This is a genomic window from Paenibacillus sophorae (assembly GCF_018966525.1).
GTDB lineage: Bacteria > Bacillota > Bacilli > Paenibacillales > Paenibacillaceae > Paenibacillus_AQ > Paenibacillus_AQ sophorae.
This window is the reverse complement of sequence record NZ_CP076607.1, coordinates 2,067,271-2,124,941: the sequence shown is the minus strand read 5'-3', so window position 1 is coordinate 2,124,941 and position 57,671 is coordinate 2,067,271. Positions and strand designations below refer to the sequence as shown.

General features: G+C 50.4%; 56 protein-coding genes (2 of these 56 only partly in view). 6 read left to right on the top strand and 50 right to left on the bottom strand.

Annotated features, from left to right (window positions below; all coding sequences use genetic code 11):
* The 8 genes from KP014_RS10120 to KP014_RS10085 form a co-directional block, all read right to left on the bottom strand.
* Positions 1 to 343: the 5' portion of an amidase family protein gene (locus tag KP014_RS10120; protein ID WP_036593325.1), read on the bottom strand. Its footprint begins 1,130 nt before the window's first position; 343 of the gene's 1,473 nt are visible here — the first part of the coding sequence; the start codon lies at positions 341 to 343; the stop codon falls past the left edge of the window.
* Positions 344 to 529: 186 nt separating this feature from the next.
* Positions 530 to 1,822, bottom strand: a complete 1,293-nt coding sequence (locus KP014_RS10115) for a galactokinase (protein WP_036593326.1) — start codon at positions 1,820 to 1,822, stop codon at positions 530 to 532.
* 222 nt (positions 1,823 to 2,044) lie between these two features.
* Positions 2,045 to 2,872 carry a carbohydrate ABC transporter permease gene (locus KP014_RS10110; protein ID WP_036593327.1) on the bottom strand — a complete coding sequence of 276 codons (828 nt, stop codon included), beginning with the start codon at positions 2,870 to 2,872 and terminating at the stop codon, positions 2,045 to 2,047.
* A gap of 33 nt (positions 2,873 to 2,905) precedes the next feature.
* Positions 2,906 to 3,781, bottom strand: a complete 876-nt coding sequence (locus KP014_RS10105) for a carbohydrate ABC transporter permease (protein WP_036593328.1) — start codon at positions 3,779 to 3,781, stop codon at positions 2,906 to 2,908.
* A 93-nt stretch (positions 3,782 to 3,874) separates the two neighbouring features.
* The gene (locus KP014_RS10100; protein WP_036593330.1) at positions 3,875 to 5,200 is read right to left on the bottom strand and encodes an ABC transporter substrate-binding protein; all 1,326 of its coding nucleotides are present in this window, start codon (positions 5,198 to 5,200) and stop codon (positions 3,875 to 3,877) included.
* A gap of 282 nt (positions 5,201 to 5,482) precedes the next feature.
* Positions 5,483 to 6,685: a response regulator transcription factor gene (locus tag KP014_RS10095; RefSeq protein WP_051499802.1), complete on the bottom strand. Its 1,203-nt coding sequence runs from the start codon at positions 6,683 to 6,685 to the stop codon at positions 5,483 to 5,485.
* On the bottom strand, positions 6,672 to 8,483 hold the full coding sequence (locus KP014_RS10090) for a cache domain-containing sensor histidine kinase (protein WP_051499803.1): 1,812 nt from the start codon (positions 8,481 to 8,483) through the stop codon (positions 6,672 to 6,674). Before KP014_RS10090 ends, KP014_RS10095 begins: the two co-directional genes overlap by 14 nt.
* A gap of 304 nt (positions 8,484 to 8,787) precedes the next feature.
* Positions 8,788 to 9,501, bottom strand: coding sequence for a metal-dependent hydrolase (locus KP014_RS10085; RefSeq protein ID WP_036593354.1), 714 nt, complete (start codon positions 9,499 to 9,501; stop codon positions 8,788 to 8,790).
* Between the two features lie 263 nt (positions 9,502 to 9,764).
* Between KP014_RS10085 and KP014_RS10080 the strand changes: the two genes are divergently transcribed.
* Positions 9,765 to 10,562: a Cof-type HAD-IIB family hydrolase gene (locus KP014_RS10080; protein ID WP_036593333.1), complete on the top strand. Its 798-nt coding sequence runs from the start codon at positions 9,765 to 9,767 to the stop codon at positions 10,560 to 10,562.
* Between the two features lie 73 nt (positions 10,563 to 10,635).
* Here KP014_RS10080 and KP014_RS10075 read toward each other — a convergent pair whose 3' ends face one another.
* From KP014_RS10075 to KP014_RS28715, 7 genes are read right to left on the bottom strand one after another with little or no spacing between them, the layout of a single operon-like run.
* Positions 10,636 to 11,358 carry a 5'-methylthioadenosine/adenosylhomocysteine nucleosidase gene (locus tag KP014_RS10075; protein ID WP_036593335.1) on the bottom strand — a complete coding sequence of 241 codons (723 nt, stop codon included), beginning with the start codon at positions 11,356 to 11,358 and terminating at the stop codon, positions 10,636 to 10,638.
* A gap of 50 nt (positions 11,359 to 11,408) precedes the next feature.
* Complete coding sequence (locus tag KP014_RS10070; protein ID WP_051499804.1) at positions 11,409 to 12,530, bottom strand: iron-containing alcohol dehydrogenase family protein; 1,122 nt, start codon at positions 12,528 to 12,530, stop codon at positions 11,409 to 11,411.
* A gap of 50 nt (positions 12,531 to 12,580) precedes the next feature.
* Positions 12,581 to 13,237 (bottom strand): methionine ABC transporter permease, encoded by a 657-nt coding sequence (locus KP014_RS10065; RefSeq protein ID WP_036593336.1) that lies wholly within the window; start codon positions 13,235 to 13,237, stop codon positions 12,581 to 12,583.
* The gene (locus tag KP014_RS10060; protein WP_090834013.1) at positions 13,234 to 14,337 is read right to left on the bottom strand and encodes a methionine ABC transporter ATP-binding protein; all 1,104 of its coding nucleotides are present in this window, start codon (positions 14,335 to 14,337) and stop codon (positions 13,234 to 13,236) included. The genes KP014_RS10065 and KP014_RS10060 overlap by 4 nt, the downstream gene beginning before the upstream one ends.
* Positions 14,338 to 14,339: 2 nt before the next feature.
* The gene (locus KP014_RS10055; RefSeq protein WP_090834048.1) at positions 14,340 to 15,545 is read right to left on the bottom strand and encodes an aminotransferase class I/II-fold pyridoxal phosphate-dependent enzyme; all 1,206 of its coding nucleotides are present in this window, start codon (positions 15,543 to 15,545) and stop codon (positions 14,340 to 14,342) included.
* Between the two features lie 24 nt (positions 15,546 to 15,569).
* A complete protein-coding gene (locus KP014_RS10050) occupies positions 15,570 to 16,187 on the bottom strand; it encodes a MetQ/NlpA family ABC transporter substrate-binding protein (RefSeq protein WP_246590745.1) in 618 nt (205 codons plus the stop codon).
* A complete protein-coding gene (locus KP014_RS28715; protein WP_246590691.1) occupies positions 16,166 to 16,429 on the bottom strand; it encodes a hypothetical protein in 264 nt (87 codons plus the stop codon). The genes KP014_RS10050 and KP014_RS28715 overlap by 22 nt, the downstream gene beginning before the upstream one ends.
* Before the next feature lie 259 nt (positions 16,430 to 16,688).
* Between KP014_RS28715 and KP014_RS10045 the strand changes: the two genes are divergently transcribed.
* Both KP014_RS10045 and KP014_RS10040 read left to right on the top strand, forming a co-directional pair.
* A complete protein-coding gene (locus KP014_RS10045; protein WP_036593338.1) occupies positions 16,689 to 17,147 on the top strand; it encodes an S-ribosylhomocysteine lyase in 459 nt (152 codons plus the stop codon).
* Between the two features lie 16 nt (positions 17,148 to 17,163).
* Entirely contained in the window at positions 17,164 to 17,931 is a 768-nt protein-coding gene (locus tag KP014_RS10040; protein ID WP_036593340.1) for an SDR family NAD(P)-dependent oxidoreductase, read from the top strand.
* Positions 17,932 to 18,447: 516 nt separating this feature from the next.
* On the opposite strand, the gene KP014_RS10035 is transcribed toward KP014_RS10040, so the two are convergent.
* From KP014_RS10035 to cysT, 14 genes are all read right to left on the bottom strand, one after another.
* Positions 18,448 to 19,518 (bottom strand): undecaprenyldiphospho-muramoylpentapeptide beta-N-acetylglucosaminyltransferase, encoded by a 1,071-nt coding sequence (locus tag KP014_RS10035; RefSeq protein ID WP_036593341.1) that lies wholly within the window; start codon positions 19,516 to 19,518, stop codon positions 18,448 to 18,450.
* A gap of 536 nt (positions 19,519 to 20,054) precedes the next feature.
* On the bottom strand, positions 20,055 to 20,318 hold the full coding sequence (locus KP014_RS10030; RefSeq protein WP_036593343.1) for a hypothetical protein: 264 nt from the start codon (positions 20,316 to 20,318) through the stop codon (positions 20,055 to 20,057).
* 34 nt (positions 20,319 to 20,352) lie between these two features.
* A complete protein-coding gene (locus KP014_RS29065; protein WP_254776462.1) occupies positions 20,353 to 20,787 on the bottom strand; it encodes a phosphotransferase in 435 nt (144 codons plus the stop codon).
* A 50-nt stretch (positions 20,788 to 20,837) separates the two neighbouring features.
* On the bottom strand, positions 20,838 to 21,242 hold the full coding sequence (locus KP014_RS29060; protein WP_254776463.1) for a phosphotransferase: 405 nt from the start codon (positions 21,240 to 21,242) through the stop codon (positions 20,838 to 20,840).
* A gap of 354 nt (positions 21,243 to 21,596) precedes the next feature.
* Positions 21,597 to 22,529 carry a nucleoside hydrolase gene (locus KP014_RS10020; RefSeq protein WP_036593359.1) on the bottom strand — a complete coding sequence of 311 codons (933 nt, stop codon included), beginning with the start codon at positions 22,527 to 22,529 and terminating at the stop codon, positions 21,597 to 21,599.
* Positions 22,530 to 22,566: 37 nt separating this feature from the next.
* Complete coding sequence (locus KP014_RS10015) at positions 22,567 to 23,355, bottom strand: carbohydrate ABC transporter permease (protein WP_246590690.1); 789 nt, start codon at positions 23,353 to 23,355, stop codon at positions 22,567 to 22,569.
* A 63-nt stretch (positions 23,356 to 23,418) separates the two neighbouring features.
* Complete coding sequence (locus KP014_RS10010) at positions 23,419 to 24,297, bottom strand: carbohydrate ABC transporter permease (RefSeq protein ID WP_036593344.1); 879 nt, start codon at positions 24,295 to 24,297, stop codon at positions 23,419 to 23,421.
* A gap of 64 nt (positions 24,298 to 24,361) precedes the next feature.
* The gene (locus KP014_RS10005; protein WP_036593346.1) at positions 24,362 to 25,687 is read right to left on the bottom strand and encodes an extracellular solute-binding protein; all 1,326 of its coding nucleotides are present in this window, start codon (positions 25,685 to 25,687) and stop codon (positions 24,362 to 24,364) included.
* 431 nt (positions 25,688 to 26,118) lie between these two features.
* Entirely contained in the window at positions 26,119 to 26,676 is a 558-nt protein-coding gene (locus KP014_RS10000) for a GNAT family N-acetyltransferase (RefSeq protein ID WP_036593362.1), read from the bottom strand.
* A 59-nt stretch (positions 26,677 to 26,735) separates the two neighbouring features.
* Positions 26,736 to 27,509: an MBL fold metallo-hydrolase gene (locus tag KP014_RS09995; RefSeq protein WP_036593347.1), complete on the bottom strand. Its 774-nt coding sequence runs from the start codon at positions 27,507 to 27,509 to the stop codon at positions 26,736 to 26,738.
* 206 nt (positions 27,510 to 27,715) lie between these two features.
* Positions 27,716 to 28,771, bottom strand: a complete 1,056-nt coding sequence (locus KP014_RS09990; protein WP_090834014.1) for a sulfate ABC transporter substrate-binding protein — start codon at positions 28,769 to 28,771, stop codon at positions 27,716 to 27,718.
* A gap of 93 nt (positions 28,772 to 28,864) precedes the next feature.
* Positions 28,865 to 29,929: a sulfate/molybdate ABC transporter ATP-binding protein gene (locus KP014_RS09985; protein ID WP_025696825.1), complete on the bottom strand. Its 1,065-nt coding sequence runs from the start codon at positions 29,927 to 29,929 to the stop codon at positions 28,865 to 28,867.
* A 2-nt stretch (positions 29,930 to 29,931) separates the two neighbouring features.
* Complete coding sequence (locus tag KP014_RS09980) at positions 29,932 to 30,729, bottom strand: sulfate ABC transporter permease (RefSeq protein ID WP_036593104.1); 798 nt, start codon at positions 30,727 to 30,729, stop codon at positions 29,932 to 29,934.
* A complete protein-coding gene (gene cysT / locus KP014_RS09975; protein ID WP_036593105.1) occupies positions 30,729 to 31,541 on the bottom strand; it encodes a sulfate ABC transporter permease subunit CysT in 813 nt (270 codons plus the stop codon). The genes KP014_RS09980 and cysT overlap by 1 nt, the downstream gene beginning before the upstream one ends.
* 199 nt (positions 31,542 to 31,740) lie before the next feature.
* On the opposite strand from cysT, the gene KP014_RS09970 reads away from it, so the two are divergent.
* Positions 31,741 to 32,142, top strand: coding sequence for a secondary thiamine-phosphate synthase enzyme YjbQ (locus tag KP014_RS09970; RefSeq protein WP_036593107.1), 402 nt, complete (start codon positions 31,741 to 31,743; stop codon positions 32,140 to 32,142).
* 144 nt (positions 32,143 to 32,286) lie between these two features.
* Here KP014_RS09970 and KP014_RS09965 read toward each other — a convergent pair whose 3' ends face one another.
* The 3 genes from KP014_RS09965 to KP014_RS09955 form a co-directional block, all read right to left on the bottom strand.
* On the bottom strand, positions 32,287 to 32,868 hold the full coding sequence (locus KP014_RS09965; protein WP_036593108.1) for a TetR/AcrR family transcriptional regulator: 582 nt from the start codon (positions 32,866 to 32,868) through the stop codon (positions 32,287 to 32,289).
* A gap of 4 nt (positions 32,869 to 32,872) precedes the next feature.
* Positions 32,873 to 33,505 (bottom strand): YigZ family protein, encoded by a 633-nt coding sequence (locus KP014_RS09960; protein WP_036593109.1) that lies wholly within the window; start codon positions 33,503 to 33,505, stop codon positions 32,873 to 32,875.
* Between the two features lie 126 nt (positions 33,506 to 33,631).
* Positions 33,632 to 34,987, bottom strand: coding sequence for a glucose-6-phosphate isomerase (locus tag KP014_RS09955; protein WP_036593111.1), 1,356 nt, complete (start codon positions 34,985 to 34,987; stop codon positions 33,632 to 33,634).
* 321 nt (positions 34,988 to 35,308) lie between these two features.
* Between KP014_RS09955 and KP014_RS09950 the strand changes: the two genes are divergently transcribed.
* A complete protein-coding gene (locus tag KP014_RS09950) occupies positions 35,309 to 36,196 on the top strand; it encodes an NAD(P)-dependent oxidoreductase (protein WP_036593112.1) in 888 nt (295 codons plus the stop codon).
* Between the two features lie 164 nt (positions 36,197 to 36,360).
* Here the strand turns inward: KP014_RS09950 and KP014_RS09945 are convergent, their stop codons facing one another.
* From KP014_RS09945 to KP014_RS09865, 17 genes are all read right to left on the bottom strand, one after another.
* Positions 36,361 to 37,938 carry a M14 family metallopeptidase gene (locus KP014_RS09945; RefSeq protein ID WP_051499791.1) on the bottom strand — a complete coding sequence of 526 codons (1,578 nt, stop codon included), beginning with the start codon at positions 37,936 to 37,938 and terminating at the stop codon, positions 36,361 to 36,363.
* A gap of 286 nt (positions 37,939 to 38,224) precedes the next feature.
* Complete coding sequence (gene ppnP, locus KP014_RS09940; protein WP_036593114.1) at positions 38,225 to 38,542, bottom strand: pyrimidine/purine nucleoside phosphorylase; 318 nt, start codon at positions 38,540 to 38,542, stop codon at positions 38,225 to 38,227.
* Between the two features lie 44 nt (positions 38,543 to 38,586).
* On the bottom strand, positions 38,587 to 40,638 hold the full coding sequence (gene tkt / locus KP014_RS09935) for a transketolase (RefSeq protein ID WP_036593115.1): 2,052 nt from the start codon (positions 40,636 to 40,638) through the stop codon (positions 38,587 to 38,589).
* Positions 40,639 to 40,813: 175 nt separating this feature from the next.
* The gene (locus tag KP014_RS09930; RefSeq protein ID WP_090834015.1) at positions 40,814 to 44,728 is read right to left on the bottom strand and encodes a glycoside hydrolase family 78 protein; all 3,915 of its coding nucleotides are present in this window, start codon (positions 44,726 to 44,728) and stop codon (positions 40,814 to 40,816) included.
* A complete protein-coding gene (locus KP014_RS09925) occupies positions 44,722 to 46,977 on the bottom strand; it encodes a hypothetical protein (RefSeq protein ID WP_139210578.1) in 2,256 nt (751 codons plus the stop codon). The genes KP014_RS09930 and KP014_RS09925 overlap by 7 nt, the downstream gene beginning before the upstream one ends.
* A 10-nt stretch (positions 46,978 to 46,987) precedes the next feature.
* Positions 46,988 to 47,632, bottom strand: a complete 645-nt coding sequence (locus KP014_RS09920) for a hypothetical protein (RefSeq protein ID WP_175491822.1) — start codon at positions 47,630 to 47,632, stop codon at positions 46,988 to 46,990.
* A 171-nt stretch (positions 47,633 to 47,803) separates the two neighbouring features.
* A complete protein-coding gene (locus KP014_RS09915; RefSeq protein WP_051499792.1) occupies positions 47,804 to 48,301 on the bottom strand; it encodes a hypothetical protein in 498 nt (165 codons plus the stop codon).
* A gap of 9 nt (positions 48,302 to 48,310) precedes the next feature.
* On the bottom strand, positions 48,311 to 48,691 hold the full coding sequence (locus tag KP014_RS09910) for a hypothetical protein (protein WP_036593122.1): 381 nt from the start codon (positions 48,689 to 48,691) through the stop codon (positions 48,311 to 48,313).
* A gap of 56 nt (positions 48,692 to 48,747) precedes the next feature.
* Positions 48,748 to 48,891 carry a hypothetical protein gene (locus KP014_RS09905; protein ID WP_175491823.1) on the bottom strand — a complete coding sequence of 48 codons (144 nt, stop codon included), beginning with the start codon at positions 48,889 to 48,891 and terminating at the stop codon, positions 48,748 to 48,750.
* Between the two features lie 6 nt (positions 48,892 to 48,897).
* Positions 48,898 to 49,104 carry a hypothetical protein gene (locus tag KP014_RS09900; protein ID WP_036593123.1) on the bottom strand — a complete coding sequence of 69 codons (207 nt, stop codon included), beginning with the start codon at positions 49,102 to 49,104 and terminating at the stop codon, positions 48,898 to 48,900.
* Positions 49,105 to 49,162: 58 nt separating this feature from the next.
* Positions 49,163 to 50,032 (bottom strand): hypothetical protein, encoded by an 870-nt coding sequence (locus tag KP014_RS09895; RefSeq protein ID WP_036593125.1) that lies wholly within the window; start codon positions 50,030 to 50,032, stop codon positions 49,163 to 49,165.
* Positions 50,033 to 50,042: 10 nt separating this feature from the next.
* Positions 50,043 to 51,092, bottom strand: a complete 1,050-nt coding sequence (locus tag KP014_RS09890; protein ID WP_036593128.1) for a phage holin family protein — start codon at positions 51,090 to 51,092, stop codon at positions 50,043 to 50,045.
* Between the two features lie 13 nt (positions 51,093 to 51,105).
* Positions 51,106 to 52,584 (bottom strand): P-loop NTPase family protein, encoded by a 1,479-nt coding sequence (locus tag KP014_RS09885; protein ID WP_036593129.1) that lies wholly within the window; start codon positions 52,582 to 52,584, stop codon positions 51,106 to 51,108.
* Complete coding sequence (locus KP014_RS09880) at positions 52,581 to 53,645, bottom strand: CpaE/TadZ family protein (protein ID WP_036593130.1); 1,065 nt, start codon at positions 53,643 to 53,645, stop codon at positions 52,581 to 52,583. Before KP014_RS09880 ends, KP014_RS09885 begins: the two co-directional genes overlap by 4 nt.
* A gap of 15 nt (positions 53,646 to 53,660) precedes the next feature.
* Entirely contained in the window at positions 53,661 to 54,395 is a 735-nt protein-coding gene (locus KP014_RS09875; RefSeq protein WP_036593131.1) for a hypothetical protein, read from the bottom strand.
* A gap of 113 nt (positions 54,396 to 54,508) precedes the next feature.
* On the bottom strand, positions 54,509 to 55,408 hold the full coding sequence (purU, locus tag KP014_RS09870; protein ID WP_090834016.1) for a formyltetrahydrofolate deformylase: 900 nt from the start codon (positions 55,406 to 55,408) through the stop codon (positions 54,509 to 54,511).
* Positions 55,409 to 55,450: 42 nt separating this feature from the next.
* Entirely contained in the window at positions 55,451 to 56,578 is a 1,128-nt protein-coding gene (locus KP014_RS09865) for a deoxyribonuclease IV (protein WP_036604845.1), read from the bottom strand.
* Positions 56,579 to 56,749: 171 nt separating this feature from the next.
* Here KP014_RS09865 and KP014_RS09860 point away from each other — a divergent pair, with 171 nt between their 5' ends.
* Positions 56,750 to 57,214, top strand: a complete 465-nt coding sequence (locus KP014_RS09860; RefSeq protein WP_036604846.1) for a DUF2621 family protein — start codon at positions 56,750 to 56,752, stop codon at positions 57,212 to 57,214.
* Positions 57,215 to 57,264: 50 nt separating this feature from the next.
* Here KP014_RS09860 and KP014_RS09855 read toward each other — a convergent pair whose 3' ends face one another.
* Positions 57,265 to 57,671, bottom strand: the 3' portion of a protein-coding gene (locus KP014_RS09855; RefSeq protein WP_036604847.1) for a DUF6382 domain-containing protein. 1,177 nt of this gene lie beyond the right edge of the window; 407 of the gene's 1,584 nt are visible here — the last part of the coding sequence; its start codon lies off the right edge, out of view; it ends in the stop codon at positions 57,265 to 57,267.

The window sequence follows — 57,671 nt, the reverse complement described above, 5'->3', positions numbered from 1 at the left end:
CCGTGCTTACATGCTGTGCCAGTGCTAATGCTCCCGCACTAGTACGCATCTTGTCTCCGGTTTCGATATTATCCTTAACAAGAATCGGAATTCCATGAAGAGGGCCTCTACTGCCCTTACGTTGCCGCTCTAAATCGAGCGCCTCTGCAATGAAGATGGCATCGGGATTGATCTCCATAATTGCATTTATGTGAGGACCATCCTGATCATACTTTGCGATACGGGATAAATAACAAAACACTAATTCTCTTGAGGTAGTCTTTCCATGTGCCATCGCGTCTTGTAAATCGAATATGCTCGTTTCTTCTACATCGAAGTTTTTTATCTTAAAAGGATCTTCCATATACACGCCCCATCAGCCCCAGTCTTCCAAAATTACTCAGTTAGTAATCCAATAATACCACGATGGATAACATTACAGCAGGATTGAACCGGGACGTGTATGCAAATTAAAGCCAACCAGACCATAATCGAAGCCAGCGTCAAAAAAGCCTTGAACGTACACGCATTCAACATTTTTCAAAGATGGCTACAGAAGATTTAAATTGACCGCCCCATACTTACGTATACGAATATTATAAATTTTACCAACCCCAAATGATTTCATATATTCCGTATAGGATGCTGTGGATTCTTTCGGCAGCAAAGCCATGATCACACCGGCGAATCCTCCTCCATGCACGCGGCATGCGCCCTTTCCAATTCTCTTAATAAATAGTTCGGTAATAGCCAGATGAACCGTTACCCCTTGTATATCAGGAGTAGAGTTTGAATAACAATTTTGCAGCCATTTCCAGGAGGAATTGCCGGATTCATTGACCAGCCTTAGGAACTCATCCGCATTATCGTTTTTCAAAGCTTCGACCTGTTGATCCACCCGGCTATTCTCCTCATAAAAATGCAGCGCTCTCAAAAGCGCCCTATCTCCAGGACTGTCCCTGAGTTCCGCAAAATGCTTCAATACCTTTTCTATACTCAAGTCACGGAGAACCTCTCCGCCAAGCTTCTTTGCCACCGCCTTCATTTCAGTAGGGATGGAAGAGTACTCTTCACTTAAATCGGCATGATTTGCTCCCGTAGGAATGATTAACAGTTCATAATTTCTGTCTATGGCTTCAAAGTTCAATGTTTGGATAACCGGAGATTGGCCGTCTTTAAAATCAATTGTAATCAGGCCGCCATAACCGCAAGCGATTTGATCCAGCAGGCCCGACTGTTTATTCCATTTCGTATTTTCAGCATATTGGCCTATCTTGGCGCATGTAATTATATCCATTTCGTTATGGTTATAGAAAAAATTAAGAATCGCACATATCAGCATTTCAAAAGATGCCGAAGAACTGACGCCCGCCGCGCTAATAACATCGCTCGTAATACAAACATTGAACCCGCCAATGCTGTAACCATACTTTTCAAAACCGTCGAGTATGCCTCTTACAATCGAGTAGGTGCCGGAAGCATTCTGAATATCTTCTCTGCGGGTAAGATCAATCGTAAAATCTTCGTTGTAAGTTATGCTTTTTATGCGGATCTTATTTTCCGTATTCTTCTCCGCAACGCCAATACAATCCATATTTATGCTGGCCGCAATAACTTTGCCCAAATTGTGATCGGTATGATTTCCGCTGATTTCACTGCGGCCAGGCGAACTAAACAGATAGACATCGGTTCCATCAAATCTTTGGGTAAACTCGTTAACCAGGGAAGTGTATCTGCCGATTTGAGAAGAGAGCGCCTGTTGGCCCTCTCCATAAAGGTCTATTAATCTTTCCTTAAATATCTCCGACTTAAGTAACTGAAATGTATCCGCTATAGATGGCATGCTGCCCTTCCTCCATTGTTGATAAAGTTGTTCACTTAGTAGAAGATAACCTATAGTTGTATTTTATTACATGGAAAAAAGTTACTCTATCATGGATTATTATGACAATAAAGAAGCCGGACCTTTAAACTGAAATGTTCAAAGGCTCGGCTTGTGGTTTCACACATATAGGAACAATAACCGTAGGAATTATTCAGCCTAGCTGTACCGGTCCCTGAAGGATCAACCTTTTACGGCCGAGCCGACCGTCATAGCGTTCTCGACTTGTTCGCTGAAGAACAGATATATGATGACCATCGGCAAGCTCGCAATCGTCATGACCGCGCCCATGCCGCCCCAATCGGTGCTGTATTGCCCTTGGAAAAAGAGCAGACCGAGCGGGAGCGTCTTCATCGCTTCGTCGGAAATCAGAATATAGGCGAGCATGAATTCGTTCCAGTTGCTTAAGAATTGGAAAATGGCAACGGTCGCAATGGCGGGAGTTACGACAGGCACGATGATCTGAAGAAACATCCGGTAAATATTCGCTCCGTCCATGCAGGCCGATTCCTCAAGCTCCCCGGGGATGCCTTTCATGAAGCCGTAGAATATCAGACAAGAGAAGGGCAGACCGATGGCGACATAGGGAACAATCAGCGCGCCGTAAGTATTCGTCAAATGGAGATCACGAACCAGGATAGCAAGAGGAATCATGATGACCTGAAGCGGCATGAACATGCCTATCGTCATATACAATCTGACACTCTCGCGGAACTTCCAGCGCATTCTTGCGATAGCGAACGAGAACATCAGGGCCAGCACAATAATCAGCAGTGTGGAAATGGATGAGACGATAAAGCTGTTCATAAAATAGCGCGGAATATTGAACTGCGACCAGGCTGCCGTATAATTCTCAATTCTGAAATGCGTCGGAAAGCCGAACGGGTTCGTAACGAAAATCTCATCGTTGTTTTTGAGCGAATAAGAAATCATCCATACAAGGGGGTAGACGGAAATCACAAAATAGATCCATAGCGGAGTCTGAACCAGAACCGCTCTCAGCTTATTCATATAGCACTCCTTCCTTGCCGGACAACGCTCTATTTACGCTTCGTTCCGGTCAAACGTCTTATTGATAATCATTGTTGCCAATAGGGACAAGGCGACCAGCACAACGGAAACGGCGCAGGCATAGCCATAGTTGCTTTCCATGAAGGCATAGCGGTAAATCATGTATGTCAGGGTATAGTTGCTCGTGCCCGGTCCGCCGCTCGTCATAATCAGCATTTGTACAAACGCTCCGATCCCGGAGGTAATGGCAACGATCAGACAGAACTTGTAGGTCTCCTTCATCAAAGGAATCGTCACCTTGCGGTGCGCCATCCATTTAGAGCAGCCGTCAATCGTTGCCGCTTCCATATACTGCTCGGGAATGGACTTGACGCCGGCGTACAGAAGGCTGAACTGATAGCCCATAAACTGCCAGGCATTGACGAACGCAATCGCAATAATGGAAACGGTCGGCGACGTGAGCCAGTTCTGCTGGTAAGGAATATGCAACAGGTTAAAAAGACGGTTGATCAGCCCGTTAGCCGGGTCGTACATCGCAATCCACAATTGGCAGACAACGGTGACGGACAGCACGACCGGGATAAAATAAGACGTCTTCAGCAGCTTGCGTCCCTTGATGCGGGGGTCGGCGCAGGCCAGTGCGAGCACCGTTCCCAGTCCAATCTGAAACACCGCAAGCACAAGCGCGAAGATAAGGCCGTTGCGCAGAGAAGTAATAAGCAGAGGGTCTTCCAGAAGATCCCGATAATTGGAAATCCCGTTCCACGTTGCCGTGCTCAGCCCGTCCCAGTTAAAGAAGCTTCGATATACGGTCTGAAGCACCGGATAAATAATGACGACACTATAGATAAGCAGGGCCGGAAGCAAAAACAGCGCAATCGCTTTTTTATTGCTTAAATATCTGTTCATGCAGTATGATTCCACTCCTTTTTCTTACGAAAGCAGCCCCGTTCCCCCAGGGAAACTAAGAGGCTGCTCCGCACAGACTTTTCTAGAACCCTGTTACTTATTCTCCTTGGCCAGAATGCGGTTAACATTATCTGTAAATTTCTTCACCGTAAAACCGCTAACCAGTATGTTCTGGGTATTATCATCAATCGCATTTTTGATCTGCACATTGTTAACCGCTGTCGCGTAGCTCTTCACATTCGGCAGAACCTCATCCGCAATCCGCTTCATCATAGGAGGCACTTCGCCGGTCATTGGCTTATCCACTTTGACGGATACGATCGGGCTGCCCAGTACGGTATATTTGTATTCGCTGTATTTTTGCGCAAGGAAACTTGCCACTTTAACGGCGGTCTCCTTGTTCTTGCTGCTTGGGGAAACCGAGAATCCGCCGGGAGAGCCCGCACCGTTGATAAAGCCTTTGCTGCTCTCGTATGTCGCTTCATCCTTGGCCGGCGTGTACATCCAGTCCACCTTGTCGCCCAGTTTCTCTGTGCTGCTGTAGATCTCCCATTGTCCGTTGATGAACATGGCCGCTTTACCCGAATAGAATTGGGACGAAGCCTGGTCATAGTTGGTGTTGGTGGCGTTGGCGTCGAACAGGCCTGCTTCCTGAAGCTTCTTCATTTGCTCGGCTGCCGTTACAAACGCCGTAGGCAGTGCGGTTGGTTTACCCGCTTCCAGATCGCCGAAGCCCTTTGCGTCTTCCCGGGTTACCAATCCGGCGTAGAAGGCGGTTGTAATCCATTTTTCCTTGGCGAATATAGCCATTGGCGTGTAGCCCGCGGCTGAGAGCTTCTTGGCGGCGTCGGCCAACTGATCGACCGTTTTGATTGGCGTCTGAATGCCGGCCTTTTGGAAAATATCCTTGTTGTAGTAAATAAGCTGGAACTCAATTCCCGTATAAGGGAAAGCGTAAACATGTCCGTCCGGAGCGGTCAGCCGGGATTCCAGACCCGTATTCAGCTTGGATTTGAAATCGGCGGTTTCCGGATAACTGTCGAGCAGCTCCACGTTCTTGGACTTGGCAAAGGTTTGGAGCGTTATCCAGTCCGTCTCGTAAATATCCGGCATGTTACCGGTTGCAGCATACGTTTTCAATTTCTGATATCCGTCCTGCACCGCTTCATCCAGCACAATTTCCACATTCGGCATTTCTTTCTTCAGCTCTTCCACCGCATAGTCGAAAGGCTTGGCGGTATCTTCGTCAAAATGCTGCGCATACACCTTGATTTGAATTTTCTTCGTTCCGTCGTTCGCGGCGCCGCTGTTTCCGGAGGAGGCTGAATTGTCCGAATTATTCCCTCCGCAAGCCGTCAGCGAGATGGTCAGGGACAGAGCAGCAAGCACACTAAGCGCTTTCATATATTTCCGTTTCATATTGAATCCCCTTTCTTTTCTTCTTATCAAAATTCATCCTCTTTCTGAAACCGCTTTTTGTTAGCGCTTCCAGTTGGTTGATGTCTCTTATTATAGTGAAGCCCGCCATTACCGATAAGGGTTAAACCGGGCATAATCGGTAATATCCGGGACAAAGCGGGCCACTGAATGTCCGGAGCGCTTCGGAGCATTGGATGGGTTGTTCCGGCAAAAATAGGATATTCCGGCCAAAATCGGAAAAAGCGATCCTGTCCGGACCGCTCCATGATCGCCTTTAGCTCCCTATTTCCCGGTCTGCCGAATGCGGATTTCCCGCTGCTCGAACTCCGATGGCGGCATGCCGTAATGCTTTTTAAAGCTTTTGCTGAAATAATTCGGATCGGCGTAGCCCACCCTTTCAGCGATTTCCGCCAGCTTAACGTTGCCTTCGGCCAACAGCTCTTTGGCCTGCTTCATCCGTATATAGGTGATGTAATCAAGGACGGCAATGGCCCCTTCCTTGCGGAACACCTTGCGCAAATAGCTGGAATCAACATACATGCCGCTTGCAACCTGATCCACCGTCAGCTCCGGATCGGAGTAGTGCCTGTGAATATAATCTTTGGCGGCCAGAAATAAATTATACGATTTAGACGGACGCCCGTCCGGCCTGTACTCGATGACCTTCTGGTACATTCCGACAATCCAGTCCTCAGCCTCCTCCCAGGAGGCCATTTCCCGAAGACGCTGCTCCGGTGAAGCCGCCGGCTTCCACAGGCTCTCCGGGCTCATTCCTATTTCGCCGGCGTAGGACAGACACAGCGAGACATAGCCCATCAGAACGGTAAAAGCAAACCGGTCCCCGGCACCCCGGAGCCGGAACAGAGCGATTGTCTGGCCGATTTCGTCCATTGCGGCCTCATGATCGCGCATCTTCAGCGCCATCAGCAGCGTTTCATGGGTTCCCGGATGAAGCTCATGCCGAATGGGGTTTGTCCCTTGTCCGGTAGGTGGGGAGACTTCATTGAAGAGCGCCCGGGCCTTCTGCGCCGCCTGCTCCACAATGGTTCGCCAAGGCCCCTCATTCCCGCCGGCTTCGCGCTTCAGAAGGGCGGCTTCCTCTCGAAGGCGCAGGGTTGCTTTTACTTTTTCCATCATGGCGGCGAACTCCCGCTGATCGAACGGCTTGAGCAGATAATCGTGGACGCCCAGCCGGACCGCCTTCTGTGCATATTCAAATTCGTTATGGCCGGTTACGAAAACGATTAGCAATCCGGGCACATTCACCTGCAGCTTCTCGGCCAGCTCCAGACCGTCCATATAAGGCATGCTGATGTCGATCAGCGCCAGATCGGGCACGTTCCGTTTCGCCTCCTCCAGCGCTTCCCGACCGTTGGCGGCTTCGCAGCAGATTGTAAAGCCGTGTGCGCTCCAGTTTAGCTTGCTGCGCATGTAATAACGGAACAGCGGCTCATCGTCGGCTATCATCACCTTATACATTGCCATCCTTCCCCTCCTTTCCATCCTTCCCGGGTACCTTCATTTCCATTACCGTCCCTTCTCCCGGCTTGCTGCGCACCGTCAGTCCGTACGGCTCGCCGAAATAGAGCTTGATACGCTCGTGCACACTGTATATGCCGATTGATGCGGGCCTGCCGTTTCGGGAGGTAAACTGCGTAACCCGCAGCACCTGTTCAGGCGACATCCCGACTCCGTTATCTTCAACAGCAATCGCCGCATCGCCGCCTTCTCTCCTTGCCCGGATGACAATCAATCCCTGGCTTCCTTTCGTTTTCAGACCATGGTAAATGGCATTTTCCACCAGCGGCTGAAGTGACAGCTTGGGAACAGGCACGTTCTCCAGTTCCTGCGGAATATCGATTTCATAGCGCAGCACGTCGGGATTGCGGACCTGCATAATGTTCAGGTAATCCCGGACATTGCCGATTTCGCCGGCAAGCGGAATCAATTCACTCCCCTTGCTCAGCACCACCCGGTAGAAGTCGGCCAATGCCTTCGTCGTGTCCCGGGCTTCCTCATTCAGCCCCAAATCGTTAAGAACATAAATCGTATCCAGCGTATTATATAAAAAATGGGGCTTGATCTGCGCGTGAATCAAGGCCAGCTCATACTCCCGCTTACGGCCCTGTTCTTCGGTTATGGCATTAAGCAGTTCCTTAATCTGCTGCACCATTGAATTAAAGACTGAGGCGATCAGACCGGTTTCGTCTTCCGTCGTCACCGGCGATGTGACATTCAGGTCGCCTTCCTTCACCTTCCGCATCGCCTTTGTTACCTGGAGCAAGGGGTTCACAATGATGTGGGACAGCTTCCCCGCGAGCAGCAGCGACAGCAGCAGGCATAAGGCGCCGAATGCGAAAGTCAGAGCAAAGTTCCGGTGGATATCGCCGTTAAGCGTTTGCAGCGAAACAATGTTCACCAGCTTCCAGTTCAACCTGTCATATGCGGTAACCGTTGCCAGTTTGCTCCCTTCTCCTGAGCCGACAATGTCGGAAACCGGGGTTTCACGCTCCAGAAGACCCGGAGTTATGTTAGCTGCGAATGGCGTCAGCAGCAGCTGTTCATTCGGCGACGCAACGATTCTGCCAGCGCCGTCCACAATATAATACTGCTTGGAAGATAAGTTCTCGCCCATGACCTGCAGAATCGAAGCAAAGGTCGTCTCCCTGACATTGACAAACAGCGTACCCAACTGGTTACCGGAATCCAGGTCGAATACGATCTTGCCCAGCGTCAGCACCGGAACAGCGGGGTCGCTGACAATATAATCCCGCCGTTCCACCGGCAGCCAACGGTTGACGCCGTAGCTGCCCATCAATTTAACTTTTTCCGGCAGGCCGCTGTACAATACCTTCCTATCCCGACTCTCTTGGGGAGGGTAGGACGAGTACACTCTTCCGGTTGCATCGACGAATACGGCCGAGTCCGCATCGGGAAACAGCACAAGGTCAATCGAAAGACGGCTCTCCATCAGACTGCTGAACCTTTCCTCTTCGATCGCCTCGGGCGAAGCCGAGCGTTCATCATACAGACGGTTGATGTCGGTCGTCATGATATTGGCGCTGCTCTCCGTATTTTTCACGATAGAATCCATCTGCGAGAGAATAAGCCGGGACTCGTCCCTGACGTTGTTCTTTGTCTTCTCAATCACCGAGCGGCTGAACATTTCGCCGGACAGCAGACCAAGCGCCAGCAGCGGAAAGATGATTAGCGGCAAAAATATAAGGACGATCTTTCTCCGAATCTGCAGTCTCCCGAACCATCCCGCTATACCGTTTCGCACTCCCATCCCCCTTATCTTTTGGCTGCGCTTGCAAAATGTAACACCGCTTTCATAGGACAAAAACCGCAACCAAACGATTCTATAGTTCATTGATTGTATTCATTTATCACATTCAATCATAACATTCATTGATCAACTCAAGCTGAGATAAATTATTTGTTCTCCTGAAGAGAAAGTCAAATATTTTGACAAAAAAAGCGCGGAGAGCTTCGAGATTCGATGAATCCGAATGACGACAAGCTCTCCGCGTATCAGTCCATGCGCTATGCGAACTTGGGGAACCTCTACTGTCTATAGCTCGCTGCTAACGGCCAACAACAAAGGTATACACGACCAACAGCAGCGTCAGCGTCACACAAATTCCTTCAACGGCCCCGCCCTTCTTCGTGCCGGTGCTCATCAGCTTCAGGCGAAGCTTGAAGGGCAGGGGCGGCAGCGGAGTAATTCCCCGCTGGGTAAGCGCGTCAGCCAGAAGATGCAGCCCGTAGGACAGCCCTCCGGCCACCCACAGCAGCTCTCCGCCATCCATTCCCTTCCCGGCCATATACAGCAGCGCCGTCCACCCGGCCACGCCGTACAGCGTATGGGTCAGGCCCCGGTGGGGAACGACCGCGGCAATGACCAGAATACAGCCGGCGATCGCATTCCACGGATCATAAGCGCTTCCGAACGCCATCAGCAAGGTCGCGATCAGCAGCATAATGAGCTTGCGCAGCCTTCGCCCCGGCAGAAACGCCACGCTGCCAATGAGCAGCGCCATTACGATATTCCAGGGATAAGGCGTAATATCCGCAAAATATAGAAAGACGGCGGCGGCGATCAACGTTAACTGCAGCGTACGCAGCAAAAAGGCGGGAACCGCCTTGCGTACGAGCAGCGAATTCGGTTCGTCGATGTCGGGAAGCAGCGAGCTGAGCACCGCTACGGCGACGGCGGGAATCGTGATATGACAGCCGGCCAGCTGCATAGCCGACAATGTGATCCCGGTGCTGATCACCAGGTGGGATTTGCCCATCATCGCTTTACAAACGCCCCTTTCTAAGATGCTAAGAAGAAACGGCTGCGCCGTCGGGACAGCATCGTTTCTCACAAACACGAACACACGTGCGGTTATCGAAGTATACCAAGCCTTCTTCCTTTTGTCCAGTCCGCCACAGCTATTCACGTGAAAAGAAGTAGGACTGGGGCATCTCCCGCGATTGTTCTCCCCTTATTTTTAGGATACAATTTAGTCAGTTATCCATTTTCCAAGCAGCAGATTTATATAAGGAGAGAAACCGAATGTACAAGCTGATTGCCATCGACATTGACGACACGCTGATCAATGACGACAAGGAAGTAACCCCCGCTACGCAGGCGGCGCTGGAAGCGGCTATAGCCGCAGGTGTGGTTGTCACGCTCGCCACCGGACGCGCCTACGCATCCGCCCAGGCCATTGCCCGCCAGACCGGACTTAATGTGCCGATCATTACCTATCAGGGCTCCCTGGTGAAGAATCTGATGGACGAAAAAGTGCTGTACGAGCGCTTTGTGCCTCAGGACGCGGTTCATAAAGTTTTTGATTACTGCATAGAGCACAACCTGCATCTGCAAACCTATGTCGACGATAAGCTGTATTCCCGCGAGGAGAACCAGAAGCTGATCGATTATGCGGCGGCGAACAGGACCCAATATTACATTGAACCGGACTCGGAAAAGCTGGCCGGGATTAAGACACCCAAACTGCTGATTATCGACGATCCCGCCTTCCTGGACGAACTGGCGCCCAAACTCCGGGAGCTGCTCGGCAGCGAGGTTCACATTACCAAATCGAAGCCGCATTATTTGGAGATCACGCACAAGGAAGGCACGAAAGGGCTGGCGCTTGAGTTCCTGGCCGACTATTTCGGCTGCAAAGTGTCCGAGACCATCGCCGTCGGCGACTCCTGGAACGACCACGAAATGCTGGAGACCGCCGGTCTTGGCGTAGCGATGGGCAATGCCATTCCGGCGCTGAAAGAGATTGCGAACTATGTAACCGCAAGCAATAATGAGGACGGAGTCAAGCAAGTTATCGATAAATTCATACTGCAAAAATAACAAAGGGAGCGCGGACCCGTGCAATACGGATCTTGCGCTCCCTTTGTCTGTATTCAGTGCAGAACAATCAGCATTATATGCCGGTGCTGTACGCCGGATGATAAAGGTCCAGCCATTCGAGAACGAATCTGGCGGCATTCAGCGCCGCCAAATCCAGATTGGAGGTGAACAGCCCTTCCGCATCGCTTCCGGCGATGTCGGAAATGGCGCGCACTGCCAGAAACGGCACACCGAACCGGTAAGCGGTTTGGGCGACTGCGGCCCCCTCCATATCCGTCGCAAGCGAATCAGGAAACCGTTCGCGGATAAAGTCCGCAGCCTCACGGCGGCCGATAAAAGAATCTGCGGTCGTTATCAGGCCCGTAAAGACTCTCTCTTCAGACTTCCTCGCGGCTGACAGCTGACGAGCGAGCGCCAGAAATCCCTCCTGAACAGGGTAACGGGCCGGCATCCGCGGCACCTGACCATAAACATACCGCTGAAATGCCGTCGCATCGACATCGCTGTAAGCCAGCTCCGTTCCGACGACGACATCGCCGATTTGCAGGCCGCTGCCAATGCCGCCGGCCGAACCGGTATTAATAATCAGCTCCGGCTGGTACCGCTCAATCAATAGCGCCGTCGTCAGCGCCGCATTGACTTTGCCAACGCCGCTTTGCAGCAGCACGATCTCCCGTCCATCCAAAGTTCCGGTGTAATAGATTCCTCCCGCCGCTTCCAATCTGTGAACATTCTCCAGCCGGCCTCGTAAGACTTCGACCTCTTCTTCCATTGCGCCTATGATCGCTATGCTCATCAATTCTCTCCTTTACGCCAGCCTAATTCCTCAAGTCTGCATGTATTCCCTTAGCGGCTGGCCGTGACGGTTTCGCCAGCGCGAAGCGCCGATATAAGGCTCTCCAGCTCTTCCATGGCATCCGCCACTTTGACCGTATCGAACGTTCCCGGCATTCGGTGAATGGATGCTCCGGGCAAAACCGCATGGGCAGCCACTCTAAACCGGTCATCACGGGTCAGACCGCCCAGGCCCATATCCTGCAAGGAGGCTGGAAGCCCGATCTCTTGATAGAATGGAAGAAGGCGGCCAATCTCCTCCCGTTTGCCTTCAAGCACGAGTTGGACGAGCACTCCGTAAGCCACCTTGCTTCCATGCAGCAGCCGATGACTCTGCGGCAGAATCGTCAGGGCGTCATGAACAGAATGCGCTCCCGCCGTGCGGCCGTAGTCCTCACCGAAACCGCCCACCAGTCCGGCGGTCAAAATATTCGTCTCCACGACCCTTACAAAAGCGTCGTTTAACTCCCCTTCTCGCTGTGCGCCCAGCGCATCGGCGCTGTGGATCATCAGGTTGTCGCGGCATCTGCGTGCGGCATAATGGGCCAGCGCGATTTCCTCGGGCGGCGAAGGCAAATGGGAGATGATGGCGTCGGCCTCATACCACTTAGCCAGCGTATCCCCGATTCCGGCGACCAGCAGCTCTGGGGGCGAATCCAGAATCACACGCGGGTCCAGCAGAACCAGCGCATTGCTGTGAGGAAATACCTCGAAGTCCACCATCGTTCCGGCCTCGTCATACATAACGCTGAGAGAGGACCAGGCCGAGCAGGTTGCCGCCAAGGTAGGCAGAATGATAACCGGAATCCGCAGCAGCGCTGCTGCGGCCTTCGCCGTATCACTGACCTTGCCGCCGCCGACGGCGATAATGGACTGAAGTCCGAGCTTGGTTGCCTCGGAGGCGATCGCGTCCCGCTCGGCATAGGTGCACTCTCCGCCGTAACGGTAGAACTGGATCTCAATCCGCTTGAAATCAGGAAAATAGTGCTCCGCCGCTTCCCATGAACGGCCGCCGCGCACGACAAGAGCGGAGGAAATTCCCCTGCGCTCCAGATGATGTTCAAGCTCGTTCCAGCAGCCAGGCCCGCAAATAAATTCTTGCGGAGCCGCGCGGACAATCAACGTATTTTCCAACGCTTATTCCTCCTCCTGCTTCAATGCTATGTTTCGCGGGCCGTCCGTTGCTAATCCCGGCGGGCCTTTCGGGCGAACCGGTTCCCCGCAGATTGTATGCCCTGAACAAAAACGATGAGAATGGCGACCGTAACGAGAATAACGAAGGTGTCAAAACGCTGATATCCATAGGAAATGGCGAGATCGCCGATGCCTCCCCCGCCGACTGTTCCGGCCATCGCCGTTGCGCCGATAAGTCCAATGGTCGCGGTAGTCATCGTTAGAATCAGGGAACCGAACGCCTCAGGGAGCAGAAAATGCCAGATCACCTGAAACGTTGTCGCTCCCATCGCTTCAGCCGCTTCCATGATTCCGGGACTGACTTCCAGCAGAGAGTTCTCTACTAGCCGGCCGATATACGGCGCCACATAGACAACCAGGGGAACGATAGCGGCGCTGGTCCCAATCGAAGTATGAACGAGCAGCCGGGTGAACGGAATAATTGCGACCAGCAAAATAATAAACGGCAGCGACCGGATCACATTGATCAGCGGATTAAGCACAGCGAATACGAACCGGTTCTGCAGGATGCCTCCGGGCCGGGTAATGACAAGCACGATGCCGATCGGAATACCGAGCAGCGCCCCAAAAAACAGCGATACCCCCACCATGACCACCGTTTCACGCAGCGCCTGAAACAGCTGATCAGCTGTAATAATCGTATTCATACCGCTGTCACCTCCTTAATCACTCGGTCCTTATGACTTTCTTCAATAACCGGGTCCTTCCGGTGGTTCTGAAATTCCTGAAGCTCCTGAAGCTCTCCAATCTCAACGCCCCGTGATCCGAGAAATTCAACCGCCCGGAAAATATCCCTATCCTCGCCGCCGAGCTGCAGAATCATCGTGCCCAGAGTTGTGCTCTGGATTTCGCTCATGTTGGCAAACAGAATATTGACGCTGACGTTATATTTTCGAATCAGGCTGTCGATGATCGGCTCCGAGGCGTTGCCGCCTACAAATTTCAACTTGAACAGCCGCCCCGCTCGTTCCGGACTCAGGCTCTGGAGCACGCTTTCCGGCACAGAGGTCTGGATAACAGTCCGCACGAAGCTCTCCGTAGTGGGATGCTGCGGATTGCCGAAGACTTCCAGCACCTCGCCCTGCTCGATGATCTCGCCTTTTTCCATGACGGCCACCTTGTTGCAGATTTGCTGAATGACGGCCATTTCATGCGTGATGATGAGAATGGTGATATGATATTCTTCGTTTATTTTTTTCAGCAGGTCCAGAATGGATTTGGTCGTCTGCGGATCAAGCGCCGAGGTGGCTTCGTCGCAGAGAAGAATCGAAGGATTGCTCGCCAGCGCCCGGGCAATGCCCACCCGCTGCTTCTGGCCCCCCGACAATTCATTCGGGTAGCTGTCCGCTTTGTCGGCAAGCCCGATAAACTGCAGAAGCTCGGTCACGCGCTCACGGATGCGCTTCTTGTCCTGCTTCAGCAGCACGAGCGGAATGGCGATGTTATCGTATACCGTCTTCGATTCCAGCAGGTTGAAATGCTGAAAGATCATGCCGATTTTCTTCTTGGTCTTGCGAAGCTGCGCCGGGGAGAATTGATCCAGCGCTTCACCCTCTACGAAAACCCGGCCTTTCGTCGGCCGCTCCAGATAATTCACCATCCGGATCAGTGTGCTTTTGCCGGCGCCGCTGTACCCGATGACTCCAAAAATATCGCCTTTATCCACCCGCAGGTTTACGCCCTTCAGCGCTTCGATCGTCTGTCCTTTGCGTTTAAACGTTTTGTGAATATCCTTTAATTCGATCATCCTCATGGTCTCCCTTCGCTTAACTGAACGGCAGACTTGCGGAAGATTCCCGTTCTTGCAATCCGCTCAGCGGCTTCCAGCAGCTGTTCCTCGCTGTTCACGAGTCCGATCCGCACATAGGAATCGCCCTGCGAGCCGAATCCCTCGCCCGGAGCGACCGCCACATGGGCCTCTTCCAGCAATTTCTCGGCAAATTCCAGCGAACGGTAGCCTTCCGGCACTTTAAACCAGGCAAAAAAGGTTCCTGAGGGAGCGGAAACCTCCCATCCGATGCTCCGCAGCTTCGAGACTAACACGTCGCGTCTGCGTTCATAGGTCTCCACGAGCCGTTGCACATTACTCTGCGGTCCAAGCAGAGCGGCAGCGGCCGCATCCTGCACCCCTCCAAATATCGTGCTGTACGCATGCGTGTGGAACAGCTTAAGGGCGCCGATGACCGAAGCGTTGCCGACAGCGAACCCGAACCGCCAGCCCGCCATATTGTAGGTCTTGGACAACGTATAAATTTCCACGCCGTATTCCTTGCCGCCCGGTATCTGCATAAGACTGATCGGCCTCAGGCCGCCAAACCCGAACGCGCCGTAGGCAAAATCGTTCACCACCGGGAAATGATACTCTGCGGCCAAAGCGAGCGACTGCTCGAAGAAGCCCCTCGTCGCCACCGCTCCGGTAGGATTGTTCGGATAATTAAGCAGCAGCAGCTTCACGCGCTGGATGATTTCCTCCGGGACCGTGCGGTAGTCCGGAAGAAATCCGTCTTTCTCGTATACGGGAATCGCGTGCACCTCCGCCCCGGCCATCGCGGCCGCCGCATAATAAGGAGGATAGGCCGGGTTGGCCGTTAGCAGAACATCGCCGGAACCGAGCAATGCTTGCGCGATTCCCATAATTCCGGTGCTCGATCCGTGAAATACGGCGATCTCCGTTTCCGGGTCCAGATCAACGCCATACTCGCGCTTATAGAAGGCGGCGACGGCTTCAAGCGTGCTCTTTTTTCCGTAAAAAGGGGGGTATCCATGGTTCTCCGGCTTGTCGGCTGCTTCCTTCAGGCTGCGGACAATATGCTCCGGGGTCGGCTGATCCGGATTGCCGCTGGACAGATCGATAATATCAATGCCCCTGCTGCGGTAGTCGGCCACCTTTTCCTTAAGTGCCCTGAAATAGTGCTCGGGGAGCCGGCCGACGACAGCGGAAGATTTAAAATTCACCATGATTACACCTCACTGAAATTTTTAATCATTGAAATAAGCAGGCAATCTGTAACCTTCATAATCAGAATTGGATTTGATATAGTCCTTGAATTCCTGTGAATGATAGCCCTCAATGATATCCTTTACGAACTGCTTGTCTTTATTTTTGCTGTCTACAGCCACGATGTTGGTGAACGGGTCCGTCATATTTTCAAGCTTAAGCGCCGTTGTGAGTTTGATGTTATTCGCAATGGCGAAGTTGCCCTGAATGGCGGCAAAATCCACATCCTGAAGCGCCTGAGGTCCTTGAGCGGGCTCCGTCGGCACAAATTTGATATTATGCGGATTGGAAGTTACGTCATTAAGCGAAGTTTGCAGCGGATCAATATTATCCTTCAGCGTAATCCAGCCAACTTCTTTCAGAATGGTCAAAGCCCGCAGCATGTTGACAGGCTCGTTCGGCAGATTGACCTGAGCGCCGTCGCTGATCTCATCCAGGCTCTTATGCTTCTTGGAATACAGGCCCATTGGAGGAGTCGGAACTTGAACCGCGCCAATCAGATTAATCCCTTCTCTTTTGTTGATCGACTCAAGGTACAGGGAATGCTGAAAGACATTGGCGTCAATCTCCCCTTGCGCTACGGCCACATTCGGTTGAATGCCGTCCGTGAACTCCTTGTATGTAATCTTGTACCCTTTTTTCTCAAGGAAGGCGCAACACCGTTCTTGAATTGATCACTGTATGGCCCCGGGTTAAAGCTGATGCGCAGCGTTTTGGTTTCCTGCTCTGAACCGTTCCCTGACGAAGCGGCGTTGGAGCTGTTTCCGCATCCCGAGATCAGAAGCACAACAGCCATAATCACAAACAGCGGCGACACCCATCGACTCATTACCTTTTTCATTAACAATCTTCCCCCTCAAATATCCATTCAATAGATTTCTCCGATTATCTCACTTAACCAATTAAATTAATCGGATTTATTTGTTTTTCATGATAGTATGCATCTTTATTGCTGTCAATACGTTATAACACTGGGATTATCTATTTTTGATTTATTCATTGGATGAAATATGAAATACTAGTTTACTTTAAATTCCGAGTATGTTACTTTGAAATAAGTGCAAGAGAAACTAGATTTGACGAGTGAAAGGAAGAGACGAATGGCTAAAGTCGAAAGTTTTCAATTGGATCATACGAAAGTCAAGGCGCCTTATGTACGGGTGGCCGGAACAGAACGAAACGCAGCAGGCAGTATTGTTCAAAAATACGATCTGAGACTGCTTCAACCCAATACCGACGCGCTGCCGACCGCTGCCCTTCATACGCTGGAGCATTTGCTGGCAACTTACTTGCGCGATGAACTCCCCGGAATCATTGATATTTCGCCTATGGGATGCCGCACCGGCTTCTATCTGATTATCTGGGATGAGCATGAGCCGTCAACGGTAGCGGCGGCGCTGACCAAAGTGCTGCGCAAGGTTCTGGAAACGGAGACCGTACCTGCGGTCAGCGCTCTGGAATGCGGCAACTACAAGGACCATTCCTTGTTCGGTGCGAAGGAATATGCGAAGCTCGTGCTTGAGGCGGGCATCAGCGACGACCCCTTCACGCGCCGCTAAGGAGCGATAAAGAACGATGCTGACAATCGATTTGACCGGCAAGACGCTGGTCATTACCGGAGGTCTGTCCGGTATCGGCAAAGGCATTGCGGATCTGTTCCTGCAGGCGGGCGCCAATGTCGTTATCGGGGATATCGCCTGTGAATGGAAGGAAATCACCCAGGACCGTCTGGCGGTTATCCGCTGCGACGTTACCCGCGCGGAGGACGCGGATAAACTGATCGGCTTTGCCGTGGAGACATTCGGCAGAATCGATTTCGTGGTGAACAACAGCGGCATCTCCACCATGGATTATGCGGTGGATATTAAAGAAGGTGATTGGGATAAGGTTATGGACGTCAACGCCAAAGGCGTCTATCTTGTCTCCCAGGCGGGAGCGAGGCAAATGCTGCGGCAGGGCGGCGGCGGACGCATCATCAATATCGCCTCGCAGGCCGGCAAGAACGGCTACCGCTGCATGGGAGGATATGTCGCTTCCAAGCATGCCGTGCTCGGATTTACGAAGGTTATGGCTCTGGAGCTTGCCCGAGAGCAGATTCTGGTGAATGCGGTTTGCCCGGGCATTGTCGAGACGGACATGAAGCGGCGTGAACGCGTAGAAGGCGCGCAGCTGCGCGGGATGACGCCGGAGGACATACTGGCCGAGGACTGTTCACAGGTGCCGCTGGGCCGGACGGCGCAGCCGGAGGATGTCGCGAACGTTGTGCTTTTTCTGGCCAGCCCCCTTGCCTCGTACATGACCGGACAGGCGATCAATGTGACGGGCGGCATGACCATGAATTAAGACGCCGCTCAAGAAGAAACGGCTGCGCCGTCCTCTCTGAAGGAGGGTATCCGTTTATCGTAGAAATATCAGGACATAGATAAGCACGCAGCTTATACTTCCCCAAAATCGAAACAGCGGCAGTCATGGACGAAATAAAGTCCTAGTCTGCCGCTGTTTTATTGAACTATCGTTCTCCGTTAGCCATCCATGCCCCTCTCGGGGCACCACAGAAACATGAAAATTGGCTAACTTCATCCTATGTAATGGTTAGTTTCAGGGTAGCTCAACATAAAGATTTCCTCAGATTCTTCATCTGAACTTCTAAACTCCATCCCCAGGACGCCATCGTCAGACAGACGGTTAGAAGCTTGAGAATTTTGGCTTTTCTGTCACGCTGGCACTCCGAAGCGTTCTGATCGATCCCTTACTTAACAAAGTAGACGCAGCTTTTTTAATTGTTCAAGCTGCGCCTAGTTTCGTGTTGTCTTTTTTAGACTTGCGCTATGAGTAATTTTCAGGGTAGCTGAATAAAAATTACTTCTTTGCGGTTTGAATAATCAAGTTATAAAGAAGTGTTAATCCATCACTCTGCTGAAATTTATCCATGTTTTGAACGTAAAGTTTTTTATTTGCTGCCAGATCATTGACATTAGCTATCAAAGAATTCGAAGTTAAGTGTTCCTCCTGCAAAACCTTGCAGTAACCTTTCCGCTCAAATGAAGCTGCATTTAGAAGTTGATCTCCTCTACTCTGTTCTTTAGTAAGTGGAATTAGGATCATCGGTTTCTTTAATGCTAAAAACTCAAAGATTGAGTTAGAGCCAGCTCGAGAAATAACAAGATCGCACATAGACAGTACATCTGGTAATTCTTCGTTTATGTATTCGTATTGGCGATAATCTGGATGAGATAAAGAGGGATCCAGTTGGCCTTTTCCACATAGATGTACGACTCTGAAATTTTTAGTTAAATGAAATAAGGATTCTCGAACCACAGTGTTTATCCTTCGTGCTCCTAAGCTTCCTCCCATTATCAAGAGTGAGGGCTTTTTCATTTTGGAAAACCCCGTAAATATCCGTCCTCGTTCAGCATCTCCATGTTTTAATTTATCTCTAAGTACGGGACCTATGTAGCGACATTTATTGTTACTAAAAGCAGCAGCTGTTTCCGGAAAAGTGGTGCAAATGATATTAGCAAATGGACTTGCAAGTCTATTTGCTAACCCTGGGGTATAGTCCGATTCATGTATTATTACGGGAATTTTGTTCAACCACGCTCCAATAACAACGGGAACGGAAACAAATCCACCTTTACTGAATACAACGTTTGGTTTTTGCTTCTTAATAATCTGGTATGCCTCAAAAATTCCTTTTACTACTTTAAAAGGGTCCTTAACGTTTTGCCAATCGAAATACCGTCTCAGCTTCCCTGTAGAAATGGAGTGGTAGCTTACATTTAATTTAGAGTTAATTAATTGCCTTTCAATCCCATCCACCGACCCAATGTATCCGGTTGCCCAGCCTGCCTGAATGAATTTTGGTATCAACGCGATATTTACGGTTACGTGTCCCGCAGATCCACCACCAGTAAACATTATTCTCTTCATTTATAACCACCCAATGATCTGTTTTTCTTATTATATTCGATGTATCCTCAAGTCATCTCATCGATTCGCGAAATGGGAGGCCTATTTAGATAAAGCAGGAAATTCAATACAGTTACTCCATTATCCTGCCCTTCGTATTATGAGGTCAACCAGTTCTTTCTGGTTGATCCTTTTTTCATTTGCTTAGAGGATTAAGGTAGCCGGGTCGAACGTACTTGCCTGTGGGACTTGATCCCGAGAGCTATAATGTTCACCTTTACTTGTCATGACCATGATTGAGGCCGGTTGGGACAAAGATCCCGTATCATATGCGATGCTATGGAGCGACAAGAAAATATATAGGGGCTGCCGGTAAATTTACATCAAGGAGAGATCAGATGAATCCTGTTATCGGGTTAGATATTTTCTAAAGAAGAAAGCCACAGACAGGCTTTTTTAGATCGTGGATAACCATACAAATGAACATTCTATTTCGAGCATACGCGAGAAGGACTCGAGCTTTTTTAAAGAATAGCGTAAGTTGTTGATGTAGTCGTTCAATGTGCTTCTAAATTCTTATTCGTTAACTCCTTATAAATAGCAACTGCAAACAATATAGCACCAACAACCATGAACAAAATACTTATTATATAGGGTACTCTCAGCATCGTTGCATCCAGAGCCAATGAGAATTTTCCAGGAGGATCGCTCCATCCCGTCATATGTGGAACATAGTTTGCAATTGCCAAATATACCATACCAAATAGTAAGGTTCCGGATAATAAGAAAGTTGATCCAGCTATTAAGAATGATCTTCTCATGACTCCCCACCTCTGTCCGTTTATTATGGTTAACTCACCTCCATTGCGAGTAATCCAATATTACCATAATATAGCGGTTTGTTACTCCATTATCCTGCCAGTTACTTGATGAACAAAAAAAGAGATGCTGCCAGGTAAGCTCCTTCCCTATCGTTTCTTCGTTAGCATAATTTGTTAAATAACCCTCCGTCACAGATCGTTCCTCACTATATCCTTCAATAAACGCTGAAGCGAGGGAGACATCCAAACTATTATCTAAAGCACATGACATTACGGCACGGGCAACGTCAAGTTGCGGATAATCATAATTAAGTCGATCAAAATCAAGAATTGCTGTTAATTGGCTATCATTGAATAAAAGATTATCGACCCATAAGTCACGATGTGCCCATCCTAATTGAAGGGATTCGAGTATTTCTAAATTTATATCTTCAGTTGCTCTGCGTTGTATTTCTATGTCAGCAAGCAACTGATCCTTTTCGACTTCCTTTACTTGTTCCCAAACCGAATTCCAATGTGCTAGACGCTTCTCACGGCTTGGAGGAATAAATTTTTTTTGGGGGGTTTCAACCCAAGTGTCCCATCGTTTAGCAATCGGTGCATTTTACCTGTTACACGACCCAAATCATAAATTTGATGTACGTTGATTTTACCTGGGGAAATTAATAAGCCCGGACAATATTCCATCACCATGAAACGTTCTCCGTTTTCTGAATCAAGTAAAATAGTTTCATTATGTGATAATAAATTGGGACATGGAAGTCCTTGGTTGTATAATCTAACTTGCTGAGAGAATGCAAATAATAATTCCTCTTGATTATATAATTGATATCTTTCCTTGTTGTATTGTTTAAGTAAAAATTGCCCTGATTCAGTTGTAACTTTCCATTTAAGATTTAACCATCCTCGTTTTTTCCTGCCCATAAGTTTAAAAGCAACCGAATGGTCGGCTGCTTTTAGTAGCGTTATTTATCGTTTTCGGTAGCAGAAACATTTCTCTTTTTATTAATTGAGCTATGGATACATCGTTACCTCTGAATGAGCTATCGGCGTGACTCGTACCAATAATCATTGTTTTATATGTAACAGCAATCCTTTTGCTTCATTTATCCATTCGTCGAACTGTTCCTCACTGAACATTCCTACACCGATTGGATGGACAATAATTTCATATTGACCCCCCAGAAGTTATTCTAGAATTTACCTACTATATAATCTTCAACAGCCTTAAGAAAATCCCTTTTTTTATTTCAATTAATTCGCGGCACAGAATCCCTTCTATTCGTAGCGGCTCAGCGCGCCGATGATGATGTCCCACAGTTTCCCGTGATGAAGGCCTAGCGCAACCGTGGTATTAGGCGGCCTGCCCGTCACACCATGAATATCGACCAGCGTCATGCCGTAGCTCAGCTCGCCTCTGGTCTCGACGGCTACGTTCAGGAAGCGGCAGTCAAACACCGACGGATCGATACAGTAGACTACGCTGCACACATCATGTACGGGCGGAGCATCGAAATCGAAGAATTCCTTATAGGTCTTTCCGAAAAAGGAGAGCAGCTCCCCTACGAATCCGGCAACCGGGTTAGCGATTGCCATAATCCGTTCGTTAATCTCAGGAGTCGCCAGCGCCTGATGGGTAGCATCCAGTCCGATCATCGTTACCGGAGCGCCGCTGCCGAACACGACCTGAGCGGCTTCCGCATCGGCCCAAATGTTGAACTCCGCGGCCGGTGTCCAATTCCCGAACGTTCCGCCGCCCATCAGGACGATTTCCTGGATTTTGGGAACAATGCGCGGCTCCCGGCGGATCGCCATGGCAATATTGGTCAGCGGCCCTACGGGAACGAGGGTAATGTCGCCGCCTGACTCCATCAGCATGCGGATGATCAAATCGACGGCATGCTCTTCCGTCTCCCGGAGCAGTGGATCGGGCAGCATGGGCCCGTCCATGCCGGAATTGCCGTGAATTTCCGAAGCGGCTTCTCTATTCCTTACCAGGGGATTGCTAGCGCCCCGGGCGACCGGTACCCCGCTTAGTCCCGCAATTTCGCACACCTTGAGCGCGTTAAGCGTTGTCTTCCCCAGTTCCGCGTTTCCGGCTACCGTGGTTATAGCGAGCAGTTCCAGATCGGGATGCGCCGCGGCGACCAGGATCGCTATCGCGTCGTCATGTCCGGGATCGCAATCGATAATTATTTTTCGTTTCATTATTCTCTTCACTCCAAGGCTGGTCCGGAACCGGACACTGCTATCCTTTGACCGCTCCCGCGGTCATCCCGGCGGTCAAATATTTTTGTACAGAAAGATAGAACAGAAGCGTAGGCACCAGAACTATGGTCAATCCCGCCATTTGCAGCGTATAGCTGCGGTTGTACTGACCGGCAAAATTGGCCAGGCCGAGCGGAAGCGTCTTTAAAGCTCCATCGTTAATCAGCACCAGCGCGAAGGAAAATTCGTTCCAGTTGTTCAGAAAATTAATGATGAAGGCTGTCGCCAGCGCAGGTGTCAGCATAGGAAGAATCAGCCTCCCGAAAATGCCCATTACGCTGCAGCCATCCATAATCCCGGCCTCTTCCACTTCCTTAGGAAAGGCATTCATGAATCCGGCCAGAATGAATATGGTAATCGGCAGATTGAAAGCGGTATAGGGCAGCAGCAGGGTCAACCGGTTATCCATAAGATTCAGGCTGCGCATTTCAATGAATAAGGGAACGAGTGTTGCATGGATCGGGATCAGCATGCCGAAGGTGAAATAGACGAGCAGAAAGCCTTTGGATTTGAACTCAAACCGGCTCAGAAAGAACGCGGCCAAGGCTCCAACCAGCAGCGTGAGTACTACCGCGGACAGAGTAACAATAATACTGTTGACAAGATACGGACCCAGCTTCGCTACTTTCCACGCTTCAATATAATTGCTCCAGACCGGCTCGCGGGCTACTCCAAACGGATTCGTGGACAGCTCCCGCTCGGTTTTCAATGAATTGAGAATCATCCAAAGAAGAGGATAAATATTGATAACGAGCAACAGCAAAAGCACAAAGCGGTGCATATGAGCCGAAAGGGGCCGTTTGGTTCGCAGTCGTTGTACCATTAAGAAGAATCACCTCTTCAGAGTTCGCAAAATGAACTGGCTTAAGACAATCAGGCCGAAGCTGATAATGATGATGGCTGTGGAAATCGCGCTCCCATAACCGTACTTCATCGAGCTGAATGTTTGAGTAAACATATAAGTGGCGCCCACTTCCGTGGAATGGCTGGGTCCTCCGTTAGTCATGATATAGATCAAATCGAACGCCCGAAGCGCTCCGCTTATGCATAGCACCACCGCAGCAAAAATCGTGTCCGCTATGATCGGCACCACGATATGCCAGGTTCTTTTTATACCGACAGCTCCATCCAGCTCCGCTGCTTCCAGCACCTCCGACGGCACATTTTGCAGCGCGGCCAGAAAAATGACCATGTACAGCCCGGTGTACTGCCAGACGACGACAATGCACAGCACAAAGATGGCAAGCGCCGGATTACCAAGCCAGTTCTGAGCCCAATGATCCAGACCGACAGCCCGAAGCGCCGTATTAACCAGGCCAAATTGGTAATTGTAGAACATATTCCAGATCAGGGAAACGACAATGGTCGATATAACCACGGGCATGAAGAAGACCGTTCTGAAAATTCCGCCTTTGCGGAATAGCTTTCCGTTGAGCATAATGGCCAGATACAAGCCAAGCGGGATTTCCCCAAGTACCGAAAAGAGCACGAAATAAAGGTTGTTGCGGATAGATTGCCAAAATACGCCGTCTTCGATCAAATTGATGTAATTCTGAAGCCCGTGCCACTGTTTCGGGGAGAACCCGTCCCACTTGAAGAAGGAGTAGTAGACGGAGCTCAGAATCGGATAGATCGAGAACATTGTGTATATGACCACGGCTGGAATGAGGCCGGCGGCTATGATCCATTTGTGGCGAAGAAACATCTGCATATGCGGTACCTCCGATAGAATTGAAGGCGAAGAGCCCAAGGTTCAGCCCTCCGCCCGAAGAACATTATTGGCCCAATTCCTTCTGAAGTTCCTCCGCTACGGCCTCTGGAGTGCTTCCTCCTGGGGTAGTCAGTCCTTGAAGGCCGTTCTTGGTTGCCGTGACTACGGTGGCTGGCATCACGATGTCATATACCGGAGTAACTTCCTTAACATCAGCAAATACACCCGTCATCTCTTTGAACAACGGATCGATATCCGCTGGCGCTTCCACATTGGCCGGAACCATGTTTCCGTCCCGGATAATATTTTGGTACGATTCCTCGCTGTACATGAATTGCAGGAATTTCTCGGCCGCCGCCTTCTTGGCGTCATCCAGCTTCGCGTTCAGAACAACCCCCTGATTTGTCCCGCCCGGCATGGTGGACATGCTGCCCTTGCCTCCCTCGATTTGCGGGAATATGGCGAAGCCTACTTCCAAATCCGCGGCTTTGTCTTTGGAAATTTGCTTCGCTCCCCAGCTGCCGTCTATATACATGGCGGAATTCCCGGAGAGGAACAGATTGGTGGCTTGGACATTGTCAATACTGTTAAGATCGACGTTAAAAGCTCCCATATCAGAAAGCTCCTTGATATCCTTCAGAGCGGTCATAAATTCCGGGCCGGTAAACTTCTGTTCTCCCGACTTGATTTGCGCATAAAGACTGGAACCCGAAATTCTTTCGTTAAGAGGGGAAAGCAGAGACGCCAACAGGACGCTGCCCGTTTTATTGCCATAGGCGATAGGAGTAATATTTTTGGCTTTCAGATCCTTCACCATCGCTTTGAAAGCATCATACGTCTTCGGAAATTCGGAATAGCCCGCGTCTTTTAGTATTTTTTTGTTGTAATAAATGACAGTAGCATATGAAACCTCGCCCGGAATCCCGTACTGCTTGCCATCGACATTAAATTCCTTAATTTTGGAGGACGGTAAAAAATCTTCCTTCCAGTGGCCCATCATATCGTCAATCGGCATCAGCGCACCGGAACGAGCGATCTGTTCGAACATGGAGCCCCCACCGATCATCAGAATCAAGTCGGTCAGGTTGCCCGCAGCCGCTGTTGTATTCAATTTGACTCCATAATCATTGTAAGGAATAGTTTCAATATCCAGCTTAATATCCGGATTGGCTTTCTCGAAAGCCATTGCATTTTTATAATAGACGCCTGTAAACGGATCTGACTCCGACCAGGTTGTCATGAATGAAAGTACTACCTGCTTCTGCTCCGTATTGCCCGCGTTACTGGAGGCAGTATCTGTATTCTCCGGTTGGCCGCAAGCCGACAGGACTCCAATCATCGCAGTCACCAGCAAATACACCCAGAATGTCTTAGCCCATTTCATCTTCATTAACAAGCCTCCTAATTTTGTTTAGCAAGCAAAGACGACTGAATTTGACCCTTAGTTCGACCCTTCCCCCTTTTGTCTGAAAATTAGGCTGACCCCTTAGCTCCCTTTTATGTCAGTTAACTTTATGTCAGTTAAACTAACCTGGAAATCAGGCTTGTCAGAATTAATCACACCTTAGCATTCTTTCATTTTCCGAGACATTAGACAGTCTGTAAAAAGGCTACTATTTAAATTTTGCGATAATAAAATTGTAAATAGTTTATGTGGCAGCAGCGGAGGAATTTGGATATTTATCCGAAAAAACGCATAGAGCCGCCACAATTAATGTGACGGCTCTATGTGAACTTGATGTTCGCACCGATTAGTACGTATTCCATTTGGAACGATTTATCAGCCTCCGCATCAAGCGGATATTTTACTCCCCCTGGCTTCTAAAACTCTGAACCCCGCACCTTAGCGTACACCTTAGTATCGCCCAGCTCTCCGTTCTCCGCCAGCCGGTTGTTTCTCAGAATGCCCTCCAGCGTATAGCCCGTACGTTCCGCCACGGACGCGCTTTTGACGTTCTTCGCGTTACAGCGGATCTCGATCCGGTTCGCCGCAAGTTCGCGAATGGCGAAATCGGTAATTCCTTTCACTGCCTCCGTAATATATCCGTTCCCCGCACAGGAAGTCCTGATCCAGTAGCCGATCTCGAAGCTGCGGATATCCCAATCGATCCGGTGCAGGCCGCTGCAGCCGATGAACTCTCCGGTAAGGTTATTGAAAATTCTCAGATGCAGATCCGAGCGCTTCAGGAAATCCAGCCGCGTCTGCCGGGCGAAGGCTTCCGATTCTTCCATGGTGGGAGCCTTTCTGGCAAAAGGCATCCACGGACGCAGCTCCTCCAGGCTCTCGATGATCGCTTCGTTCATCGCGGCTCCGTCTCCCCACAGCGGGGCGCGGATCAGCAGCCTATCCGTCTCTAAGCTCTCGGGAAAAGAAATCATAATCGGGTCGATTGCATTCTTCAAGGCTTATCATCTCCAACGTCTTCGGATTTTACAGGTTATCCTCCTAAGCTGATCCGCATCCCTGTACGCGCCAGCTCCACATTTTCCGGCAGGTTGTAGGGCTTCCTCAGATCCACATCATGCGACATATGTGTATAAACGGCGCGGCGCGGCTGCACATCCGCAAGAAGCACCGCCGCCTCGGTCATATCATAGACGGAACGGGTCGACAGCTCAGCTTCCTCATGGTAAAAGCTTGTACCCAACACAAGCAGATCCGCTTCCCCCATTAACCGGGTCTCCTCATCCCCCAAGGAAATTGAATCCGGGCAGTATACCCAGGCATAGCCTTCCTTTTCCAGCCGAAAAGCGTAGGAGTAGCCGTTCTTGCCGTGATTTACCCTCCAAGCAGCGATTTGCCATCCGTCCAGCATTATCCCTTCATCAAGGGGCATCAGCTCGATCTGGCTTCCCAGCCAAGGATACTGCCGCAAAATGACCGGAATGACCTCCGCCGGCGCATACAGCTCTCCCTTGATCCCCGTCCAGCGGCAGGCATCCGCCCATTCCGGCAGACCGCCGATATGGTCGAAGTGGCCATGGGTCACCAGCAGCCTGCGCATGACGCGAATATTCAGCGCCTCCATCTGCCGCCGCCAGTCCGGCCCGCAATCGATTACGAAGAAATCGTCTCCATTATCCACCAGCACGGAGGATCGCAGCCGAGCGTTCATTCCGCCTGTTCTCGCTTCCTCGCATACCGGACAGCCGCAGTATACTCTTGGCGTACCCATGGCGTCGCCCGTACCCAAGAACATTAAAGTATCCATTCTCGTTCTCCCCCTTCTATCCTCGCTCAGAATGTATAATCTTTCTAATATTATAAAATAGGAAACGCTATCTGCATAATCGGTCGCAACTCCTAAGCGAGTCAAGGCTGTTCAACGAGATTGGGGCTGCACGCAAACAATTGGTTATCTCAGGCTCTAGATAAAAAGCAGACCGTTCTCTGAAGAACGGTCTGCTGATACTCTTTTTAAATCCCCGCAAGCACCTGGTACCATACACCCCGTTTCGAGTACAGCGTGCTCCGCACCTTGTCCCATCCGCCCAGGTAGCTGATATCGAATAATCCCGGGGGAACAGGGAACCGGCTCTTGTTCGCCTCGTACACTTCTTGGTCAACGGGCCGGAATCCGTGCTTTGCGAAGATCTCCTGCGCCTCAGACGTCAGCAGGAAGTTCACGAAAGCCTCGGCCGCCTCCCGCGTGCCATGCTTATCGACGTATTTATCGACCACCGCCGCCGGATTCTCAATCAGAATTGTATCCTTGGGAATGACCACCTCGTACTTCACGCCCTGGGCAATCCGTGCCAGCAGTTCATTCTCATAGGTTACAATAACATCACCCACGCCATACTCGAACGCAGCCATCGATGCGCGTCCGCTCTTATCCAGCGACTCCACATTGGCGTGTACGCTTGTCAGAAAGCTCTTGGCTGCCGCCGGGTCCTTAAGACCTTCCTTTTCCTCCGACTGCTTCAACCCCGCGCCATAGATTGCGTTGATATCCCACTGCGCGCCGCCAGAGGTCTTCGGATTAGGGTACAGCACTTTGATGCCGGGTTTGGTCAAATCGGCAAAATCCTTAATTCCCTTCGGGTTGCCTTCGCGCGTCCCTATCACGACAACCGAACGCGTCACCATGCCGTTCTCGCCCCGCTTCTTCCAGGATGAGTCCACAAACCCCGCCTTGACGAGCTTGTCGACATCGCCCTCCATCGCGAGAAGCGTCACATCAGCCTCGAACCCGCCGGCAATTGCCCGGGCCTGGGTTCCTGAAGCCTCGTACGACTGCTGGAACGTTATCGTCTGTCCTGTTTCAGCCTTCCACTTCTCCGCAAACAGCGGCAAAATATCCGCCATCGCATCCTTTGCCACGCTGTATGCACCAATAACTAGAGTTACATCGCTTTTTGACGCCGCGTCCGCCTGGCTGCTAACTTTATTCCCGCAGCCGGAGATTGTAAGCGCCAGCAGCAATACGGCAAGCCATCCGTGCAGTTGTCTGCTCCTTTTGAAATGCTTCATTCCAAGCCTCATTCCTGATAAAAATACCCCACAAAGTGATCCCGATGCTTTCAAAGCTAGCTGCCGATTACTTTGCGGGGGGATTCTTATATTTTAAATGTATACCGGCATCGGGTCTTCCTTCAGGCTGTTCTCCTGAATCCAGCTGCGCTCGTCGTTAAACAGGTATGCGCGGTGCACCAGTACGGCAATCTCCTGCCCCACCTGCAGCGTCTCCTTCTCCAGTGAACGGTAGGTTACCAGCTTGTGGCCGTTCACTTCCACCTCGACCAGCCATTCACTGCCCCGGAATTGCAGATGCTTGACGATTCCCTTCTCGGTTGCAGAAGCCACACTGAACTCCTCGCGATCACCTACCTCGATGTATTCGGGACGGATCAGCGCTTTCGTAGGCTGGCTGCCCTCAGCAGGCTTGAACCCTTTCAATTCGGCGGCGTTTTCGATCAGAGTAGACTCGCCGATAAAGGTTGCCACGAATGTCGTCTTCGGCTCCTTGTAAATATCCCATGGCGTGCCCTTCTGTTCCAGACGGCCCTGGTTGATAATCATAATCTCGTCAGCGACTTCGATTGCTTCGTCCTGGTCATGCGTCACGAATATCGAAGTGATTCCGACGCGTTCGATCAGTTCCCGCAGCCAGGAACGGAGCTCTTGACGAATCTTGGCGTCGATCGCAGCAAACGGCTCGTCGAGCAGCAGCAGCTGCGGCTCCGGCGCAAGCGCCCGGGCGAACGCCACCCGCTGGCGCTGTCCGCCTGACAGCTGCTGCGGATACCGTTTCTCGAAGCCTTTAAGCCCCGTCAGCTCCACCAGTTCCATCACACGGTCGCGGATGAAGCTTTTATTCGCTTTTTTCACTTTCAGCCCGAAGGCAATATTGTCGAATACCGTCATATGCTTGAAAAGCGCGTAATTCTGGAACACGAAGCCGATCCCGCGCTCCTGCGGCGGCAGATTGTTGACTACCTGGCCATGGAAGACAATTTCGCCGGCATCCGGCGTTTCGAGGCCTGCCAGCATCCGCAGGATCGACGTTTTACCGCCGCCGCTCGGGCCAAGCAGTCCAATCAAATGACCTTTCGTAATTTCAAAGCTGACATCCTTTACCGCATGAAAATTGCCAAAATGCTTGTTCAGACCGCGTACTTCCACGTGCATGATTAACGCACTTCCTTTCTTTTCTTGCTCCATTCCATGAGCAGTAGAAGTCCTACCGAAAAAGCGGCCAACACCAGCGCGACGCCGCCCGCCGCCGTTACATTAAAGTTCTCGACATCCTGGTAAACCAGCGTCGTCGCGGTCTGGGTCTTGTTCATAATATTGCCCGAGACGACCAGCACGGCCCCGAATTCACCCAGCGAGCGGGCAACCGTAAGAATGACGCCGTAGATTACCGCCCATTGGATCGAAGGCCAGGTCACCTTCCAGAAGGTCGTCCACCCATGCGCTCCAAGCGTTGAAGCGGCCTCCTCCTGCTGTCCGCCGATTTCCTGCAGAACGGGCATCACTTCCCTGACCATCAGCGGAAATGTGACGAACAGGGTGGCAATGACCATTCCGGGGAAGGCATAGACGATATTGAAGCCAATATGTTCAAACACCGCACCGAGTGCGCTGTCCGGACCGAGCAGCAGGACGATCATCAATCCGCCAATGACAGGCGACACCGCATACGGCAGATCGACAATACTGTTGAGCAGACTCTTCAGCCGGGAGCCCAACCAGTCAGCCCGAACAAGATACAGAGCCGTCATAATGCCGAACAACGTGTTCAGCACCGTCACCGCTATAACAACCAGAGCCGTCATCATCAGCGCATGCAGCGCCTCCGGCCTTGTCAGGGCCTCCCAGAATCCAGAAAGGCCCTGGCTGAAGGCACCCGTAATCATCTTGCCCAGGGGAGCGGCTATCAACAGAAAGAAAATGATATATGTTAGTCCAATCCACAGCCGTCTCATCATCTTCTCCCCCTCATCTGTGCCATATTGATCAGCCAGAGGATCAGGAAGGATAGGGTCAGCAAAATGATGGATACGGCCGCTGCTCCCGTAGGATTGTCGCTCTCCACCTCTCCATAGATGAAGACCGACGAGACGAGAGTACGCCCCGGAATATTGCCCGCTACCAGTACTACCGCTCCAAATTCAGCCAGAGCTCTGGAGAAGGCAAGCATGCCGCCTCCAATCATTCCGGGTGCCATTGACGGCAAAATAACCTTCCGGAATACCCGAATGCCCGTGGCTCCCATCGTGTAGGCTGCCTCTTCCTCGGAAGGGTCAAGCTCTTCCAGCAGCGGTTGTACCGCCCGGATCACAAAAGGAAACGTTACGAAGATCATCGCAATCACAATGGCCGGCTGATGGAAGACGATTTCCAAACCTAGCGATTCCGCCGCTCCTCCGATCAGGCTTCCCGGGCCGAGCAGCAGAAGAATCATCAGTCCTCCAACTGCAGTCGGCAGAGCGAATGGCAGATCTACCAGACTGTTAAGCAGCGGCCTTAGGGGAAATTTGTAGCGGACCAGCACCCAGGCGATCATAGTGCCCAGAGCGACATTGATAATGGCCGCAATAAGCGCCAGTCTCAGTGTAAGCAGCACAGATCGCCAGGCGATCGGGTCAGATATGCTTTCGACAAAATTTTTGAGACCGAGCGAAAATGAGTTGTAGTAGACGCCAAGAATCGGAAGCACGATTAATACGACAAAATACAGCAAAATTGTGGATCGGAATCCCCAGGTCCATCCCTTGTGTCTTAGCAGTGAATTCAATAGTTAAGTCCTCCTACCTCCGGTTGACGGGTCGGTATACTAGCCATGTGCCGATAAATAATTCCTATTAATATACTGGGTTTAATAATTATCACTACTTTACCACTGACCTCTTGCCACCGTCAATTACTTTTGAGCCATTTTAGGTTAAAATAGTTCTTGAAAGGGTTTGAAACCGATTAAGAAAGGGGAAGCCGCCATGCTGCATACGTTCGAGATTTCAACAAGCAAGCGGGATGAACTGCGGGATATTACCAGAGAGGTCATTTCTTATGTAAGAAAAAGCGGCGTGCAGAACGGAATAGCGGTTGTATATTGCCCCCACACGACCTCCGGCATTGCAATTAACGAGAACGCCGATCCCGACGTGAAGCATGATGTGCTGATGCGTCTGGATGAGGTATTTCCTTGGGAGCATCCAAAGTACCGTCATGCGGAAGGCAATACGGCGTCGCATCTCAAATCGATTACAGCGGGTCCATCCCAGAGCATCATCATCCATGAAGGGGAGCTGCTGCTGGGACGGTGGCAGGGTATTTATTTTTGCGAGTTCGACGGACCAAGACGCCGGCAGTATTATGTGAAGATCATTGAAGGATAGTTTCCGGGCACAAGTAAAAGGCCGATTTCGGAGTAAGACACCGAATCGGTCTTTTACTTGTCTGGCAATTTTTGCTTTTACAGGGCAGAGGAGCACTCGATTACCAATGCACAGCCGTAAAGCGCAAAAGGAAAAAAATATACATTACAAACTGCGGCACAGCACCCGGACATGCGATAACGCCGCCGATTTCACATCGTCAAACTTGATTTTGTCCTGAATGTAATAAGAGATAAATCCGTGGGCAGACAAGAACAGGGTCAGCGGCACACTCTGCCAATCTTCCGGCACATAGCCCTCTTCTTTTAGATAGCGGCGCACCATGCCGGAGAACAGATCGAAACATTTCCCCTGTTCCGCGCGACAGTAAGCCAGCAGCTCCTCATCCCGGATCATGAACATAATTTCGTATTGATATGGGTGGTCCAGCCCGAAGCGGATAAACTCCAGCATCAACTGTTCCACTTTGCCTACTCCTTCTTCCGGAGGTCTATTCATCGCCTCGCCGAGCAGCGTCGCCACATGATTGAAATCATCAACCACAATGGCATAGAACAACTCCGCCTTTTCCTTGAAGTGATAATAGAGAGATCCATGACTGTATCCCAGATGTTGACCTATGCTGCGCATGGAGATGGCCCGATAACCCTTGGTAATGAAAAGGTGTCTAGCCGCCTCCAGAATCCTTTCTCTCGACAACTCCTGTTCCACTGCTCTTCTAGCCATAATTTTATTCCCCTTCGCTGTAGTAAAGCTGCCTGCCTTCCGTTACAACCGCTTGTCCTTGGGTCAAATCCGTTATCCATGCCTTAAAGGCATCGGCATCTTCATTCCGCGGCAGACATGTCAGCTTAACCTTGTCAGTGAACTCCGTTTCGCCAGTCTTTGATCCGCGGGTCCTTAGTTCATTCTCGACCTTGCCGAGCCAGGTATAGTCCAATTCCACAAACACTTCACGGTGCAGAACGCGGGTGATGACCTCGCCGGCTTCAAGCGCCAGTACGGCGCCGTCCGTGTAGGCCCGAATCAGGCCCCCCGCTCCAAGCATGATTCCACCGAAGTAACGTGTAACGACTATAGCCGCATTTTTGATGCCTTGGCTGCGAATGACCTCCAGAATGGGCTTCCCCGCCGTACCGCTCGGCTCCCCGTCGTCCGACTGCTTCTGAATTTCGTCCCGTTCCCCGATCATATAAGCGGAACAGTTATGCGTGGCATTCCAATGCTTTTTCTTGATATCCTCAATAAACTGATTGGCTTCTTCTTCCGTCTCTACCGGCATGACATGTCCGATAAATCGCGACTTGCGGATAACGATTTCCTTGGAACCGGAAGAGCGCACTGTCCGGTATTGTTCCAGCATAATACATTCATTCCTTATTCCCTATGATGACTTGATATATACGAGGAGCAGCCCGCGGTATTGGATTACCTATGGACTGCTCCCAGTGGATCGCTTAGTTATGTTATGTCGTGGAGAGATCGCGTACTACTCGGTAAGTCTGGCTTCCAGTTCCGCTTTTTCTTTCTCGTACCCCGGCTTGCCGAGCAGCGCGAACATGTTCTTCTTGTACGCTTCTACGCCCGGTTGGTCGAACGGGTTGACGCCAAGCAGGTATCCGCTGATACCGCAGGCTTTTTCAAAGAAGTATACGAGATAGCCAAAGCTGTAAGGCGTTTGATCCGGGATCGTGACAACCAGGTTTGGAACTTGCCCGTCCGTATGCGCAAGCAGCGTGCCTTGGAACGCCTTCTTGTTCACGAAGTCAACGGTCTGTCCGGCCAGGAAGTTGAGTCCGTCCAGATCGTCCGGATCGCTCTCAATTGTAATATGTTCCCGAACTTGATCCACTTGGATAACCGTCTCAAAAATGTTGCGGTTGCCCTCTTGAATGAATTGTCCCATCGAGTGCAGGTCTGTCGAGAAATCCACGGAGGATGGATAAATGCCTTTGAAGTCCTTGCCTTCGCTCTCGCCGAACAGCTGCTTCCACCATTCCGATACGTAATGAAGCGACGGCTCGTAGTTTACGAGAATTTCCGTCGTTTTGCCTTTGCGGTAAAGAGCGTTGCGGACGGCTGCGTATTTATAGCTCTGGTTAGTCGCCACATCCGGATTGTTGAACTCGTCAGCGGCGGCGGCGGCGCCTTTCATCATTTCTTCGATGTCGATGCCGGCAGCGGCAATCGGCAGCAGACCAACCGCGGTCAGTACGGAAAAGCGTCCGCCCACATCGTCCGGAATAATGAACGACTCATAACCCTCTTCGTTAGCGAGTGTCTTGAGCGCGCCTTTTGCCTTGTCGGTTGTAGCGTAGATACGCTTGCGAGCTTCTTCCTTGCCGTATTTCTTCTCAAGCTCAGCGCGGAACACCCGGAAAGCAATCGCAGGCTCGGTAGTCGTGCCGGATTTGGAAATGACGTTGACCGAGAAATCCTTGCCTTCAAGAAGATTAATCAAATGGGTGAGATAAGTCGAGCTGATATTGTTTCCTGCAAAATAAACTTCGGGAGTCTTCCGCTTGCCCTTCTCCAGATTGTTGTAGAAAGAATGGGTCAGCGATTCAATCGCTGCGCGGGCTCCCAGGTAAGAACCGCCGATGCCGATAACGATCAGCACATCGGAGTCGCTCTGAATTTTCTTCGCGGCCGCCTGAATGCGGGCGAACTCTTCTTTATCGTAGTCGTGGGGAAGATCAATCCATCCGGTATAGTCGGAACCTGTGCCAGTTTTGGTATGCAACTGCTCATGGGCTAATTTGATGGGCGCTGCAAAATAGTCGATTTCGTGCTGATTAATGAAGGATAGGGCTTTGCTGTAATCAAAACTGATTTTTTTGGACATCGTTAATGGAACCCTCCTGTTTAGCTATCGATTTGACACGAATTGTAACAACTTTATAATAGGATACTTTAATTTCCCTGGGCTGGCAAGGTCCTATGGCACAGGCAAAAGTATCAATTTGGATAATACCGAGCCTTGACGGAAGCGTTTCCTTTGCAGAAGCGGCTTTTGCGGGTTGGAACCTCTCTCCAGCTCGTGCTAAAATAAAAAAGATTAGGCTGGAAGTCCGGGGGGAAATACTGATTTCGGAACAGGTCTAGTCCTTCTTCCGCAGTTATTTCCGTTCTTCTGCTACCTCTAATAGCAAAGGTGTGAAATTTTATGAAACAAATCGGATTTATCGGACTCGGAACGATGGGGGCGCCTATGGCCTCCAATCTGCTGCGCGGCGGATTTCAACTGACGGTGTATAACCGCACGGCTTCGAAATGCGATCCTCTGGTGAAAGAAGGCGCAACAGCTGCTGCTACTCCGCAGGCAGCCTCGGAAGGCAAGGATGTTATTATTACCATGGTCAGCAATGACGATTCGATCCGCGAGATTTTTTATGGTCCGGAAGGCATACTGGAATCTCTGAAGCCGGGCGCGGTGGTGATTGATTCCAGCACCATCTCTCCCGGACTTGTAAAAGAAATTGCGGCCGCCGTCGAGAGCAAGGGCGGGCATTTCCTCGATGCTCCGGTAACCGGCAGCAAGCCGGGCGCGGTGGAAGGCACGCTCGTATTTATGGTCGGCGGCAGCGCTGATATCATTGAAGCTAATCGCGATCTGTTTGACGCTATGGGCAAGCTCCTGCTGCATATGGGCGAGAACGGCAGCGGCGCGGCGGCGAAGCTGGCCCATAACGCGATGGTCGGCATCCATAACATCGCGCTTGCCGAAGGCTTCTCCATCGCGGTGAAATCCGGCGTACCAGCGGACAAATTCCTGGAGCTGATACGGAACGGCTCGGCTGGAAGCAAGCAGGTTGAACTGAAGGGCCGCAAAATTATCGAGGGCGACTTCAGCAACCAGTTCTCACTGGAGCTGATGCTCAAGGATCTGAAGCTCGCATCGGCTCTGAGCGATGCCAATGGCGTGCCTACTCCGGCGCTGGAATTGGCCAAAAGCCTGTTCCAATCGGGCTACTCTCAGGGTTACGGCGAGGAAGACCTCTCGGCCGTCGTCAAAACCTACGAGGCCTGGATCGGTCAAAAAATAGGCGAATAAGCGTAAAAGCTTCCGAAATATTCAGAGATAATAAATAGACTGCCTCTATGCAGCATTTCGATCTGCATAGAGGCAGTCTGTTTTTTGGTATTCTTCCGCTTTCGGAAGAGCTTCAAGCTGGAACGCTTAATTTACCGTCTCGCAGATTTCACGAATACCTGCATCTACCGCACCGAGATGCCTTCAGCGCTTGCGCCAAGCGGCTGTACCGGCACTGGCGAGGCTGCCGGCGTCATCTCCGGTGCCGGGCTATCCGGCTCGGCGTTCTCAGGCGCAGCGGATGGTCCTTCCTTCGCGTTATCCGTCCCCGTGGATTTCACAGGCCACCGAAGAACCGCTTCACGGCCGTCAATCCACCATTTTCCTTCTCCTGAAGCTACCCGCAGCCATGTGCCTAACCTGCCCGTCACTTTAACACTCTGCTGGGACAAAAAGGCCACCTTCGGTGCAAAAGCATCAGGATATTTGCGCAAAGCGGTTGCTTGCTTGATATCGGCGTCCGCATCGATCTCTTCGACAATACCGAGATGCCCGGGAGCGGGATGAATCCATCCGGCGCCGCTTCCCGTCTTGATTCGGTACCAGTCGCCTTTGCGCGCAAGCGTCAACACCTCCTGCGAAGCGATAACGGAAGAGGATGTGGCGGCTCCCGCCCCCGGATATACCGGCGTTTCTGTGAGCAGGCTCATTTTTTGATTAAGAATCTGAACACTCTGCCGCTTCAGCCAAAGTTTATAAGCCTGCGAAGCTGTATATAATGGAACCTGCCTGTTCTCGGCCCATATATTCCCGAAGGCACTCAGCGGCAGGCTGCCCTCTCCCGCGTAATTTCCGATCTCAATGGTAAATCCCGGACGTTCGAATTCCTGAATGAACCAGTCTTTATAGCCTCCCCCCGAGGGATTCTTTTCCGGCCGGACAAGACTATACCCAGTTAACCGTGCCAGTGAGGAGGCGATCTCCCGATCGCGCACCAGATTCGCGGCAAGTGTATGGTAATGCCAGAAAATAATTCCGCCGGAGCTATGGTAAGAAACCGTAATGTCCGGGTCCATTTTATAGGTAAAATCCATCATCATTTTCACTTCAGGCGCCTGAACAGGCTTTATCCCGCTGTAATTTTGATAGTTGGGGTAATGGACGGCGTTTTTCATCATGCTCCAATTCGCCGGGTACTGGCGGTTCAGGTCGAGTCCCTGCATGTTGGCCTTCCACCGTGTAAAATTGGCGCTGCCTCTGTTATAGCGGTTCAGCAATGCGGTTGCCTCTTTCGGCAGACCGGCGGTACCCTGCTGGGATAAAGTTACACCGTCCGGATTAACCATTGGTACGATCCAGATGCTGACATGGTTCAGTATCTCCCTGACATCATAGGGTCCAATCGGTTTGTCGAGATAGTAGCTTTGAGCGTATGTATCGAAAATTTTCATCAGCAGCGTGGTCGTCATCCATTCCCGGGCGTGATGCGAACCGTTCAGGAACAGTACAGACTCTCCGCGGCCAAGCTTTACAGCCCACAACTCTCTCCCGTACGCGGTCTTCCCCAAGGTCTGAACGGACACCAAGTCGGGATACGCTGCGGCCAATCTTTCAATATCCCGCTGCATAATGGAATAGGAATAGACTTGTTTCGGATTTACAATATTGGCCTGAGCCTGGGCCCTGCCGGGCTGAAAGATAAATAGAAACAGCAGAAAAATGTGGCATAGAATAACAGAATAATGGATTGACTTATACGGCATTAATTTCAGCGTTCCCAGCCCCTTAGATCGATGTATGAATCTATCATTATATTCATCGTCTCCGGGCTGCTATTTTTGAATATTTGAATATAACAGTTAAACGCGTATCGGGTAAGCACAAAGGGTGAATTGAGGAATTCATTCGATTTTCGGCACAGGAGAGAGCAGAGAGAAAATAAAATAAGCTGACGCCGGTTGAATACCGACGCCAGCTAGCTGCCTAGGGCTTTTTTCTATAGTCCACTAATAGGGTCTGACCGATGTTTCCACAAGTTCTCTCTGTGATTTACAGATTCGGGTAAGAACAGCAGTAATCAGTAACCGTGAATACTTCCAGCGAAAACTTCGAATTGCCGGGCACATGGAAGGTCTCCGCGCCGTCAATCTCCTGCCATACTTCCGAACCGGGCAGCAGCACCTTCAGCTTTCCGGACAGGATCTCCATCGTTTCCGGACCGTCCGTGCCGAACTCGTACACGCCAGGAAGCATGATTCCAAGAGTAACCTTGAGGCCGTCCTCCAAAATTACCGTGCGGCTGGTTACTTTTCCATCATAGTAAACATTGGCTTCTTTTTGAATGGTTGCATTGTTGAATTGACTCATCTCTTTTTCTTCCCCCTTGAATTCCCGATTATCCCAACATTATTCTACAGCAAAGCCTTCACGCGGTTAACGACATTTTCCACAGTGAAGCCATATTCTTTGATGACTGTGTCGCCAGGTGCGGAAGCGCCAAATGTTGTGATGCCGAGAATATCGCCTTGGTCGCCGACATAGCGTTCCCAACCGAAGGTTTGAGCCATTTCGATCGCAAGACGTGCTTTGACATCCGGCAGGATGACGGAGTCGCGGTATGCCTTGTCCTGCTTCTCAAACAGATCCCAGCTTGGAAGGCTGATTACGCGTACGTCAATTCCTTCTTCTGCCAGGGCTGCTTGGGCTTTAACAGCCAGCTGCACTTCGGAACCTGTAGCAATGATTTGCGCCTGAGGCTTGCCGTTCTTGGCATCGGAGATGACATAACCGCCGCGTTTGATGTTATCGCGGACACCTTCCACCGTACCGGACAGAATCGGCAGGTTCTGGCGGGTAAGCACGAGCGCTACCGGATTCTCCTTGTTCTCCACCGCATAGGCCCATGCAGCGGATGTTTCGTTCCCATCGGCCGGACGGATAACGGTAAGCCCCGGAATGATGCGCAGGGATGCCAATTGCTCAATCGGCTCATGCGTAGGACCGTCTTCGCCGACGGCGATGCTATCATGTGTCAGCACATAAGTAACCGGCAGCTTCATAATGGCAGCCAAACGGACCGCCGGACGCAGATAATCCGTAAAGACGAAGAATGTGCCGCCGAATACTTTCAATCCGGTATGCAGCGCAATGCCGTTCATAGCCGCCGCCATACCGAATTCACGGACGCCAAAATAAATATTGCGGCCGTCGTACGACTCCGGCGTGAAGGAAGCCAGACCGTTGAGGTGGGTCATTGTGGAGCTCTCCAGGTCAGCGGAACCGCCGAACAGTTGCGGCACGCCCGCAGCCAGACCGTTAAGAGCATTACCGGAAGCCACACGGGTGGATACGGCTTTGTCTTCCGCTTTGTATAGCGGCAGCTTGGCGTCCCATCCTTCCGGAAGATCGCCGCTCAGCACCGTTTCAAGCTGTGCAGCCAGTTCCGGATAAGCCTTCTTATATGCCGCGAATTTCTCGTCCCATGCCTTGTTTGCGGCAATTCCTTGTTCCTTCACTTCGGCAAAAAGGGCGCGGACTTCATCCGGCACGTAGAAATCCTCTTCGTATACCCATTTGTAGAACTCTTTGGTCAGCTTTGCTTCTTCAGCGCCGAGCGGAGAGCCGTGCGTTCCGCCGTGTCCGCCTTTGCCCTGCTTGTTCGGACTGCCGTAGCCGATCACGGTCTTCACTTCAATGAGCGTAGGCTTGTCCGTGATTGCTTGGCCTTCCGCAATCGCCTTGCCGATTGCCGGAAGATCGTTGCCGTCCTCCACGCGCAGCACATTCCAGCCATAAGCCTCAAAACGCTTGGCAACATTTTCGGAAAAGGACAGGTTTAGCTTGCCGTCAAGCGAAATATCGTTTGAATCGTACAGCACGACCAATTTGCCCAGTTTGAGATGGCCTGCAAGCGAAGCAGCTTCTGAGGAAATTCCTTCCATCAAGTCGCCGTCGCCGCAAATCGCGTAAGTATAGTGGTCGATTACATTATACTGATCTTTATTGTACGTAGCGGAGAGCTGCGCTTCCGCGATCGCCATACCGACCGCCATAGCGATGCCTTGCCCGAGCGGACCCGTCGTAGCGTCGACACCTGCCGTATGACCGAATTCCGGATGACCGGGAGTAAGGCTGCCCCATTGACGGAACTGCTTCAGTTCTTCCATCGGGAGATCGTAACCACTGAGATGCAGCAGGCTGTACAGCAGCATGGAGCCATGGCCGGCAGACAAGACGAAACGGTCGCGGTTGGCCCACGTCGGATGCTCCGGGTTATGATTCATCGTCTTCGCGAAGAGCTGATAGCCCATCGGAGCAGAACCCATCGGCATACCGGGATGGCCGGAATTCGCTTTTTCAATCGCGTCAATGGCCAGTGTACGAATCGTCGTGATCGCCAGGTTGTCGACTGTGGAGTTTTCATCCTTGTGGATCGCTTGCTCTTTTGCCTGTTGTTCAGTCATTCAAATTGTCCTCCTCTATAAACCTCAAGAATGTCATTTTGACTATTATTGTATCACTAATGTGGAAGCATTTCCAATGTTTTTGCCGGCTGGACGCTCCAACATTTAAGTTTCGCAGCTTGGATTCTTTTTTATACCGTGACCGATGCAGGTTGATACTAATCATTGGAGTATTCTATTTAATCCGATGGCTGCGGAAATACTGGCTCCAATTCTCCGAGATGGTAACCGTGACTTTATCGATCTTCGTGTTGTATTCGTTCTTAGCCGTAAAGGTGAAGGTCAAAGGCCCATTCGGCAAATGTTCGAAAGAAGGGTCATAGAGCTCCCCGGTCCAAAATGTCTTGTCGCTATCAGAAGGACTAAGCTGCGCCGTAAATCCGCCGTCCATAGTTACGTCAATCGTATCCGGCAGCCCGGTCGCGTCAGCCTGAAGCACGAATTTCTCCCCGGCCCAAAATATATTATAACCACGCGGCTGCTCCGTGTCTCCCGATATCTTTAAATTGTAGCTCTGCCGATTGGCGTTCCATTCTGCCGTGTGCTTTACGCCGCCCTTTACACTCAGCAGATTGACCATAAAATATTTGCGCGGTGAAGTGGTGCTCCAGTCAAAGCCGTCAAAAACCTCGACCTCTACCGCATACTTATGGTTCTCCACTAATGCACCTGCCGGTACGGTCCACTGCTTCAGACTGGACGCTTGCTCCCCGGACTGAACGACGATACTGCCGGTTGCCGCATCCAGTATGCGCACCCGGTACCGCTGCTGCTCATCGCCGTCATCATCGGTATAGCTCCATTTCATAATCGGTGTCATCGTGCTGGCGATGGTCGGCTTGGCTGCTGTGTCGCTGGTTGGAAAGGTGAGATTCACCACAGGAAGCCGATTTTTTACAATGAACGCATGAGAGACTTCCCGCCATAACCCCAGCGAGTCGGTTACTACCTGGCGGATCGTAAATGTATCGTTGGTCGTGAATTGTTTCGTAAAGCTATCAGATGAACTGATTAAACCTTCAGCTCCACTACTCGGTTTCAGATAATATTTATAGGTCAGACTGTCGCCCTTCGGCTGATCATCATCATGAGCCGTGCTAGTAATTTGCAAAATATCGGTCCGATAAATCGGCGTTAGGATTGCATCCTTTCCGGTGTCTGTTACTAAGGAGAAGCCAGGAACCGGAGGGTTATCGATGATGAAAGCTCTTTCGTTGGATATGTCAGACCAGTTATTCTTTGAAAAAGCCCGACCCTGTACGGAATAGAATAAAAACCGCTCAAACGATTGATCCGGCATCTTTAATTGACGTGTGCTGCCCGTACTGTCCGTATTTTCTACACTTTTGGCAAGCAGCCCGTCCTTCGTGAAAAAGTCCAACCGGTACTTTTCCTGTGCATCATTCTCCGGATCAGCGTAGTCCCACTGGATGACCGGGTCTCCCTCTTTCTCCGCGTCGATAATGGACGGATTATCCGTTGTTCCGGCTGGGGCGGTCAGCGTCATGGATGGCGGCAGATTCTCTTTAACATTTACAATTAAAGTGGCCACATTGGATTTATCGTCCACCTGATCTACTACCCAATGTTCCAGTGTATAAACTCCTGTCTGCGCAAAAGAAACATTTATATTTGCTGTATTGTACATTTTAATGCTGCCGTCCGCAGCGGTTACCCGCCAATAATATCGCAAGCTGCTGACATCAGAAGGATCATCGTCTGCATCGTTTGCTACATACGTCAGTGTATCGTTCACAAAGACCGTGTCGGCACCTGATATGACTGCCGTAGGAGCATGATTTTTGACAACAAAGGTCTGCGTGGCGTTGGCACTTAAAGATCCATCGGATGCGGTTAACCGCATTTCCCAACCATCGGATATCGTTTTCTTGGGACTTATTCCGTACCAGTCAATCAAATTTTGAACCTTAATTGTTTGATCGCGGCTGTTTCCCGAATAGTAATATCCGCTCCCATCAACACGCGTATTCCAGGCATAACTAAGGCCGTCTCCATCCTCATCGGGATCTGGCGTTTTATTTTCTATATTGATTATCGTGTCCCGGTAAACCTCGGTTGGCATTTGAAAATCCGGGGCGGGCGGGTGGTTCATCACGGTTACATATTGGCTGAAAGGCTCAGACCAAAGACCTCGGTTATCATGCACCTTCAAGGTGATTTGGTAACTCCCCACTCCAAAATTAGTCATGCTAGGAGGCGCCCCTGCTCCTCCATACGTGTACCAAACTTGCTGCCATCCGTCCTTGACTACCTTCCACTCATAAATATCCAATGGATCGTTGTCGGGATCAAAGGACTTGTCCTCAATAGTTGTAGCCTTTGGGTAAGACACCTGATTCGGAGTTACCGTAAACATTGCCACAGGAGCAAGATTCCCTGATGCCGATCCAACCGTCCGCACACACCAATCACTCCATACGCCTAAATTATTCTCGTCGTCGATATCCCGGACACGCAGGCGGATAGTGTAATTTTCGGAAGTGGAAAGTGCGCCAGACGGTGTTCCATCTGTCCAAATTTCTTCCTCCCCTTTTCTATACTGCCACTGCCAATCGATGATGCCCTTGTCCGTCCGCGACGTATGGTCCAGATCGTATGAGCTGTCAGCTAATTGCAATCCTCCGTTTACTACCTTGGCCGTGAAAAGAGCGATCGGCTTTCGATGAACCTGAAATCTTACTTGAGTCAAGCTGTCCCTAGCCCACATCCGGAATTCATCAAACCGGTCATCCCATTTGGGAGTGTCCCTCGGCTGATAGCTTGCCACATAAAGACCGGATAGAGGAAAGGAGTCATATGGCGAATTTCGCCAAAGTCCTGTATCGGAGATACTGCCCATACTATTGTCGAAAAAGTTAGGATCTTGATCATAGCGAAAGCGCTCCGTATACTTGGCATCCCCTTCGATGTCCGAATAGGTCGTTCGAAAATCCGAAACCGGAGTATTGATCAGCAAAAAAACATTGCGCTTCAGCCTTTGCCTAACTCGTAAGGTTAAGGTGGCTGTTGACGAAGCAGCGTTCATCGGGTCAACCGCTTTTACATATATCGTGTAGTCACCGGGAGGTATACTATCTTGTATGGTATCCAGCCCTATACTGAAATAATTGTTAGAGAACGCCTGTGCGATGGTTGTTTTTTTATAGAAGACATTAGGTATTTCGGCGCTCACAGTGACATCATTATTATCAGGGTCTTGAACAAAGCCCTCGATATTTAACGTATTTCTCCCTTCATCATTAAACAAAGTTTGGCCATCCGGTGTAGACAGAGATAAAGTAGGCGGATTATTTGGAATAAGATCATATTCCATTTCTTTGAGAATAGAAAAGTTCTCGGACCATGAAGACCCGTAAAATCCCATATTTTGATCGTCAGACACCACTATTCGAAGTTTTAATTTAGTAGGAATATTTGGCAATACTCCTGACGGTGATTCCCAATAGTTCCAATTATCCACCTTTTGATTAAAGCGATCATATGCTCCTTCGGTAATGTTTTTATATACGTCGGTGGTTTCATACATATAAAAATCAACAGGAGTCATACTGTATCCAAGATTAGCAATAGTAGCAAACCCTGGAAATTCCCAGTTAAATACATGTACCCAAGGAACCGGGCCGTCATCAACATCATCTCTCATATCCACTTGCATATTCCATGTAAAGTTGGAAGATGAGTATTCCCCGTCCCTCTTCATGGATCGCTTAAAGTGATAATTAACAGGAGTGATCTCATAACTTACTACTTTGGTTATTTTATTGTAAACAATATTTTTTATAATGGTCTCTGGCGCATCTATTGAAAACCACCCTGTCGCAGTCCCGAGATAACCCGGCCTCACTTGCTTTGTCTCACTCCAAGCGGACATATGAATATCGGCAAAATGAACGACATCCGTATCCAATGCTTTCGCCACATTATGTTTACTCGGGAAAAAATCCGGCCATGAAACAAAAAATATGATAGTAGATAATATAAGTATGAGAAATCGAGTTGCTCTTGCCTTTCTTTTCATTTTCTCACCTCTCCAACCCGAACCCATCTTATCATCCCTTTCCTTTACCACGCCCAATCACCTTCAGGCGCTCGGTTTTTAACGGTAATAATTCTTTCGGTTGATGGCATACTCGACGAGTCGGCATACTGCCGGTCCGCAGAAGTGATAAATGCATCGATGGTCGGTTGACCGAAACCCTCGTATGCGGTGTGCCGAATCTCATACCTGCCAACCTCATAAACCGTAAGCGTAAGTCTGTGCTCGTTATCATTACTGAAAATCACCCATGATTCATCATCAAAACTGCCGTCATTATCCGAATCATAGCGGTATTCCCACGTTCGTTGATCGATAAAGTCATTGTCGGGAGAGAAAGACATATCATCAATGGATATCTTCACCTTGTTTCCGTCCGTAGGATCACGGTAGACCTGGGTGGGAACGAAAAAATAAATGGTCGGCGGCTCGTCTGGAACGATCTCAAAAGTCAGTTCGCTTGTTGCACTATAACCCAAAGTATTCTCAACATAGATTGTTGCTTTATAGGTTCCCGGCTTCTTAAATAAAACGTCCTTCTGCGTCACTCCATCTAGCGATCCGGAATATTTAATATCTGCGTTGCTTCCTCCAGATACGGCTGTAATGGTCATTTTGGTTTTGGAGTCAACCAGAGGGTAGTGTGTTGGGCTTTTGCTTGTATTGATAATCGTTACTTTTCGGTTTTGTTTTTTCGTTCCCGAAACTTCAAGGCTGGCCTCTGGAACAGGCTTGATGACTTGCACAAACCCTCCAGCATTGCCGGTCATCATGTCGTCGTCCACAACGGTCAGGCCAATCGTGTTATTCCCCAATTTACTTTCCGGATACCAAAATTTCGTCGTGGATTTCGTTGGATCAGAGATGCCGGACACATTAGCTCCAGGCGCTTCAAAAAAATACCCGGTGATTTCACCGTCCGGATCGTACGAACCCCCGCCGCTGGCTACAAAGTCTTCTCCGGCTTTGACGACTGGAGGAACGATGAGCATAGCTACCGGAGGTTTTCCCTTCGGAGTAGGCGGTGGTGTCACCGTTGTAAAACTCACAGTTGGAGTATTTTTATAGAGTTCCACTGTCGCGGATAGTGGCTGTTCTAGTGATGATATTTGTCCATTTTTCGTTGTTATAGGATTTTTGAATCGAATTAATACTCTTAAATCATACTTTTGCTGGAAGTTATCCGAAGTTACGGCTGAAGCTGGAATAGTAAAATCGAAAGTCTTATTGGTGTTAAGCGTTTTGCTAAATTCCTTCTTGATTTGAAGGGTGCTGACTTTTCCCTGTTCTTGTGCGTACAATACCCATTCCTGAATATTGGCACTGTCCGTATATTTCAAAAGTTCACCACGAAGGGAAAGCTGCACATCTACGTTTTTGTCTTCAAACTTGGCCGGGTTCGGGTTCGGCTTGAGAACGGCGACGGTGCCGTTTAGTGTTACGTCATCAGGGAGGCCGTATTCGAAGCTTACGCTGCCGCTGTAGTTATAGGTGGTCACTTTGGCGTCGGCGAAGAAGTGATATGTGAAGGGAAGAACGTATCTTCTTCCTACGACCAGAGGACCAACAGCAACAGAGTCGGGAACATCCTCGGGTTGATAATTATGACTTCCCGGTGCTGTGTAAGAGATAATGAATTGATTATTTTTTATATTTACTGTTGTATCCGATGGCGGATAGAAGTTGTTCAACCGAATCGTGCTTTGAATAATATCATTGTTGTCGATTACATCATAAGCACTTCCGTTATACCATTTGATATAGTCCATCAATACATCAGAACGGGTAACTACTCCTGGAGTTTGAGGTAAGTCATAAGGAATAGAGGAACCAGAACCTCTTACTATTGAGTAATCATTGACATTTCTATCAATGTTATATTTATTAACTTGCCAACGTACTCCATCCGAATATCGCCAAATGGAGTTCCCGGGTCTTGTATCATAATCCACTCCATAGGATGCTCGATATCCCTGGACATTTTCAATAATTTTAGTTTGCTTAACGCCATTAAGGGTGATTTTTATTTTTCCATTCTCCACCGCTAGGCTGACAACAGAATTAGAACCGGTATATTTCAGCGTCCCCGTTTTAATGGATGCAGCAACTACATCAGATGGTAGATCCAAAAAAAACGTTTTTTGATCATTGGCTGAACCGGTAAGTGACTGTGTAGGCAATGCTACTGACTTGGTTAGAGTATCTGCTGCAACTGCCGAGTTTGAGAAGCCCGGCAGAACGCAGATAAAACATATGAAGAAGATCCACAGATGATTTTTCATTTTCTATCACCTATTCTCTTGGACGATCTACGATAAATTTTTCAGAGAAAGACCCATTAAAAAACAAACGAATTGCAAAGTAGTTGAAGCTTCCTTCATAGACATATCCTTCGTAAGCAGTCAACTTTTCTCCGGGTTTTAATTTAAATGACCAAAGAGCAGAAGAGTTATTCTTCTTGTCTGCTACAAACCGGGGCATGGCAGATCCTAATGCACCTGAATCTTTCATGCTTAGAAACCACTTATCTGTAACATCACTAGCATTCCGCTGAACAACCTTTTTACTATTATTCGCAATCGTAATCTTCGTCCAGACAAAATACTGTGGATTCCGGAAGTAGTCGCTGTACTTCCCATACCCGTACTTGTTCCGGATCGCCTTTGCTTCCTTGGAATCAATATCATAGATCATGATCTTGTGCAGCGTGTAGCTCAGGCCCCCGGCTGTCACCGTAACAGGAAGCTCTATGTTCTTTTTCAGCCCATACTTAAACAGGTTATCCGTCATAACCGGAACCGTCGCCTTAGCCGCAGGCGCAGTCGCCACACGCGGCGCAGATGGATTCAAGCCCTTTGCCGAAGCTCCCCCTACCGAAAAAATTTGCGTAAGCAGCAGTGCGGCCGTACTTACTTTCAAAATCGTCTTTTTCATCATTGATCTCTCCTTAAAATAATATTTATGTGATTTATCGGCAAAGACTCTCGTTCATCCGAAAGCTCCTTGCCGATAAACTGAAGGGCAATGAGCAGTGGCCCGGAACCGGAACATCCGGCAGACCCAAACCGCGTCATTGTCCTTCAAATGGATAACCCCAAATCCAGACTTCTACTTGTTATACTTGTACTCCTGAATCGCCGGCACCTGGATGTCTTCCTGATTTTTGGCTCTTGCGATCAGCACCGGATGCCTAGTCTTTATAACGGCAATTACAGAGGGTCCTTGTATATACTTCGTAATTCCGTAACGGCTGTCTTCATAGAGGAACGGGAAGGCAACACCCGAGGATTCATCGATCACTTTGAACTCGACGACTTCCACTTTGGAACGCAGGCGGCTGCCGGCCCGGGGAGTGAGACTGTCATCCAGTCCGAGATTGGCTTCAAGCGTTTCCTTAAAACTTGCTTCCGCCGCACCCTGATCGATGATCAGCCGTCCTTCCGCGCGTTCCGACTCGTCCATTTCCTGGGCGGCATCGTGAACAGCCATGTTGTTCGCATGTTTGAGCAGTTCCCGGTCGATGTCCCATTCCTGATTCTGCGCCTGAAAAAACCAGGCATAAATAAAGATCAGCAGCACAAATGCAAGCTTGATAATGTAATCCATAATGTCACCTTAATCGAGATATTCGCTCATAATGGAACCATGGCCGTAATAATATGAAGGCTGCGTCCCCCCGGAAAAGTTATACGGAAACATGGAAATCCGCGGAACTTTGACGTACACATCAAGTCTCGTTTCTCTTTCTTGAACCGTCTCCGCGCTGCTGGTAATTTCAATGGACGATTCCGAAAATCCCAAAGCCTTCAGATTGTTCACGACCTCGCTTCGCATACCGGCAGTCACCATTCCTTCGGTTGCGGCCTTTTGTGTAATGTAAGAGGTATTGGCCTTGATCTGCAAATCCAGCAAATAATCGATGTAGGTAAAGATCGGCTGCAAAATAATAAACAAGACCAGCCACATAAACAAAGCCCGGAGAACAGTCGCCTTCATGGTCTAAACGCGTACTCCTTTCAAACGCCGTAAGATCGACAGGACCAAAAATTCGGCTAGTATTGCTCTACCTGCTTTGTATGGGCGATAATGTCATCCTGGCTGCCGCCGATCATCCCAGTGGCGGACGTGATGAAGATTCCGGCAATTACAAATCCGATGGCGAGAAATATGGCGACAGAGATCGAATCTTTTTTCATCGTCAGTTAAGCCCCCAGGCGAAATGGTACGTCAGACATCTGATCCGCAGGGTTAAGCGGCTGCGTCATGCTGACCGCCGGCACAGTCGGTCGGTTATCGTCGGCATCGTCTATTACATCCCTTACGACCGGAATCAAAACGGCGATCACGATAGCGACACACAGAAACCCGATTGCGATAAACAGCCCCGTTGAAATAGCATCTTTTTTCATTGTTAATATCTCCCTTTTAATTTTATTTTTTTATTTGCTGATTGAATATGACATATCTTTATTGAAACAGACGAATCTCATTAAAATTCCCTTTGATCAGCATGATGTACTGCATGGCTAATGTTACAATCATCAAAAAGGTGGCAATCGACGGAATCACGTTAATGATCGAGGAAATGTCCCCAATCAGAGACCATTTTCGCAGGTATTGGTCGCTGGATATTTTGGCGATCATCTTACCCTGCTCCCGCAAATAGGCGGCGGCCTCCGTATCATCATCCATCCCCTCCGTAGCCAGCAGAATTGACCTGATATCGCCGATAAAAGCATGGCCCTCCGGAAACCGGTCGCAGAACCATTCGATTGCCCGCTCCGGCCCCTCATCGACCGCCCGTTCCGATAGCTCGTACAAATCATGTCGGATGTGGACAAAATGTCCGGCAGCCCCGGCGCAGAAAGCGCCAAACTGCACGTATCCCCGCCTTCGCAGCCTGTTATTCTCATACAGCCGGAGAAACGAGATCAGTTCGCCATCCTTTTGAACGACGGATCTCTGATGCAGCCAGGAGAGCAGCCAGCCGAACGGAAGATAGCGGGCAGGGCTCGTAAAGCCGATTATCAACGCGGCGATAAGCAAATCATATGCGCTAAACGGCAAGCCGCGGATATAGTCGCCGAGCACTTTTACGAGCAGATAGAGAAAAGCCGCCGAATAACGAAACAGAGTGATTTTCCGGGCGGATACAGTCAAGCCGCTGGCATAAAGAATCTGCTGAAGCCTGCCATTTTCCAGCCGTTCTCCGAATCCTTGCCACCTCTGCTGCAGACGCAGCATATACCGCTCCCTTTTCCCCGTGCTGCTGACGAACACAAGTAAAGCGAGATAGACGATTCCGATTACGGCGGTTAGTACAAATAATCTGTCCATACATATCTCCTCAATGGTAATCGAGTTTCGGCTTGGCCAGTACGCTGCTGATCACAAAGGACAGAAACAGGCCTGAGACAATCACCATCAGAAAAGTCAAACCGGCTTTGGTCTGAAACTGCAGACGAAAATAGACGCCGGGCTTCAGCATATACATGAAAGTCCCGATGGAAAAGAACAGCACAACCAAATTGCCATATAGCCCCAGACTGATCGCATCGCGGCTGTTCGCCTTGACCGTCAGAATCGTCTCCCGCTGCTGCTCCATGGAGCGGTTAAGCATCAGCAGCGAATTTTTCAGATAAAAACTGCCTTCCTTCTCGCAGTACAACAGATCCGAGACGAATTCGACGGCAAAAGTGGTACCGACCGCTTTGGCAAAACGCTGCGCTTCCTCAAAAAGCTCATGCTCATTGCTGTAATTTGCGAAGGAGGAAGCCAGTATTTTTAACGGGTTCACAAGTACATTGTCTTCGCCCAAAAAATCGGCGGTTTTGCCCAGCAGCGCGTCGACAGGCAGGTGCGTAAACTTTGCGGCGATTTTCACCGCATCGAGCAGATGATAGCTGCCTTTCACCTTGTTATGCGCATAGACATACCGGAGCCGCAGGTAGGGCATCATTCCGGCGAGGACCGCCAGAAACAGAGGCAGCCGCCACCAATCCTGCAAAGGACGGCCGCTATCAAACGACACTCCCTCCAAAAAAGGATTATGAAAGGCCAAATGTCCAGGAAGCTCGCGAAGCGTCAACAGACCGGACAAGAATACGGCAGCAGCCAAAATACCTGACCGCAGCATGAACCGCAGCACGGTGATTCCCGGCTCATAGTTTCGCTTGGCAATGTAGAGCAGGTTGTCCAAATGTCCGTAAAACGGCAGGTTTTTAGGGAGACCACCAGCCTTTTGTCCGAGAAGCTTCCTTCTGCGAAGGAGAAGGTGATTCATTTGGGCCGCAAAATGCCGGATGCCCTGTTCCGTCAGCGGTTTAATGAGCAGCCAGATCCCCCAGCCGATCAGCAGATGCAGCGCAAAGCGCAGCAGATAAAATACTCCATTCACTGTCATCACCGCCTTATTCGTTCAGCACAATTCTGGATTTCAGACTTTCCTTAAGCGGTTCAGACATCGGCTTCGCCTTGGCCAGCCGCATTAAAGTTTCCCACAGCGCTTGCGCCGCTTCCGCATTTTTCTTCCGCATTTTTAGAGCAAGCCCTGCGGTGACTTCCGCATTATAGGTCCAACCTCCGCTCTCCTCCCAGCGCATCAGATCGTTCGCAAACACCGAGCTATGGGCTTCGTCATAGAACACTTCGGATATGCGCGCCAGCCGTTTTTTTCCTTCTCCGGCGCTTTCCAGGATGAACACAAGCTCGCATGCCTTTAGCGCGGAAACAAGGTGCCCCTTCATACTTCCGCCAATGCGGGTCGAGACGGCAAAAGCACCCTGATAAGGGACATCCTCCGAATCAACGGTATGAAAGGTTCCCGTGATGCCGTCATATCCCTTTTCCCCGCTCCACAAGTAAAATTCCCATTCGTTATACCGCATTTCTGTCATATAAAGCAGGTTGGGATCATGCCGCAGCGACTCCACGCCCACTTCCATCAGCTCTTCATTAGCGGCCTGGATGGGAATAATCCGGTGCCCTTTAATTTGGTAAGGCAGCGTTGATTCCGGATGCTTCTCAATCATGACGACACCCATGCAGGAGGCGGAACCGAGCAACTGCTCGCCGACAATCGTATTGGCAAAAGTCGTTTTGCCCGAGCCGACCGCGCCGGCAATAATCGTATTGCGGAAAGTCATCGCCAGCGCGCGAATCATCGGTACGGCCTCCGCAGGAATGCACTCCGTACCCGCCTGATCGTCCAGATCGAGAAATTCAACCACCTGCCGCCGCATGGAAATCGTCGTAAAGCCCTCCCACACCCGGGGTGAAACCCAAATGGCGAGCCGGATAAATCTGCCGGGCCAGAGCGGATCATCCATTTTGAACTCGGCGGATGGATTATCCTTGTTCAGCTTCTTGTTAGGGTCACTTTTCAGCAGCGAACGCTTCAACTGCTCGACCCGGTCCAGTGACGGCATCTCATACGGATAAGGAACAAATTTGCCTTTCACATTGTAAAAAATTTGCCGCCCGATGATCTGCAGACCCGTCGATTCGCTGTACGCCCGATCCGTGAACCAGCGGTAGGCAGGGCCAAAGCCTTTCCATTCATGAAACAGCGCTTCGGCCGCCGTGTCGTATGCTTCGGGAACGCTGCCGGTAAAAGGCGTTTTACGCAGGTACTTTTCAATCTCATTCATGAAAAAACTGACCGCCTGCGGATCGCCCGTCAGCGCCTTGGCATTAAGCTCGAAATACGCTTCGTCCTCCCGCTCCAGACCCGCATTCATCTCTCTTTTCATTTTTTGCAGGAAAGAAGGGAAGTCTTCCTTTCCCGGTCTGCTGCCGCGAAGCACACTCTGTTTAAGCGAAAATGGAGTCTCTGCCCCTGCTTGCGGAAAGACAGTGTCAGCTCGTCTTGGAGCCTCCAGCCTGCTCATAGGAACATCCCTTTCTTCTTGATCTCGGGCTCAAAGCCGAAAGCAGCCAGCAGAGCGCGGACTTTTTCATCCGCCTGCGCAAGCTCTTTCTTGCCGAGCGGCAGCTTGCCTGAGACCTGCGGATAGTAAGGAATATCCAGAAAGACTTCGGTGCCGAATCGGAGCGCCATACTCTTGGGAGAGACGGTCTCTTCCAGGCCGCCGCGGTTCAGAATGAGCTTGAAATCCTGCGGATGGAGATCCATATGTCCCGCCAAATCCATGAGCGACTCCAGCCTGTACTCATGCTTTGGTTGAGTAACAAGCAGTCGCAGCGCGGACTTTCTCATTCCGGTGTACCACGCCGCACTCTCCGGTACGGAACCGAGATCGGCAATTACGATGTCGGCGTTGTCAGAAGCGCGGTCAAGCAAATATTCCATCTCGTTCTCCTGAAAATCCTGGGCGCTCAAGTAATCGCAGTTGCCCGGCAGATAGCGGTAACCATCCTGCACAATCAGTTGGTCAAAATCCTCATCGTACAGCCTGTTTCCTGTGAGCTTCGGGCGGAGCCGGTCCAGACTGATCGCGGTTTTACGGTCATAACCCGGATCATATACATTCATCCCCAGCAGAATAACCCGGCGGCCCGCCGCCGCAATTCTTGCTGCCAACAGCCCGGCCACGCTCGTGCAGCCGATTCCCGGCCCGGAACCAAGCACCCCCACCATATTGCCGCGTTCATCTCCATCTTCCTTCAGGATCAGCCTGATTTTTTCGATAATCGCCGAAGAAGTTGAGCGCGGTGGTAAAAAATGCATACCCAGTTCCTCACAGGTAAGATGGATGCCGTGATACCCGCGCACTCCGCGCTCCATATAAAAGTAAAGGATGGTCGTATCCGGATATTTTTCGCGCAGCCCCCGCAGTTCGGTAACTCCGGCCTGTCCGCTTGCCGCTATCAGCATGTGGCCAGCCGTCTGCTGTGGATCGGGAAGCGCGGTTTGCATTACAACGGTGTAGCCTGCCTGACGGATATCGTTAATCGTCAGTTGGTCCAAGCCAAGACTGAATATTTTCATAAAGCTGTATTCCTCCTATTCCACCCGGACGATCCAAAGCTTGCAGCCGCGCTCCAGGTACTGCTTCAGCAGTTCGCCGTCACTCTTTTTCAGCTTCAGCTCCGGAACGGCAACCTTACCGGTCGAAGTGACCCGGTTATTGTCATTGCCAAGCTCTGTGTCGCGAACGTCATTGTTATCTTCCGTGCGGACATAATTAACAGTCACTCCGGTTAAAAAAGCCTTCTCTGGCATACTCGCCTGCCCGCCGCCAGGGCTTCCCTCTACAGAGCCTGCCGCAATATTAGAGCCGCCTCCAGCTTTCGTTTCCTCCTGCACGAGATAAATGTCCACTTTGTCCCTGCTGCGGAGAGAACCGTTGATCGCGTAGACGGCTTCCTTCGGCACCGGAAAAATCCCCTCGTCCGTCCTGGGCTCCACGTCGTTCAAATCAACAAGCCCTTCCGTCAAAATGCTGCCGTCCGTCAGGCTGACGTTAGTGATTTTGCGCTCTGCCAGATTAATCTCCGTAACAGCACCGGCGGGAACATCCTTTGTCTGTACGGAATCGAGATAAAGCTCACCCGCCTGAAGTTCGTGATTCTTAGGGAGCACACCGCCCCCATCCACCTTAACTTTCACCACGGTCTGGGACAGCACGTAGGGCTTAAAGTAAAGATCATATCCCAATAGACCGCCGAAACCGACAAGCAAAATCAGAACAGCAAAAATATAATTGCGCTTCAATAAATGACCGCGCTGCGCCGACAAGTAGATTTCCCCCTTACAAGATTGATTTTTGCGCATAAAAAACACACTTTGGCATAGAGCGCCAAAGTGTGGGTAAAATGCTTTTTTACCTAAAAAAGTAAGCTGCTATTCGATTAGTTGAAAACGACCGTCTTGTTCTGATGAACAAGGATACGGTCCTCGATATGCCATTTGACCGCCCTGGCAAGAACGACGCGCTCGATTGTGCGACCGATCCGTTTCAGCTCGCCAACGTCATCCCCATGGCTGACCCGCTGCACATCCTGCTCGATGATCGGACCGCCGTCAAGCTCCTCGGTTACATAGTGGGCGGTAGCGCCGATAATCTTCACCCCGCGCCGGTAGGCTTGCGCATAAGGATTGCCGCCGATAAAGGCCGGAAGAAACGAATGATGAATATTGATAACCCGGTTCTTGTAGTGCTCAATAAACGACGGAGAGATAATCTGCATATACCGCGCCAATATAATGACGTCGATATCCTCACCGACCGCCTCCAGTTGGCGCCGCTCCGCCTCCGCCTTCGTATCCGCCGTTACAGGAATGTGATGATACGGTATGCCGAACGACTCAACGTATTCCTTCATATCGGCATGATTGCTCACAACCAGCGCAATGTCGGCATCCAAATCGCCTGCCTGCCACTGCCAGAGCAGCTCGACGAGGCAATGATCCTCCTTGGATACGAAGATCGCGAGCCTCTTTTTATGGCTGACATTGAATATTTGCCAGTTCATTTGAAACTGTCCGGCGATTGAGCCGAACTCCGCCTGAAGCTGCTCCATGCGCCGCTCCAGCTCTGGAAGATCGAACTCGATTCTCATAAAGAACATTCCGCCCGACGGGTCCATTGTATACTGATCCGATTGCACGATATTGGCTCCGTGGTCGAACAGGAAACGGGATACCGCGGCGACTATTCCAGGGCCGTCCGGACAGGAGATGAGCATTCGCGCCCGGTTCGGGTGCTGCTCGTCCGAAGTAGAATGTTCTCTTTTTACATGCAGTTCCATTGAATTCTTTCCATCCTCTCGTCATGTACGCATCTCTTGAAGTTAAGCGTTAACCAGCACCTGCTTGCCCGCCAGCCAAGCGATCAGCCGATGATTTACCGCCTCTTCGCTTAAGTTCGGGAACAATCCTGCGGCGATTACCTGATCGTATAAGCGCTCCAACGGCTCGCGCGGATCGGCCTTTTTGGCTTTCGCATCGGACTTGAGCAAATTCCAAATATCCAATACATACTGCTTAGGGTCCAACTCCTGCTTGGCAAAGAAAGCATGCAATTCCTCGACCTGGGCCAAAAACTCTCCGCCAAAACGCTCCTGAACATTGCCGCGCAGCAGCGCGATTTCCGCTTCATACATCGGCCGCTGGGTCTTGGCGTCTTTGCCGATCCACGGCGTTTCAAGAATGAACGGGCGCCCGGCAAGCAGCTCATGATGAACCACCCGGTTGATCGTATCGAATCCGATCCAGCCCGAACCGATTGGCGTATGGCGGTCTTTGCGCGAACCGATCGGATTTTTGCTGTCATTGATATGCACTACGCCGATTCGTTCCAAGCCGATTGTCTTGTCGAATTGTTCAAGAACGCCGCCCAGATCGCCTACGATATCGTAACCGGCGTCATGGATATGGCAGGTATCGAGACAAATCGACAGCCGTTCGTTATGGACGACCTTGTCGATCATCGACGCGATTTCCTCGAAGCTCCGCCCGAGTTCCGTGCCTTTGCCGGCCATTGTCTCAAGGGCAATATGAACCTCTGTCTCATGCGTGCCGCCCAGCACCTCGTTCAGACCGTCGGCGATTCGCTGGATGCCGTATTCCGGGTCCATGTCGGTATAAGCGCCCGGATGGAGCACGATATGCTTGACGCCCAGCGCATGGGTGCGGTGGATCTCCTGCTGGAGAAAATCGACGGCAAGCTCATAGGTGTGATTTTTGTAAGATCCCAGGTTAATGATGTAAGGAGCGTGAACGACAATCTCTTCCACGCCGTTGTCCCTCATCGCCGCTTTGCCTTCTTCGGGATACATGTCTTCGATCGGTTTGCGGCGGGTATTTTGCGGTGCGCCTGTATATATCATAAAAGAGCTTGAACCGTATTCATTCGCTTCATTTGCCGCGCTGAGCAGTCCTTTGTCCGCGCACGACACATGGGAACCAATTTTTAGCATGCCTTTTTTCCCTCTTTCTTTCACGAATTATGACTTATTTTATCGTGATTGGGACAATAAATCTAGGCATTGCCGATATCTGGCTTGCGCCTTCGCAAAACGCCGGTTATACGCTATAATTTAAGTTGGAAAGAAGTCTGTGATCATAATCATTGATGAGGTGATATCATTATGTTTATCAGATCAGGGCTTGGCTGGTTATCCGCGGCACCGAGCAGTTGGTTTATGAACACGATCGCTTTCTGGACTTTTATGCTGCTGGGCTGCATGTGCGTCGGCGGCTATTTCATGTTCCGCAAATTTCTCAAGGTGCTGCCCAAGGCGGACGGCAAATCCAAGCTGGACTGGCAGAACTATTGGGTGGAACGCAGCCGTCCACTGTGGAGCGACGAATCCAAAGCCTTTCTCGACCAGCTTGTGCAGCCCGTCCCCGGACCGTTCCGCGATATCGCCAAGCATTCCATCGCCGCCGAAATCGGCAGGATCGCCGTCGAAAGCCATGCAAGCGAGGTCACGCGCGATCACTGCATCAAAGGCTACATCTCCGCCACTCCAAGGCGCGACAGCCGGTTCCTGATTCAATTTTTGGAAAAGAACCACATCGACTACTCCCCTTACCGCCATTTAATGAAGTAAATTTCAATAAGCGCTGCGGCAGCTCAGAACATGAGCCCGATCAAAAAGCGTTAACGCTGATGAAAGGTATAGTTCCCTTTTACAATAGTGAAGTCGTCTCCGTTATCCAAGGGATATTCCTTGTACGGAATCATTGCCTCTCCCTTAAACCGGGTGCCGTTGCGCGAATCGAGATCTTTCAGCACATAGCCACCGCCGCTTCGGAATACCTCGACATGCACTCTGGAGGCTCCTTCCGACGATTCCACATACTGCGCCACCTCAGGTGAGCGGCCGATAATAAAGCTTGTCCGGTTCAGTTCGATTTTTTCCCGCCGATCGCTTCCTTCCTCCGTTCGTTCAAGATAGGGAAGCCCTCCCTCGTGCAGCTTCGCTTCTACGGAAGCCGGGACTTTCTCTCTGGACAGCAGCACGGTAGCCGAGCCGGAGTCCGAGGTCTTCGGGTACTCCTCCGCCC

Bases quoted from the DNA above. Each gene is read 5' to 3' on its own strand.
- KP014_RS10075 (WP_036593335.1), bottom strand. From the start codon at position 11,358: ATGAGCATAGCGATCATAGGCGCAATGGAAGAAGAGGTCGAAGTCTTA.
- KP014_RS10030 (WP_036593343.1), bottom strand. From the start codon at position 20,318: ATGAGAAGATCATTCTTAATAGCTGGATCAACTTTCTTATTATCCGGA.
- KP014_RS10105 (WP_036593328.1), bottom strand. From the start codon at position 3,781: ATGAACAGATATTTAAGCAATAAAAAAGCGATTGCGCTGTTTTTGCTT.
- KP014_RS09970 (WP_036593107.1), top strand. From the start codon at position 31,741: ATGCTGCATACGTTCGAGATTTCAACAAGCAAGCGGGATGAACTGCGG.
- KP014_RS09880 (WP_036593130.1), bottom strand. From the start codon at position 53,645: ATGAAAATATTCAGTCTTGGCTTGGACCAACTGACGATTAACGATATC.
- tkt (WP_036593115.1), bottom strand. From the start codon at position 40,638: ATGACTGAACAACAGGCAAAAGAGCAAGCGATCCACAAGGATGAAAAC.
- KP014_RS09895 (WP_036593125.1), bottom strand. From the start codon at position 50,032: ATGGACAGATTATTTGTACTAACCGCCGTAATCGGAATCGTCTATCTC.
- KP014_RS10040 (WP_036593340.1), top strand. From the start codon at position 17,164: ATGCTGACAATCGATTTGACCGGCAAGACGCTGGTCATTACCGGAGGT.
- KP014_RS10095 (WP_051499802.1), bottom strand. From the start codon at position 6,685: ATGGCAATGTATAAGGTGATGATAGCCGACGATGAGCCGCTGTTCCGT.
- KP014_RS10100 (WP_036593330.1), bottom strand. From the start codon at position 5,200: ATGAAACGGAAATATATGAAAGCGCTTAGTGTGCTTGCTGCTCTGTCC.
- KP014_RS09905 (WP_175491823.1), bottom strand. From the start codon at position 48,891: ATGAAAAAAGATTCGATCTCTGTCGCCATATTTCTCGCCATCGGATTT.
- KP014_RS09955 (WP_036593111.1), bottom strand. From the start codon at position 34,987: ATGTCCAAAAAAATCAGTTTTGATTACAGCAAAGCCCTATCCTTCATT.
- KP014_RS10045 (WP_036593338.1), top strand. From the start codon at position 16,689: ATGGCTAAAGTCGAAAGTTTTCAATTGGATCATACGAAAGTCAAGGCG.
- KP014_RS09960 (WP_036593109.1), bottom strand. From the start codon at position 33,505: ATGCTGGAACAATACCGGACAGTGCGCTCTTCCGGTTCCAAGGAAATC.
- KP014_RS09950 (WP_036593112.1), top strand. From the start codon at position 35,309: ATGAAACAAATCGGATTTATCGGACTCGGAACGATGGGGGCGCCTATG.
- KP014_RS09900 (WP_036593123.1), bottom strand. From the start codon at position 49,104: ATGAAAAAAGATGCTATTTCAACGGGGCTGTTTATCGCAATCGGGTTT.
- KP014_RS10085 (WP_036593354.1), bottom strand. From the start codon at position 9,501: ATGATGGGCAAATCCCACCTGGTGATCAGCACCGGGATCACATTGTCG.
- KP014_RS09860 (WP_036604846.1), top strand. From the start codon at position 56,750: ATGTTTATCAGATCAGGGCTTGGCTGGTTATCCGCGGCACCGAGCAGT.
- KP014_RS09980 (WP_036593104.1), bottom strand. From the start codon at position 30,729: ATGAGACGGCTGTGGATTGGACTAACATATATCATTTTCTTTCTGTTG.
- purU (WP_090834016.1), bottom strand. From the start codon at position 55,408: ATGGAACTGCATGTAAAAAGAGAACATTCTACTTCGGACGAGCAGCAC.
- KP014_RS09990 (WP_090834014.1), bottom strand. From the start codon at position 28,771: ATGAAGCATTTCAAAAGGAGCAGACAACTGCACGGATGGCTTGCCGTA.
- KP014_RS10035 (WP_036593341.1), bottom strand. From the start codon at position 19,518: ATGAAGAGAATAATGTTTACTGGTGGTGGATCTGCGGGACACGTAACC.
- KP014_RS29060 (WP_254776463.1), bottom strand. From the start codon at position 21,242: ATGGGCAGGAAAAAACGAGGATGGTTAAATCTTAAATGGAAAGTTACA.
- KP014_RS10065 (WP_036593336.1), bottom strand. From the start codon at position 13,237: ATGAATACGATTATTACAGCTGATCAGCTGTTTCAGGCGCTGCGTGAA.
- KP014_RS09915 (WP_051499792.1), bottom strand. From the start codon at position 48,301: ATGGATTACATTATCAAGCTTGCATTTGTGCTGCTGATCTTTATTTAT.
- KP014_RS09925 (WP_139210578.1), bottom strand. From the start codon at position 46,977: ATGAAAAATCATCTGTGGATCTTCTTCATATGTTTTATCTGCGTTCTG.
- KP014_RS09995 (WP_036593347.1), bottom strand. From the start codon at position 27,509: ATGGATACTTTAATGTTCTTGGGTACGGGCGACGCCATGGGTACGCCA.
- KP014_RS09945 (WP_051499791.1), bottom strand. From the start codon at position 37,938: ATGCCGTATAAGTCAATCCATTATTCTGTTATTCTATGCCACATTTTT.
- ppnP (WP_036593114.1), bottom strand. From the start codon at position 38,542: ATGAGTCAATTCAACAATGCAACCATTCAAAAAGAAGCCAATGTTTAC.
- KP014_RS09965 (WP_036593108.1), bottom strand. From the start codon at position 32,868: ATGGCTAGAAGAGCAGTGGAACAGGAGTTGTCGAGAGAAAGGATTCTG.
- KP014_RS10115 (WP_036593326.1), bottom strand. From the start codon at position 1,822: ATGCCATCTATAGCGGATACATTTCAGTTACTTAAGTCGGAGATATTT.
- KP014_RS28715 (WP_246590691.1), bottom strand. From the start codon at position 16,429: ATGAAAAAGGTAATGAGTCGATGGGTGTCGCCGCTGTTTGTGATTATG.
- KP014_RS09910 (WP_036593122.1), bottom strand. From the start codon at position 48,691: ATGAAGGCGACTGTTCTCCGGGCTTTGTTTATGTGGCTGGTCTTGTTT.
- KP014_RS10110 (WP_036593327.1), bottom strand. From the start codon at position 2,872: ATGAATAAGCTGAGAGCGGTTCTGGTTCAGACTCCGCTATGGATCTAT.
- KP014_RS09885 (WP_036593129.1), bottom strand. From the start codon at position 52,584: ATGAGCAGGCTGGAGGCTCCAAGACGAGCTGACACTGTCTTTCCGCAA.
- KP014_RS10005 (WP_036593346.1), bottom strand. From the start codon at position 25,687: ATGAAGATGAAATGGGCTAAGACATTCTGGGTGTATTTGCTGGTGACT.
- KP014_RS10080 (WP_036593333.1), top strand. From the start codon at position 9,765: ATGTACAAGCTGATTGCCATCGACATTGACGACACGCTGATCAATGAC.
- KP014_RS09985 (WP_025696825.1), bottom strand. From the start codon at position 29,929: ATGCACGTGGAAGTACGCGGTCTGAACAAGCATTTTGGCAATTTTCAT.
- KP014_RS10010 (WP_036593344.1), bottom strand. From the start codon at position 24,297: ATGCAGATGTTTCTTCGCCACAAATGGATCATAGCCGCCGGCCTCATT.
- KP014_RS09865 (WP_036604845.1), bottom strand. From the start codon at position 56,578: ATGCTAAAAATTGGTTCCCATGTGTCGTGCGCGGACAAAGGACTGCTC.
- KP014_RS10000 (WP_036593362.1), bottom strand. From the start codon at position 26,676: ATGATTTCTTTTCCCGAGAGCTTAGAGACGGATAGGCTGCTGATCCGC.
- KP014_RS09920 (WP_175491822.1), bottom strand. From the start codon at position 47,632: ATGATGAAAAAGACGATTTTGAAAGTAAGTACGGCCGCACTGCTGCTT.
- KP014_RS10060 (WP_090834013.1), bottom strand. From the start codon at position 14,337: ATGATCGAATTAAAGGATATTCACAAAACGTTTAAACGCAAAGGACAG.